This window comes from Vallitalea pronyensis, from assembly GCF_018141445.1.
Classification (GTDB): Bacteria; Bacillota; Clostridia; order Lachnospirales; family Vallitaleaceae; genus Vallitalea; species Vallitalea pronyensis.
Genome location: NZ_CP058649.1, coordinates 4,068,987 through 4,126,657, shown reverse-complemented (window position 1 = coordinate 4,126,657; position 57,671 = coordinate 4,068,987). Strand labels below are relative to the sequence as shown.

Genomic DNA, 57,671 nt, shown 5'->3' with positions numbered 1-57,671 from the left:
GTCATTACAAAAAGCTGTAGAAGGTGTCGGTATAGATGCATATGGACAGATAACTGTAACAAACAAAGCACCAGGAACAGAATTCATAGTCATAGCAACAAGCGGAAGTAAAACAGGAAGTAAGGCAGTTAATCTTAAAAAAGCATCAGCTATCGTAACAAGCGTAACAGTAAATGGTCTGGATGAGATAACTATACCAACAGAAGTAGGCAGTCCTTCAAAAGTTACATACACAGCAATAATAAAGGACCAGTATGGAAACATCATAACAAACCAAGATGTGGAATGGTCCCTTCAAGAAGCTATAGAGGGTGTAAGTGCAGATGACACTGGAAAAGTAACTGTAACAAATAAAGCCCTAGGAACAGAATTTACAGTCATAGCAACAAGTGGAAGCATTACAGATAGTAAGGTAGTTAATCTTAATAAAGCATCATCTATCGTAACAAGTGTTGTAGTAAACGGATTAGATGAAATAACCGTGCCAACAGAATTAAATAGTCCTAAAAGTATAACTTTTACAGCAGAAATAAAGGACCAATACGGAGATATCATATTAGAAGAAGTAACATGGTCATTAAAAAAAGCTGTGGAAGGTGTCAGTATAGATGCATATGGACAGATAACTGTAACAAATAAAGCCCCAGGAAAAGAATTCACAGTCATAGCTACAAGCGAAAGTGAAACAGGAAGCAAGGTAGTCAATTTAAAAAGAGTATCAGCTATTGTAACAAGCATAGCAGTGAATGGATTAGCTGAAATAACCGTACCAATAGAAATAGATAGTCCAACAACTTCAACATATACAGCAGAAATAAAAGACCAGTATGGAAGTATCATGACAGAAGAAGTAACATGGTCATTAAAAGAAGCTATAGAAGGCGTCACTATAGATGCTAATGGACAAGTATCTATAACGAATAAAGCGCCAGGAACAGAATTCACAGTCATAGCAACAAGTGGAAGTAAAACAGGAAGTAAACTTGTCCAACTTAAAAAAGCCCCAGCTATGGTTGCAAATGTGACAGTAAATGGTTTGGATGAGATAACTGTACCAACAGAAGTAGGCAGTCCTTCAAAAGTTACTTACACAGCAATAATAAGAGACCAGTATGGAAATATAATGACAGAAGAAGTAATATGGTCATTAAAAGAAGCTGTAGAAGGCGTCAGTATAGATGTTAATGGACAAGTATCTATAACGAATAAAGCACCAGGAACAGATTTTACAGTCATAGCAACAAGCGGAAGTAAAACAGGAAGTAAGTCAGTTAATCTTAATAAAGCACCAGCTATAGCAACAAGCATAACAGTAAATGGATTAGATGAAATAACTGTGCCAACAGAAAACGATAGTCCTAAAAGTATAGCTTACGCAGTAGAAGTAAAAGATCAATACGGAAGTATCATGACAGGACAAGAAGTAAATTGGTCACTGAAAGAAGCTGTGGAAGGTGTTAGTATAGATAACAATGGAGAAGTAACTGTAACAAATAAAGCGCCAAAAACACAATTCACAATTATAGCAACAAACGGAAATAAAACAGGAAGTAAATCAGTCAACCTTAAAAAAGCACCAGCTATCTTAACAAGCGTGACAATAAATGGTTTAGATGAGATAACTGTACCAAAAGAAGTAGATAGTCCAACAACTTCAACATATACCGCAGAAGTAAAAGACCAATACGGAAACATCATGATAAACCAAGAAGTAACATGGTCATTAAAAGAAGCTGTAGAAGGTGTCAGTATAGAAGACACTGGAAAAAAAGTAACTGTAACAAATAAGGCCCCAGGAACAGAATTCACAGTCATAGCAACAAGTGGAAGTGTTACAGATAGTAAGGTAGTTAATCTTAATAAAGCAACAGCTATGGTTGCAAGCGTGACAGTAAATGGTTTAGATGAGATAACTGTACCAACAGAAATAAATAGTCCTTCAAATGTTACTTACACAGCAATAATAAAAGACCAGTACGGAAATATCATGTTAGAAGAACTAACATGGTCATTAAAAGAAGCTGTAGAAGGTGTCAGTATTGATGCCAATGGGCAAGTAACTGTAACAAACAAAGCACCAGATACAGATTTCACAATCATAGCAACAAGCGGAAGTGAAACAGGAAGCAAGGTAGTCAATCTAAAAAGAGCACCAGCTGTAGTAACAAGCATAGCAGTAAATGGATTAGCTGAAATAACCGTACCAACAGAAGTAGATAGTCCAACAATTTCAACATATACAGCAGAAATAAAAAATCAATATGGAAATATAATGACAGAAGAAGTAATATGGTCATTAAAAGAAGCTGTGGAAGGTGTCAGTATAGATGCCAAAGGACAAGTAACTGTAACGAATAAAGCACCAGGAACAGATTTTACAGTCATAGCAACAAGCGGAAGTAAAACAGGAAGTAAGTCAGTTAATCTTAATAAAGCACCAGCTATAATAACGAGTGTTGTAATAAATGGATTAGCTGAAATAACCGTACCAATAGAAGTAGATAGTCCAACAACTTCAACTTACACAGCAGAAATAAAAGACCAGTACGGAAATATAATGACAGAAGAAGCAACATGGTCATTAAAAGAAGCTGTAGAGGGTGTCAGTATAGATGCCAATGGAAAAGTAACTGTAACTAATAAGGCCCCAGGAACAGAATTTACAGTCATAGCAACAAGTGGAAGCGTTACAGATAGTAAGCTAGTTAATCTTAATAAAGCATCATCTATCGTAACAAGTGTTGTAGTAAACGGATTAGATGAAATAACCGTACCAATAGAAGTAGATAGTCCAACAACTTCAATATATACAGCTGAAATAAAAAACCAGTACGGAAATATAATGACAGAAGAAGTAACATGGTCATTAAAAGAAGCAGTAGAAGGCATCAGCATAGATGAAACTGGAAAAGTAACTGTAACAAATAAAGCACCAGGAACAGAATTCACAATTATAGCAACAAGTAGAAGCGTTACAGATAGTAAGTTAGTTAGTCTTAAAAAAGCACCAGCTATTGTAACAAGCGTAACAGTAAATGGTTTGGATGAGATAACTGTACCAACAGAAGTAGCCAGTCCTTCAAATGTTACTTACACAGCAATAGCAAAAGACCAGTATGGAAACATTATGACAAACCAAGATGTGGAATGGTCCCTTCAAGAAGCTATAGAGGGTATAAGTGTAGATGCCACTGGAAAAGTAACTGTAACAAATAAAGCGCCAGGAACAGAATTCACAATTATAGCTACAAGTGGAAGTGAAACAGGAAGCATAGTAGTCAATCTAAAAAGAGCATCATCTATAATAACAAGCGTGACAGTAGATGGATTAGATGAAATAACTGTGCCTACAGAAATAGATAGTCCAACAAATGTGACTTACGTAGCAGAAATAAAGGATCAATACGGGAATATCATGACAGGTGAAGAAGTAACATGGTCATTACAAGAAACAGTGGAAGGTGTCAGTATAGATGCTAATGGGGAAGTATCTGTAACGAATAAAGCATCTGGAACAGAATTCACAGTCATAGCAACAAGTGGAAGTGTTACAGATAGTAAGTTAGTTAATCTTAATAAAGCAACAGCTATGGTTGCAAGCGTGACAGTAAATGGTTTAGATGAGATAACTGTACCAACAGAAGTAGGCAGTCCTTCAAATGTTACTTACACAGCAATAATAAAAGACCAATACGGAGATATCATAACAGAAGAAGTAACATGGTCATTAAAAGAAGCTATAGAAGGCGTCAGTATAGATGCCAATGGACAAGTAACTGTAACGAATAAAGCACCAGGGACAGAATTAATAATTATAGCTACAAGTGGAAGTGAAACAGGAAGTAAAGTAGTTAATCTTAAAAAAGCACCAGCTATGGTTGCAAGTGTAACAATAAATGGTTTAGATGAAATAACTGTACCAACAGAAATAGATAGTCCTACAAATGTGACTTACGTAGCAGTGATTAAAGACCAGTACGGAAACATCATGACAGGTGAAGAAATAACTTGGTCATTAAAAGAAGCTGTAGAAGGTGTCAGTATAGATGCCAATGGACAAGTATCTGTAACGAATAAAGCACTAGGAACAGAATTCACAGTCATAGCAAAAAGTGGAAGCGTTACACATAGTAAGCTAGTTAATCTTAATAAAGCATCAGCTATCGTAACAAGCGTAACAATAAACGGTTTAGATGAAATAACTGTACCAAGAGAATTAAATAGTCCTACAAATGTGACTTACGTAGCAGTGATTAAAGACCAGTACGGAAATATCATGACAGGTGAAGAAATAAACTGGTCATTAAAAGAAGCAGTAGAAGGCATCAGTATAGATGCCAATGGAAAAGTAACGCTAACAAATGAAGCACCAGGAACGGAATTCTCAGTTATAGCAACAAGTGGAAGCGTTACAGATAGTAAGCTAGTTAATCTTAATAAAGCATCATCTATCGTAACAAGTGTTGTAGTAAATGGATTAGCTGAAATAACCGTACCAACAGAAGTAGATAGTCCAACAACTTCAACATATATCACAGAAGTAAAAGATCAATACGGAAACATCATGACAGGTGAAGAAGTAACATGGTCATTAAAAGAAGCAGTAGAAGGCATCAGCATAGATGCAACTGGAAAAGTATCTGTAACAAATAAAGCGCCAGGGACAGAATTCACAGTTATAGCAACAAGTGGAAGCGTTACAGATAGTAAGTTAGTTAATCTTAAAAAAGCATCAGCAATTGTAACAAGTGTGATTGTAAACGGATTAGATGAAATAACTGTACCAACAGAATTAAGTAGCCCTACAAATATAACTTACACAGCAGAAATAAAAGACCAATACGGAAATATCATGACAGAAGAAGTAACATGGTCATTAAAAGAAGCTGTAGAAGGCGCCAGTATAGATGCAAATGGACAAGCAACTATAACGAATAAAGCCCCAGGAACAGAATTCACAATCATAGCAACAAGCGGAAGTGTTACAGATAGTAAGCTAGTCAATCTTAAAAAAGCACCAGCTATCGTAACAAGTGTTGTAGTAAATGGATTAGCTGAAGTAACCGTACCAATAGAAGTAGATAGTCCAACAACTTCAACATATACCGCAGAAGTAAAAGATCAATACGGAAACATCATGACAGGTGAAGAAGTAAACTGGTCATTACAAAAAGCAGTAGAAGGTGTCAGTATTGATGCCAATGGGCAAGTAACTGTAACAAACAAAGCACCAGATACAGATTTTACAATTATAGCAACAAGTGGAAGCGTTACAGATAGTAAGCTAGTTAGTCTTAATAAAGCACCAGCTATGGTTTCAAGTGTAACAATAAACGGTTTAGATGAAATAACTGTACCAACAGAAGTAGGCAGTCCTACAAATGTGACTTACGTAGCAGTGATTAAAGACCAGTACGGAAACATCATTACAGGTGAAGAAATAAACTGGTCATTACAAAAAGTTGTAGAAGGCGTCAGCATAGATAACACTGGAAAAGTAACGCTAACAAATAAAGCACCAGGAACGGAATTAACAGTCATAGCAACAAGTGGAAGTGTTACAGATAGTAAGGTAGTTAATCTTAAAAAAGCAACAGCTATGGTTGCAAGCGTGACAGTAAATGGTTTAGATGAGATAACTGTACCAACAGAAATAGATAGTCCTTCAAATGTTACTTACACAGCAATAATAAAAGACCAGTACGGAAATATAATGATAGAAGAAGTAACATGGTCATTAAAAGAAGCTGTAGAAGGTGTCAGTATTGATGCCAATGGACAAGTAACGGTAACAAATAAAGCGCCAGGAACAGAATTCACAATTATAGCAACAAGCGGAAGTAAAACAGGAAGTAAGTCAGTTAATCTTAATAAAGCACCAGCTATAATAACAAGTGTTGTAGTAAATGGATTAGCTGAAATAACCGTACCAATAGAAGTAGATAGTCCAACAACTTCAACATATACAGCAGAAATGAAAGACCAGTACGGAAATATAATGACAGAAGAAGTAACATGGTCATTAAAAGAAGCTGTAGAAGGCGTCAGCATAGATACCAATGGACAAGTAACGCTAACAAATAAAGCGCCAGGGACAGAATTCACAGTTATAGCAACAAGTGGAAGTGTTACTTATAGTAAGTTAGTTAGTCTTAAAAAAGCATCAGCAATTGTAACAAGCGTGACAGTAGATGGATTAGATGAAATAACTGTACCAACAGAATTAAGTAGTCCTACAACTGTTACTTACACAGCAGAAGTAAAAGATCAATACGGAAATATCATGATAGGACAAAAAGCAACATGGTCACTGAAAGAATCTGTAGAGGGTGTTAGTATAGATGCCACTGGACAAGTAACTGTAACAAACAAAGCACCAGGAACACAATTCACAATCATAGCAACAAGCGGAAGTATTACAGATAGTAAGCTAGTCAATCTTAAAAAAGCACCAGCTGTCGCAACAAGCATAACAGTAAACGGATTAGACGAAACAACCGTACCAACAGAAATAAATAATCCTACAACTGTAACTTACACAACAGAAGTAAAAGACCAATACGGAAACATCATGACAGCAGATACAGTTAAGTGGTCATTTCAAGAAGAAGTAAGCGGTGTAAGTATTGATGGCAATGGAATGGTAACCATAACCAATGATGCACCTCATGGAAGCATTACAGTAACCGCTAATATTGGTGAATTAGTAAGCATGAAAAATGTAAACTTAAATAAAGCACCTTCTGTAACTGGGGATGATAATGGTAATCTCTTAAATGGTGCGGATGAAACAATGGAATACTCAACCAATGGTGGTACTACTTGGACAGCATACGATGATAATAATGTACCAACATTCCTAGGTAGTGTAACCGTTTATGTGAGATATCAAGAAACACCAACAATTAATGCAGGACCGATTACGGAAGTAGTGTTCACAAAGAACACACCTTCTGCTCCATATGTAACAGGTAATGATAGTTCAAATATTTTGATAGGCGCAGATGATACAATGGAGTATTCAACAGATGGTGGCAGCAACTGGATCGTATACAATACAAATCCTGTTCCTAAGTTCTCTGGCAATGTAACAGTCAAAGTAAGGTATAAAAGCACGATCATAACAAATGCGAGTCCATCAACTGTTGTAGTCTTTACCGCTAATGCTTCCCAAGGTGGAGATGGAGGCGGTGGCAATCCATCAAATGGAGGCGGTGGTAATCCTTCAAACGATGGAGGAGGAACCCCTTCTAACGGTAATGGCAGTCCATCAGATGGCGAAGAAAATGATGACATTGGATTAGAAGAAGAAATGATAATTGAGGAGGATATTACACCACTTGGTGCAGTTGAATTCTTTGATCCTTATGTTAAAGGATTTCCAGATGGTTCTTTTAAACCTAAAAAAGCTGTTACCAGAGCTGAAGTAGCCGCTATGTTTGCAAGGATATTAAAATTAGATACGGATCATGCGGGCAATAACCAGTATACAGATGTAACCATTAACCATTGGAGCTATCAATATATTCAAGCAGTAACTAACATTGGCTTATTTAGGGGATATAGTGATGGAACCTTTAGACCTAATGCACCAATTAAGCGTTCAGAAATTGCAGTTGTATTCTCCGCATATTGGGAATATGTTGGTGCTGTTGTGGATGATCGTGATTCAACATTTATTGATGTTAAAGGGCATTGGGCAGAAAAGTATATTAACAAGCTGTATAATGCTGGGGTTGTTAAAGGCTTTGGTGATAACACCTTTAGACCGAACATGGATACGGCTAGAGAACAAATTGTCATTATGATGAATAAAATTATTGCCAGACCTATGTTAGATTTGGAAGAACCTTCCTTTGAGGATGTTTCAAAAGAACATTGGGCAAATGGAGATATTGAAGCAGCAGCGGCAAAATCAAAAAAGAAAGAAAATATTGAAGAAAACAATTAAGTTTACTCTTAAAATAAGGTGTCTAGTATAATAAACTAGACCCTTATTTTACATGTAGCAGGGAGGCATATAGGTTTAGTAAAATCTCAGATTACTATTGGATGAGATTGTGAGATTATAAGCCTGAGATATATTTACCATGTTGGTAATTTGTGGTATAATGTACATGAGAGGGTAGTCAAAGCGTCGGCAGTATTGACCGGTATTATTCTGTAAATCGTAAAGCATACGAAAGTATGTGACACAAAGCTATAGGGTCTAACGCTTTTTATAAGCTATGACAGCCAGCTACCAGAGGAAGACTTTGATTACCTAGTAATCGAATCTTTTCTCGAAGCGGCAAATTCAGCGAAAGCTGAAGACGCAAAACTACAGGGCCTAAGTCAGAGATGATATGGCAGCCAGTTACCGAAAGAAGAGTTTTATTACTTTTCTTTCCCACGAATATGGCAAACCTATCGTGAGGTAGGGACGCAAAACTATAGGGTCTTCAAATGAAGATAGCCAGGTGCCGAAGGGAGAGTTTCAACTGAAGAAAATAGTATTAACTTTTATAGTTGCATTGATGTGTGTAGTATTTACTGGAATATCTGTATATGCTGCAACTGAAATTATAAAGGTCAATACTGATAACGGCACAGTAAGTATCCAATATGATGCTACTAATTATTCAGATTTGAAAGTTGTCGTGAAAAAAGGTTCTCAGAAATATATCTATAACCTTTATTCATCTAATGAGGAGCTGCCATTACAAATGGGCAATGGTGAGTATACGATAGGATTATATCAAAGAACAGATGGTAATAAGTACAAACTATTAACATCTGACAAGGTACATATGAATTCAAGTAATCATGCAGTATTCTTAGCAAATGTTCAGAATGTAGAATGGACAAGCAACTCAAGTGCAGCTATTCTGGCTCAAGAACTGACTAAAAATGCCAAGACTGACAGAGAGAAACTCGAAGTAATCTATGAATACGTTATTCATAACGTTCACTATGACCATGAAAAAGCTATTAACATAAGTAGCAGATATTTACCATCACCCAATGAAACGTTGATTGAAGGTAAAGGAATATGTTACGATTATGCTTCTTTAATGGCTGCTATGCTAAGAAGTATTGATATTCCTACAAAGCTTGTTCATGGCGATAGTAACTTTACTTCTGTCTATCATGCTTGGAATGAAGTTCTTATAGATGGTGAATGGATAGTTGTAGACACGACCACTGATTCGGCATATATAACCGAAGGTATTCAAATTTCTTATGAAAAGAATCCTTCAGATTATAGTGTTCTTAAGGTTTTTTAATCATGAATAATATTTGCACCCTCTCATAAGTTTTAATTTAAAAGTCTATACCCATCTTTTTTCTATGTCTTAATATGTAATGGTCTATAACCAATCATAGTATATCAGCCTATCATTTTCTTTTAATATCTCTTTCTTTAATACCTTTTTTTATGTATAATTATTTTTAATTTAATGTAATGATAGTGGGCAGATTACTTTTTCAATATTCTTGGATATCAGTCTTGACCCATTGAGTCATTTATATTACTATTAATAGAATAGCGCCACTGAAACTTGAGAAAGCTCTGTATATACCCTATTGTTTAAGGAAAATAGAGTTTTGATTCACACAGAAAGGATTACTTATGAAGAAAAGCATGAACATTGATGCCACGAAAGGCAATATTAAAAAAAATCTATGGGTCTTAGCATGGCCTTTAATGATAGCCAACTTAATACAAGTTGTTTATAACATGGCAGATACATATTGGGTAGGAAAATTGGAAAACAGCACGGATGCCATAGCAGCAGTAACAGTTACTTTTTCCGTTGTGTTTGTATTAGTATCCTTAGCTGCTGGATTGGGCATTGGGTCAGCTACATTAGCAGCCCAATACTATGGAGCAAAAGAGTACAAAAAAGTGGATGAAGTCACGTATACTTCCTTAATTGTTATTGGTGTTGTTGCACTCTTATTTGTTGGGGCGGGTATAATATTTTATGAAGAATTATTCAATCTGTTGAAAACACCACCAGAAATTATTCCTATTGCTAAAGATTACTTTATCATCATCATGGTTGGTATGCTATTTATGTTTATCTTTTTTATTATGAGTGGCATATTGCGAGGTGTTGGTGACACAAGAACACCCATGATTGCAGGCATTGTATCAGGTATTATGAACATGGTACTTGATCCCTTTTTAATCTTTGGCTGGTGGATATTCCCTGAGCTTGGTATATCTGGTGCTGCCTATGCTACTGTTTTCTCCAGGTTTTTTGCTTCCATTTATATTTTTTATGTCGTACTTCGTGGTAAAACATTCTTAAGAATGAATTTGCGGAATTTTAAAGTAGATTTTGGTATTACTAAACAACTGTTTAAAATAGGTGTACCTTCTAGTATTTCACAGGCTGTCATAAGCTTAGGTGGTACCGTTATTATGGGGCGTGTGAATATGTTTGGTGCTGTTGCTGGTGCTGTACATGGTATTGGTGCAAGGCTTGAATCCTTACTATTCATGCCTGCAATGGGACTTTCACAAGCAGCTAGTTCTATCGTAGGGCAGAACCTGGGAGCGGGTCAAAAGGATCGCGCTTATGAAAGTGGCAAGTATGCCATGAAAGCTGTTTTTATCATTCTGTTAGTATTGGGAATCATCTTTTCCATATTCCCATCGGTATTTTTCTCCATATTCTCAGATGATGAAGCTGTTATTGAACTGGGACGTTATTATGTGTATGGGGTTACGTTATTCTTTGCATTTGTTGGCTGTAGAATTGTTATGTCCAATGTATTCCAAGGAGCAGGAGCAGCCTCTGTATCCATGTGGTTAAGTTTAATATGCCTCTGGGTGTTCAGAATCCCTATGGCTTATGGTCTGTCCTATACAGGTTTAGGCATAAAAGGTGTTTGGTTAGGCATGGGATTATCCTTTGTAGTGAGTTTCTTCTTTATGTATTATTTCTATAAAAAGGGTAAGTGGATGGAAATGGCCGTTGTCCATAAAAAAGAAGAACAGCCTGAGTCCATTGAAAAATAGAGCTTGGCTGTTTAGAAACTAAATATCATATCCGAGAATGGACATATCATTGTCCTTCATAATTTGTTGACTCAGTGATAGAATGTCTTCAATTTTATCACTGGGGACATTAAAAATCTGGTTGATTGTTCTAATCAGTAAATGAACAGTATCTGGCAGAGCAATATTCTTCTTGCATAAATAATTCCATATAAGGCTTTGGTACATACCCCTAATAAGGATAGCTCGGTGATAGTACTCTATAGTAGAAAAAGTTGGGTTATATGCGCTAAACCAGTCTTTTGTCATTGTACTTGCAACTTGGACAATGTGTTCTGAAATAATACAAGAATTATATGCAGCAAGGAATAATTCCCCCAAGGTTTCATGTTGGTCAATGAGATTGAAGATAATGGATGCACTTAATGAAAATCCTAAAAGGGGCTCATTATATCTATTCGATAGTACACTTGACTGAAGCATAATGACATTAAAATGTTCATCAACAATATTTAGCAGAATTTCTTCTTTATTTTTATAAAAGTGATATAAGCTCCCAGTGGTCACATCTGCCAATGTAATAATTTGGCGTATGGTTGTTTTTTCATACCCCTGAGTAATGAAGAGTTCTCTTGCTGTTTCCAATATCAAGTTTTTCGTATTTTTAGTATTCGTTTGTTTTTTCATAATTTCATTTTAAGTGGAAAAAGATGATATGTCAAGAAAGGTTAGAACACGTTCTAATCTTTCTTGACATATTGTGTATATGGTGATAACATTTCATTAGAACGTGTTCTAGCGATGAACAAGGACGGAGGCGACATAATGAACAAACCGTTAAGTATAGGAATTGATGTAGGCTCTACGACAGTAAAACTCATTGTCTTAGACGATCAAAAGCAAATAATACACAAAGAATATAATCGACATTTTTCAGATATTAAGAATACCCTTTCAACCATGTTTGGTAATGCTAAAGACCTCTTAATTAAAAAGGCAGGCACTGTGTTTGTAACGGGTTCAGCAGGCATGAATATATCGAAGAAACTGGAAGCCACTTTTATTCAAGAAGTGGTAGCCTGCACCAGTTCTATTGAAGAAATGGTACCAGAAGTTGATGTAGCCATAGAGCTTGGTGGAGAAGATGCAAAGATTACATATTTTGGAGATGTGATTGAACAGCGAATGAATGGTACCTGTGCTGGTGGTACAGGAGCGTTTATTGATCAAATGGCTTCATTATTGCAGACGGATGCAGATGGGTTGAATGAACTCGCCAAAAACTATAAAACTATCTATCCCATAGCGTCTAGATGTGGTGTGTTTGCAAAATCAGATATCCAGCCGCTGCTGAATGAAGGTGCATCAAAAGAGGATATTGCTGTATCTGTCTTGCAAGCAGTGGTCAATCAGACAATAGGAGGCCTTGCACAAGGTAGACCCATTAAGGGTAAAGTTGCCTTTTTAGGAGGTCCTCTATACTTCATGTCGGAGCTTAGGAAAAGATTTATTGAAACCCTAAAGCTTCCAGACCATCAAGTGGTATTTCCAGATAACTCCCAGTTTTTTGTAGCCATGGGATCGGCCTTATTATCTAGAAAAGAAACCATAAAATCTTATAGTGATTTGTATGGCAACATTGCCAACATCTATGATATTGGCAATAACAAGGCAGATGAATTAGACCCATTATTTCAATCGGAACAGGATTATGTCGTATTTAAAGCCCGACACGAAAAAAATAAAGTCGGTAGAGCAAACATAGCATCCTACAGAGGTAAGGCATTTTTAGGTATTGATGCAGGATCAACCACCACCAAAGTGGTTTTAATTGACGACCAGAAACGTGTGCTCTTTACCCACTATGGAAGTAATCAAGGAAAACCTCTTCAATCGACAATAGAAGCTTTAAAAATTATGCATCAGCAAATGAATTCTGAGACTTATATTGCAGGGTCTACCGTTACGGGTTATGGAGAACATCTGGTAAAAGAAGCGTTACAAATTGATTATGGGGAAATTGAAACCGTAGCGCATTATCATGCGGCAGAACATTTTTTACCTGGTGTAGACTTTGTTCTTGACATTGGCGGCCAAGATATGAAGAGTTTGAAGATAAAAGACGGTATCATTGAATCCATCATGCTTAATGAGGCTTGTTCTTCTGGTTGTGGGTCATTTATTGAAACCTTTGCTCAGTCATTAAACATGGACATTGAGGCATTTGCAAAGATAGGTATCATGGCTAAACATCCTGTTGACCTTGGCACCCGTTGTACGGTTTTTATGAACTCAAAAGTCAAGCAGGCACAAAAAGAAGGAGCCACAGTTGGTGACATATCAGCAGGTATATCCTTATCCGTCATTAAAAATGCTTTATATAAAGTAATCAGAATGAAATCACCTGAAGAATTAGGGAAGAAAATGGTGGTTCAAGGAGGCACATTCTATAATGAAGCTGTGCTGAGAGGTCTTGAACGGATTATAGGAAGAGAGGTTGTACGTCCAGATATTGCAGGTCTTATGGGGGCATTTGGAGCTGCTATCCTTGCATATCATAAAGACAAAGGTGAGCAATCCAGTATGATTAATTTGGATACACTGTCTGGGTTTACGGTTAAAAATAAACTGCAAAGATGTAAGCTATGTGGTAATAACTGCTTAATGACCATATCTACTTTTTCTAATGGAAGAAGCTTTTATTCTGGAAACAGATGTGAAAGAGGGGCAGGAGCAGAGAAAAAAGTCAATAAAGCACCTAACATGTATCGTTACAAATACAAAAGATTATTTGGTTATCAACCCTTAAAACAATCAGAGGCCAAAAGAGGTGTCATCGGTATACCACGTGTTCTCAATATGTATGAAGATTATCCTTTCTGGTTTACATTTTTTACAGAGCTTGGCTATAGGGTACAAATCTCCGCTAATTCTTCTAAGTCCATTTTTGAGAAAGGTCTGGAGTCCATTCCTTCAGAATCGGTATGTTACCCCGCCAAATTGGTCCATGGTCATTTGGAAGACTTGCTGGAAAAAGGTATCAAAAAAATATTCTATCCATCCATACCTTATAATATTGAAGAAGATAAAGGGGCTAACAATCATTATAACTGTCCAATCGTCATCTCTTATCCTGAAACAACATGGGCAAACATTGAAGGTTTAAAGGCAGATGACGTATCGTTTTACCACCCATTCTTACCCATAGATAATAAAAAGCGCATGTTCAAAAGATTAGTTGAAGAGCTCACTGTGGAGAATATTTCAAAATCGGACATAAAAACAGCGATGCAGAGGGCATATGCTGAATTGGAACATTATAAAAGGGATATAAAACACAAAACCCTAGAAGTACTGGATTACATGGAAAAAAACAATAAAAAAGGTATTGTCCTTGCAGGAAGACCCTATCACCTGGATAAAGAAATTAACCATGGCATGGATGAGATGATTAACAGTTATGGTTTTGCTGTTCTTTGTGAAGATGGTTTTAGTGATTTGGAGGAGTTGGAAAGACCCATACGTGTTGTGGACCAATGGGTTTACCATTCAAGACTCTATAAAGCAGCATCTTATGTGGCTAAACGACAAAATTTAGAACTCATTCAACTGAATTCATTTGGTTGTGGTCTTGATGCCGTCACAACTGACCAAGTACAAGAAATACTTAGTCAATATAATAAATTACATACCGTGATAAAAATAGATGAGATTAACAGCCTAGGAGCAGCACGTATAAGAGTGAGGTCATTGATAGCCGCTATAGAAGAAAGAGATTTAGCCCATATCCTTCCTGAAAAGAAACACAATGGATTTGAAAGGGTTTCATTCACCAAAGACATGAAGAAGCATCATACCATCTTAGTACCCCAACTGTCACCTATCCACTTTCAGTTTTTAGAAGTGGCCCTGAGAGGTGCTGGATACCATGTAGAATTATTACCCTCTGTTGATGTGCATGCCATCGATGAAGGCCTAAAAGTGGTGCATAATGATGCTTGTTATCCAACCCTTATTACCATTGGGCAAGTTATTGAAGCATTAAAGTCTGGCAAATATGACCTTAATCATGTGTCCGTGATCATGTCCCAGACAGGTGGGGGCTGTCGAGCAACTAATTACATCGCCATGTTAAGAAAAGCATTAAAAGACATTAACATGCCCCAAGTGCCTGTTATCTCTTTTAATTTGCTTGGAATGGAAAAGAATCCAGGTTTTAAATTGGGCGTTAAAGTGCTTAGACAGATGGCTGACGGTATATTAATGGGGGATCTGCTCATGCGTGTATTGTATCGCATAAGACCTTATGAACGATTCAAAAATTCAGCCAATGCACTCTATGAAAAATGGGTGAAACGACTAAAGGCATCCATTGCCAATAACGAGCATAAGTTAAATCAGTACATCTATGAGATAGTCAGGGATTTTGATCATCTAGAAATACATGAAAACATGGTGAAACCTAGAGTGGGTATCGTGGGAGAAATACTTGTGAAATTCCACCCTACAGCTAATAATGAGATTGTGACCTTCTTAGAATCGGAAGGTGCTGAAGCCGTAATGCCTGATTTCTATGATTTTCTGTTATACACACAACGTAATAGTATCTTCCGATATGAAAAACTGTCAGGTTCATTTAAAAACATGGTAGCTGGTAAAACAGCCATCAGTGCGTTGGAATATTACAGAAGACATTTAGTAAAAGCACTTAAAGAAAGCAATCGTTTTCAACCACCTGTTGCCATCCATGAGCTTGCGGAAAAAGCCAGTAAACATTTGTCTATTGGTAATCAAACAGGGGAAGGCTGGTTTTTGACAGCAGAAATGGTGGAGTTAATGGAGTCCGGTGTGGATAACGTGTTATGTTTGCAGCCCTTTGGATGTCTTCCCAATCATATTACAGGAAAAGGCATGATAAAAGAGCTGAGAAGAGGCTATCCAACATCCAATATTGTGCCCATAGACTATGACCCAGGAGCATCAGAAGTTAATCAGCTAAACAGAATAAAGCTCATGTTATCAACGGCTTTTAAGAAGATAGAGAAATCAATGACATAACAATTAATTATTAACTACGCTCATGTTTGAGAATATTATCATTAGCATACTTATATACTATGAATATATTTTATTTCCAATATGGAGGTCTATCATGGAAGATAGGGTTAAAAGTATCTGGAATGCATTCAGTCGTGAACTCTACAAATATGTGCGGAGTAAGGTAAATAGTGACTATGATGCAGAGGACATTCTTCAAGATATCTTTATTAAAATACACAAGAATATCGATAAAGTAAATGAACAATCTAAGCTAAAAGCTTGGTTATATAAAATAGCAAGAAACACAATCATTGATTACTATAGAAAGAATAAGGGAAGAACTGTTGATATTGGGTCTATTGATAAAGTGCTAGAGGAAGATGATGACGCTCACAATATGAACAAAGAAATAAGCAGGTGTCTAAAAAAAATGATAGAAGAACTTCCCGAAAAATATCAACAGGTTATTGAACTTTATGATATACAAGGCATGAAGCATAAAGAGATTTCAGAAAAACTGGGTCTATCCCTATCAGGCTCAAAAATGCGAGTGCATCGGGGAAAAGAATTATTAAAACAGATTTTGCTTGCATGTTGTGATTTTGAATTAGACAAATATGGTAATATCCTTGATTACACACAGAAGAGTTTGGTGTGTAAAAGATGTGATAATCAGTGTGAATAAGATTAAGATAGCACGATACAACAAGGGCTATCCTATATGCATATGGTGGTTAACGCTTTGGAAAACTTATTTCTTTTCCATGAAACACCTCTGTGTATGGGATAGCCCTAAATTTTTGTAAGGACATATAGATTAAAAAAATACGAAATTTGTGACCTTTTTCCGATAACATCGTCTTAATGAGTGAGGACTGAATAGAGAGGAGGTTACAGCATGTCACAACCAAACAGTCAAGACATGACACGAAAGATAAAAGCAATGCTAAATATATTCCATAAGGTTGGTGTAGCAAGGAAGGGAAGTTTTAAAGATGCTCCAGATGCATACCATCCAAAAAACATGTTAGAAGGGTTTGAATCAATCCTTGTTTATGCTGAAGGTAAAAAAGATGGTGATCTAGATGAGATGGGAGGTTTTAGCGATTATATTGGCACAATCGCAGCTCAAAGCGACGTCATCCATTATCTCAATCAATGGGGATATAAGGCTGTTATTGTTGAAGGTACTAGCAAAGATATATCCCTTGTGAGAATGGGTATTGAAGCAGGTATTGGCGAATTAAGTCCCGTTAATTCATTAGTGGTTAAGGGTTTTGGTTTAACCACAAGCTTAGGCGCAATCATAACAGATGCACCATTAATACCGGATAAAAAAGTCACTGGTGTATGTATTAAATGCATGAAATGTCTAAAAGTATGCCCTATTAGAGATGTGTCATATGCTAAAGGAGATCTTAGTAAGTGTGCATGTGGTAAATGTAGAAACATCTGTCCAGTGTAAAAAAATTAAGAAAGGTTGGGATAATATGGGTCAAAAATTAATTGAAATATTTAATTTAGAACAAGCAGGTGATCAATCATCTAAGGGCAGTTGTTGCCAATCTAATTGTGGATGTGGTTCAACTCAGTCATTAACCATAGATGAATTAGTAACAAGATTTACTGAAAAATATAATAGAGATACTGAGATAAAGGTATACGATATAACAAACAATAATAAAAAGGAATTTATTGACAAACTGAATACAGTGTTTACTAATAATAAAGAAAAACTTCAAATAAGCGAACCTAATCTAGATTTTATCCTATCAAAAGTATGTCCACTCATTACAGTGGATGGAAGAATTATCGGTGTGAAAACGTATCCTGATGAGGAAGAACTCTATGATGCAGTTATGACAGGTAAGAAAATACCGACGAAGCCAAATTGTTGTTAAAACAGTCATGTGTATATTAAACTTAATGTTTTAAAATACGTGCAGATATATTGCATCTTAAACAAATATCTGATAACATGACTATACTTGCATCATAAACATGATGTACAATTAATCATCAAGGGGGTATACCATGTATAGTAAATTAGCAGAATCATATAAAAACACCACATATAAGCTCGATGGACATGGAGCACGTGATATGAAGGTATTGAAAAATGCTTTTGATAGCGTGGATTCAAATACCAGAGCGGATGCTTATGGAAAAGGTGCAGTCATCAATGACTTTGAAGCTAAGATGGCCCATATGTTAGGTAAAGAAAAAGCAGTATTTTTTCCTAGTGGTACCATGGCCCAGCAGATAGCGCTTCGCATGTGGTGCGATGAGGAAGAGATCCATCAAGTAGCTTATCATCCACTGTGTCACCTTGAGTTATATGAAGAAGATGGATTAAAGGTATTACATCCTATCGAATCGGTGTTGTTAGGTGAGAAAGACCGTGTGTTGACGTTAAAGGACTTAATGGCGCTAGATACTGATATTTCTACATTGGTCATTGAATTGCCACAGAGAGGTATTGGAGGACAATGCCCAACATGGGATGAATTAAATGCCATATTGGATTATTGTAAAAAGAAAGTCATAAAAACTCATCTGGATGGTGCCAGACTATGGGAAGTATCACCCTATTATGATAAAAGTCTTAGTGACATATGTGCAGGATTTGACAGTGTGTATGTCTCGTTTTACAAAGGGTTAGGGGGTATAGCAGGGGCTATCTTAGCAGGACCTGATGCATTTATGGAGAAGTCTAAGGTATGGAAAAGAAGATATGGCGGCGATCTCATTAGTCTTTACCCTTATATTGTGAGTGCTGCGTATTATCTCGACCAAAGATTAGATAAAATGCCGCTATATTATGAACAAGCAAAAGTGCTAGCAGGTTATTACAATCGCATGAAAAGCGTCTATACGGTGCCAGAAATTCCCGTCTCCAATATGTTTCATGTCTATTTCCATAAAGATGCAGAACAAGTGGTGCATGCAATCGTTCAAGTAATGGATAAATATAACGTAGGTATTACCCCCTATATCATAGAGAATAAAGACCAAGACTGTATGTTTGAGATGGCTGTTGGTGATGCCTATCAGGATATACCAAAAGAAACCCTAGAAGCTTGTTTACTTGAATTAGATACAATCTTATCCACGTAAAGAATAGGGCTGTCTTGTAAAGATACCTAGCTGTAGGAAGGTGAAGATGCGTTGATATACTTTACAAGATGCCCTCATAAAGGAGAAAAATTTTATGTAATAGCTATTAAGAAATAGCTAGTCACACCTTAAGTTGATTTAAGTATTCCGTGTTCATGGCGATAACCTGTTCCATCATGGTTTTAGAAGGACCCCCTAGAACATTCCTTTTATTTACACACGTCTCTAGGGATATGGCATTGTAGATATCTTCTTCAAAAATAGGGGAGATGGCTTTATATGCTTCAAGATCCATGTTTTCTAAAGTGGTGTTGTTTTGGACACAGTAGAGTACCAGCTGGCCCACAATGGCATGAGCATCTCTAAAAGGCACGTTTTTCTTGACCAAATAGTCTGCTGCATCTGTGGCATTGGTAAAACCGCCGCCAGCACTTTCATACATATTCTGTTTGTTAACGGTAATGGTGCTTAACATCTTTGTGAAGACTGGTAGACACATTTTAACCGTGTCAATGGCATCAAAGGTAGCCTCTTTGTCTTCTTGCATGTCTTTGTTGTAAGCTAGAGGAAGTGCCTTCATGGTCGTTAAGAGGCCAAATTGTGAACCAAATACACGACCAGCTTTTCCACGAACCAATTCTGCAATATCGGGATTTTTCTTTTGAGGCATGATGCTGCTTCCTGTACTGAATGCATCATCTAACTCAATGAATTGGAATTCATGGGAACACCAAAGGATAATCTCTTCAGAAAAACGGCTAAGGTGCATCATCAGCATGGATAACCCATTCATTAATTCTAAACAATAATCCCTATCGGATACTGCATCAATACTGTTTAGACATATACGATCAAAATCAAGAAGTTCGGCAACATATTCACGATCAAGAGGGTAGGTGGTTGTAGCTAAAGCACCTGCACCTAGTGGTAATGAATTGGTACGTTTATAGGTATCTTCTAGACGTTCCATATCACGTTTGAACATCTCAAAATAAGCCATCAAATGATGAGCAAATGTAATAGGCTGAGCCTTCTGAAGGTGTGTATAGCCTGGCATAATCGTATCCACATTATCTTCAGCTAGGTGAATGAGTGTATGTAAAAGCTCTTTTAATTGTGCTTGTAAAACACCTATTTCATCTTTTACATACATACGCATATCCAAGGTGACTTGGTCGTTACGGCTACGTCCTGTATGGAGTTTCTTAGCCACATTACCGATACGTTCAATGAGTAATTTTTCAACATTCATATGAATGTCTTCGGCTTCTATATCAAAGGCTACTTTATCCAACTCAATATCGATTAAGAGTTCTTCAAGACCTCCTTGAATGGTATCAGCCTCTTCTTTGGCAATAATGCCTTGTTTGCCAAGCATGGTCACATGAGCAATACTGCCTTTTATATCCTGTTTGTAAAGACGTTTATCAAATCGGATCGATGAATTGAAATCATCTACCATGATATCCGTTGATTTTGCAAATCGTCCACCCCAGAGTTTCATGATCATCACTCCTTCCAAATTAATAGGTTGAAACGGTTATTGGTACTGTATGATTCAGTATGAATCAGCATGAATCAGTCTATGTGATCTAGCTGTACCATGAATGCATATGCAAAATAGATTGAGCTTATCATGACACTTAAGCTCAATCTATTGTTAACACTCTAAATACTTAAGCCATGGCTTTTTAACATCATCGCTCTTACTTTTAATGGAAGACCGAATAAATTAATGAAGCCTTCTGCGTCCTTATGATTGTATAATTCACCTGTTGTGAAACTAGCAATACTTTCATTGTATAATGAATAAGGTGACGTGGCACCAGCGGATTGAATGTTACCTTTGTATAGCTTCAATTTAACGGTTCCTGTGACTGTTTCTTGTGTACTATCAACAAAAGCAGTTAAACCTTCACGAAGAGGGGTAAACCATTCACCACTGTATACAAGCTCTGCAAACTTCACACTCATCATTTCTTTATAAGCCAATGTTTGTTTATCTAAGCAGAGGTATTCCAATTCTCGATGTGCATAGTAGAGGATTGTACCACCAGGTGTCTCGTAGACACCTCTTGATTTCATACCTACCACACGGTTTTCCACAATATCGATAATGCCAATACCGTTTTTACCACCGATGTCATTAAGGGCTGTTAGAATCTCCGTACAGCTCATGGTTTCGCCATTTAATGCTGTTGGCACCCCTTTATCAAATGCTAAATCGATATATGTAGCTTCATCTGGTGCTTTTTCTGGCGTTACGGACATTTGTAATAAAGAGTCAAATTGAGGTTCTTGCTCCGGTAACTCCAGGTCAAGACCTTCATGGCTCACATGCCAAATGTTACGGTCACGACTGTAGCTATTATTTTTCTTCATGGGTACAGGAATATGATGTTTCTCACAATAGTCAAGAGCATCTTCACGGGATGTAATATCCCAGATACGCCATGGAGCAATAATTTTTAGGTGTGGTGCTAATGCTTTGATGGTCAACTCAAAACGAACTTGGTCATTTCCTTTTCCAGTAGCACCATGACAGATGGCTTCGGCACCTTCTTCTAGAGCAATGTCCACTAGGCGTTTAGATATAATAGGTCTTGCCATGGACGTACCTAGCAAGTATTTACCTTCATATACTGCACCTGATTTAATGGTTGGTACCACATAGTCATCGACGAAATCTTCTACCACATGTTCAATGTATAATTTACTGGCACCAGAGTTAAGAGCTCTCTCTTCCAAACCATCCAATTCTTTTCCTTGACCTACATCCACGCATACAGCAATTACTTCATAATCGTAGTTTGCCTTGAGCCAATGTATAATAACGGTTGTATCAAGACCACCGGAGTACGCCAGTACAACCTTCTTTTTATTTTGTTCGTGTGTATTCATTATAATGACCTCCCTGCATATGTATTAACAATGTTGTAATAATTATACATTAAAATTAATAAATATTCAATAGGAAAAATAAAAAATCGTTATGAATTTTTTTCATAACGATTAATGGATTATAATACAGGTGAAAATAAACGGGAGACGGTTTCTTTTGTTTTAATCCATTGAGACCGATTTTTATAGATCTCTTTGGTAATTTCTCGACAAAGGGGTAAGTCGTTATAGAATGTTTGTTCCAATTGATGGGTTGCTTTTTTATCGTATATAAAAGCATTCACTTCAAAGTTAAGCTTGAAGCTGCGTATATCAAAATTACAAGTACCAACGGAAGATATTTCACCATCAATGGCAATCACTTTACTGTGTAGAAAGCCGTTTTCATAGGTATAAGCTTTTGCACCATATCTTATCAGTTCGCCAATATAGGAATAAGTTGCCCAATAGACAAACATATGATCCGGTTTATTTGGAATCATGATACGGACATCCACACCAGATACAGCAGCAATTTTAAGGGATTCCATAATGCTGTCATCGGGTATGAAGTAAGGTGTTTGTATGAGAATGGTTTTCTTTGCTGATGCAATCATTTTAATGTAACCTTGTTTCACTTGTTCGTTGATGGAATCTGGTCCACTGGATACGATTTGCATACCAATTTTGCCATCACTACGGTCGTAAATATCTTTAAAGTACTCTGAGGATATTTCGAATGTTTTTTTAGAAGCCAGTCGCCAATCCAATAAAAAGCGAAGCTGCAAGCCAATGACAGCACTACCTATTATTTTTAAATGTGTATCCCGCCAATAGCCAAACTTCTTATAAAGCCCTAAGTACTCATCACCTACGTTAAAACCCCCGATAAAACCAACCTTACCATCAATGACTACAATTTTTCGATGGTTTCTGTAATTGGCTTTAGCATTGATGAGCATGAATCGAGATGGGAAAAACTGTGCAAATTGTACGCCTGCTTTTATTAAGGACTTAATGGTGCTGTTTGAAATATGACGACAACCAATGTGATCACCAAGCAGTCTGACGATGACGCCTTCCTTGGCTTTTTCCTCTAAGAGTGCATAGAGGTCTTGGCTGATGTCATCATTTTTCATAATATAATATTCCACATGTATGTGATGCTTAGCTTTACTAATTTCGTCAAATAAAACATCAAATTTCTTACGACCATCTGTCATGATTTCCACATGATTATCTTGGGAGTAAAATGAATCACTTAACTTATTGTGAAAAAGAATCATATCTGTATATTTTGCCATGGATAAATCATGAAACCGAAAAGTATTATCCTCGAATTGCTCTCTCTGGTAATTAAGTAAAGACTGATAGGTCTCTGTTTCTTCTAAAGTATATTTGAAGATTTTACGTTTGGATATGTTTTGAGAGAAGAGCAGATAAAAGAGGAAACCTATACCCGGCAATAAAATCATGAAAAAGAGCCAAGCCAAAGTGGTAGTCGGCGATTTCCTTTCTAATGTAATAATAATGGCTGTAAGGACCAAATTCAGTAAAATAAATAGGATAAAGCTATAACTTAAAGTAAAGACAAACTCATTCGTCATATATTACCCCCCTTAATATTGTTCGTGATTAGATTATAAATATAAGATATTGTACACTAAGAAACACTGACAAGCAAGGGTTTTATGAATTAAAGTTAATCTATTAATAGGATACCCAAAAAAGTGTATGTATATTTATAAAACCTATTGCATAATTATTAATTATAATGTATAATTATTAAAAAGTATAGAGGTGGTATTATGATAAAAGCTGGAATAATCGGAGCTTCAGGGTATGCAGGTCAAGAATTAATGCGACTATTGGTTCAGCACCCTGAGTGTGAAATAGAAGCCATTACATCAAAGACCTATAAAGATAAATCATTTCATCAAATTTATGGTAATTTTATGGGGATTACATCCAAGTCTTGCCAAGCATTAGACATGGCTCATATGGCAAAAGAAGTGGATGTATTGTTTATCGCTTTGCCTCATGGGATAGCATCTAATCAATTAACAGCATCCATATTAAAGGATACAAAAGTTATTGACTTAGGGGCGGATTATCGATTAAAAAGTCAGGCGACTTATGAAAAATGGTATGGTGTAAGCCATGGAAGTCCAGATTTATTAAAGCAGGCTGTTTATGGTCTATGTGAATTAAATCGTGATGCAATTAAGCAATCAACGTTAATAGGGAACCCAGGTTGTTATACAACATGCAGTATTTTGACCCTAGCACCGTTAGTAAAAGAAAAGATGATTGATGTCACATCCATCATTATTGATGCCAAGTCTGGTGTATCAGGAGCAGGTCGAGCACTTCACCTTGGCACACATTTTACAGAATGTAATGAAACCATCAAAGCCTATAAAATTGCAGCCCATCGCCATACACCAGAAATTGAGCAGGCACTGTCAGATGATGAACAGGAAGTAACTCTATCCTTTACACCACATCTTGTACCCATGAATAGGGGTATACTTGTCACAGCTTATGCCAAGCTATTAAAAGGATATACGTATGACGACATCAAAGCAGTCTATGAGCAGTATTATCATGAAGAAAAATTTGTCCGTTTACTGCCACAAGGGATATTCCCGGAAACGAAATGGGTGAAAGGTTCTAACTACTGTGATATCAATTTTGAAATCGATGAAAGAACAGGAAGAATTATTTTACTAGGTGCAATTGATAACCTAATAAAAGGTGCAGCAGGGCAAGCTGTACAAAACATGAATATACTCTTTGGTTTAGAAGAAGATACAGGTATCAACATGATACCAGCCTTTCCAATCTAGAATGAGAGCGTTAAGGCAATATGAAGAGGAAGGTGAATAAGATGAAGATAATAAAAGGCGGTGTAACGGCAGCAAAAGGTTACCTGGCAACTGGTGGTCATTGCGGTGCAAAGCGTAAAAATAAAGATCTTGCACTATTGCAAAGTATCAAACCAGCCCATATGGCTGCAGTATTTACCACAAATCAAGTGAAAGCAGCCCCTGTGCTATGGAATAAAGCTGTCTACGATATGGAGAAAGATATAAAAGCCATTGTGGTAAACAGTGGAAATGCCAATGCGTGTACAGGTGAGCAGGGCATGATGGATGCGAAGAAAATGGCTGTAACCACAGCAGATGTATTGAACATACAGGAGGAAGAAGTATTAGTGGCCTCAACAGGTGTCATTGGTGTTCCCCTTCCTATTGATAAAATCAGTCAGGGCATTCATGACTTAGTTGGGACCATGAGTAGTACATTAGAAGCTGGAAATCATGCGGCCCATGCTATTCTTACAACGGATACCTATACAAAAGAGTTAGCTGTGGTGATGCATATAGGCGGAAAAGAGGTAACCATAGGCGGTATGGCAAAAGGGTCAGGTATGATACACCCTAATATGGCGACCATGTTATCCTTTATTACCACAGATGTTAACATCACACAAAAACTGTTTAGACAGGCTTTAGCAGAGACTGTAGAGGATACGTATAACATGATTTCTGTGGATGGTGATACCAGTACTAATGATATGGTCTTAGCGCTTGCAAATGGGCAGGCAGATAACCCAATCATTGATTGTGTTGGAGAAGATTATACGGTATTTAAAGAAGCACTCCATGAACTAAATGAGACGTTAGCCAAGTTAATTGTAGCTGATGGTGAAGGTGTAACCAAGTGTATTGAAGTATCCGTAAAAGGTGCCAAGTGCAAGGAAGATGCAAGGTTGTTAAGCAAATCGGTGATTACATCGAATCTGGTTAAGACGGCATTTTTTGGAGAGGATGCCAATTGGGGAAGGATTTTATGTGCGATGGGTTATGCGGGCGTTACGTTTGACCCGAATAAAGTGAGTTTGTGTTATAGCAGTGATAAAGGGACGATTCTGTTGGTTGATCAGGGTGTTCCTATTCGGTTTAGTGAGGAGAAGGCTTCGGAGATTATGAGTGAGAGGAACATTGGTGTGGAGATTGTGTTGCAGGAAGGTATGGAGGGGGCTAAGGCTTGGGGTTGTGATTTGAGTTATGAGTATGTGAGGATTAATGGGGAGTATAGGACTTGATGTATCTTTAATAATTGTTTAGTGGTTGGGTAGTGCAAGACGGCGTCCATGTATAGGTATGGCAATTTCGTTCAGGTTGACAATTTGAAGTACGTCTAAGTGCGCTCTGAGCAATAGGACTAAACCTTATAACTCCTGTTAGTCAGACAGATAAGGTTTTTAACGTCCTATTGCTCGCCGCTTACTAAGTCGTACTAACAAATTGTCAAACTTCACGCTATTGACATACCTATACATGGACTGGGCTGGTGAGTTGGGCTAGTGGTAACAATTGGAAAAGGGTATATATCAAGTGAGTGTATGGTTAAGACTTAGAGTGTGTTAAGTGATGACCATAGACTTGAGAGATAGGAGGCGTGTTGGATGCAGGAATATATTGAGAAGGCTAAGGTGCTTGTGGAGGCGTTGCCATATATTAAGGAATTTAGTGGTAAGATTGTTGTGATTAAGTATGGTGGGAGTGCCATGGTGGATGAGAGGATTAAGGCTTCTGTGATACAGGATATTGTGTTGATGAAGTTGGTTGGGCTTAAGCCTGTGATTGTTCATGGTGGTGGTAAGGAGATTAGTGCTATGCTCAGCAAGATTGGTAAGGAGAGCTTGTTTGTGAATGGGCTTCGTGTAACGGATTTAGAGACGGCTGAGGTTGCAGAGATGGTATTGTCCGGTAAGGTGAATAAGGATATTGTTCAGTTGATACAGAATCATGATTTGGATGCTGTTGGCATCAGTGGTAAGGATGCAAAGACGTTGAAGGTATCCAAGAAAGAGATTGATGGTTATGATGTGGGTTATGTAGGGGATATTGATAAGGTGAATACGGGTCTTATTGAGACCTTGCTCAACCATGATTTTATTCCTGTGATTGCGCCAGTAGGTACGGACGATCAAGGTGATACCTATAACATTAATGCAGATTATGCAGCCAGTGCCATTGCTGGAGCCTTATCAGCAGAGAAACTTATTTTCTTAACAGATGTTGAAGGTATTTTAAGAGATGTGAAAGACAGCGCATCCCTTATATCACGTATTCCCGTACAAGATGTACCCAAGTTGATCGATGAAGATATCATCAGTGGTGGGATGATTCCTAAGGCAGAGTGCTGCGCTTGGGGGATTAAGCAGGGTGTTAAGCGTGTACATATTTTAGATGGACGTTTAGAGCACAGTGTACTTCTAGAGGTTTTTACTAAAAAAGGTATTGGAACCATGTTTCTAAGTTGAGATAGAGAGGAGAAGTGATGATATGCTATCAGTTATGGATAGAGGTAAGGAAGTATTCATGAATACTTATGCTCAGTTTCCTATTGTTTTGGAAAAAGGTGATGGTGTTTATGTCTATGACCAAGAAGGTAACAAGTATTTGGATTTTGTAGCGGGAATCGCTGTAAATGGTCTAGGCTATAATCATGCAGGTTTGCAAAAGGCTCTGAAAGACCAAGTGGATAAATTAACCCATTGCTCCAATCTGTATTGGAATGAGCCTGCTGTAGAAGCTGCTGAGTTATTGGTAAAGTTAAGCGGCCTTGATAAGATTTTCTTTTGCAACAGTGGTGCAGAAGCCGTTGAAGGTGCTATGAAACTGGCTAGAAAATATGCTGGAAAATACCTTGGTCCTGATAAAGTGGAGATCATTGCCATGAATAATTCCTTTCACGGACGTACCTATGGTGCCGTAACCGCAACAGGACAGCTTAAGTATCAAAAGGGTTTATCCCCATTGTTGCCAGGAATTAAGCATTGCGAATACAACGATATAGAGTCCCTACAAGAAGCAATGAATGATAAGACATGTGCTGTTTTAATAGAGCCTATACAGGGGGAAGGCGGCATTCGACCTGCTGAAAAAGATTATTTACAAGAAGTTTCAAAGTTATGTAAGAAAAATAATGTCCTATTGATGTTGGATGAAGTGCAATGCGGCGTTGGACGTACGGGATATATGTTTGCCTATCAACGATATGGTATTGAACCAGATATCGTAGCCCTTGCAAAAGGACTTGGTGGAGGTGTACCTATTGGAGCTATTATGGCTTCTAAGAAAGTTGCAGAAGGATTTTCTCCAGGTGATCATGCTTCCACTTATGGTGGTAATGCCCTTGTATGTGCTGGAGCAAAGGTTGTCTTAGAAGTAGTAGGACAGGAGACTCTATTAGAACAAGTAAGAAAAAAGGGCACTTACCTGAAGGCGCAACTGACAAATTTACAAGAGAAGTTTAACGATATTATAGAAGTACGTGGGCACGGTTTAATGTTAGGCATGGAAATGAATAAACCTGTTAAAGAAATTATTCTAGGGTGCATGGCTAAGGGATTACTCTTAGTAGGCTCTGGTGAGAAGATTATAAGGTTTGTACCACCACTAATTGTAGAAGAGAAAGAGATCGATTTCATGGTCACAATTTTAGAAGAGGTCATGAGCGAGATAGGATAAATAATGGTTATCCATAAGATAACCAAAAGGATATAGTGAATAAATATGCGAAAGTATATGGATGAAATTGTGAAAGGAGGGATGAGGTGGATGCTTTATTAGTACTTGAAGATGGCACGGTATTAACAGGGAAAAGTTTTGGAGCGACAACCACCGTCATAGGTGAATTGGTATTTAATACTGGGATGACGGGTTATACGGAGATTCTAACAGATCCCTCATATAAAGGGCAGGTGGTCATGTTGACCTACCCTCTAATCGGTAATTATGGTATTAATGATGAAGATATGGAATCCAGTGAGATTCAAGTGTCTGCCCTTGTGGTAAAGAGTTATGATCCCATACCTCATCATTGGCAGTGCAAAGAAAATATACACAACTATTTGGTTAAACACAATATTCCAGGTATTTACGGTATTGATACCAGAATGCTAACGAAAAAAATTCGTACCCGAGGCACCATGAAATGCATGGTAACAACGGACATCAATCATGAAGAACTGCTTCAACAGGTGGCAGAATACCCCTTACCTACCAATGTGGTGGAACAAGTATCTATCAAAAACGTTGAACATATAGGGGGACAAGGGAAGAAGATAGGTGTTATAGACCTAGGTGTTAAGCGAGGCATCATAAAACAGTTAAGAAACCTTGGTTGCGATATACATGTTTTTCCTCAGGATACCCCTGTGGATACCATCATGCAGTTTAATTTAGATGCTTTATTATTTTCTAACGGACCAGGTGATCCCAAGGATGCAGTAAAGCCCATTGAGACGGCAAAAGCCCTTATTGGAAAATTGCCAATCTGGGGGATATGTCTGGGTCATCAGATTTTAGCTTTGGCACTTGGTGGTGATACATACAAGTTGAAATTTGGTCATCGGGGCAGCAATCATCCAGTTATTGAATTACAAACCAATAAAGTATTCATATCTTCTCAGAATCATGGCTATGCTGTGGATGAATCCAGCTTCACCAATCATATGGTCAAGACTTTTGAGAACGTGAACGATCATACGGTAGAGGGATTTAATTGTCTGCCTCAGCAAATCTATACCGTACAATTTCACCCAGAAGAAGGCCCAGGGCCAGAAGACTGCCATGCTATTTTTCATGATTGGCTAAACCGGATTTCATAACGTTAACAGCAAGATAGCAAAAAGTAAGCTTTATGACTTTTCCTATTGGGAAGGTAAATATACCTAGAAAAAGTAAGCAGAATAATCGAACTAACTTTATTGAAACGCATATAAGCATTCACATCATAACATGACGAGATGTTGTCATACTAATAGCGTATATAAAAGAAAGGGTGAGACATGTGCCAAAAGACATGACAATAAAAAAGGTATTGGTCATCGGTTCTGGACCCATTATCATTGGGCAGGCAGCAGAATTTGACTACGCAGGAACGCAAGCTTGTAAAGCATTAAAAGAAGAAGGCGTGCAAGTGGTTCTTGTGAACAGTAATCCTGCTACCATTATGACGGATGATAATATTGCTGATAGAGTATACATACAACCACTTACAGTAGAAGCCCTGGATTATATCATAGATAAAGAACGACCAGACGGTATATTACCCACTTTGGGTGGTCAAACAGGACTGAATATGGCAGTCGAGCTTAAGGAAGCTGGTATCCTAGAGAAGTACAATGTGGCGTTACTTGGAACATCTTTGGAAACCATCAAAAAAGCAGAGGATCGTGAAAGTTTCCGTAATCTTATGATTGAGATACATGAGCCAATTCCTCAGAGTAAAATTGTGTGCAACATGGAAGATGGCATCGCTTTTTCAAAAATTATCGGTTTTCCGGTTATTGTTCGCCCTGCTTATACACTAGGTGGCCTTGGTGGCGGTATTGCTTATGATGAAGATACATTAAAAGATATCTTGCATACAGGGCTTATGCATAGCCGTATTCATCAAGTGCTCATAGAGCAATCCGTTGCTGGCTGGAAAGAGATTGAATATGAAGTCATGCGTGATAGTAACGATACCTGTATCATTATCTGTAACATGGAGAATATGGACCCAGTGGGCATTCACACAGGAGATAGTATTGTGGTTGCACCTTCTCAGACCTTGACGGATAATGAATACCATATGTTAAGAAGTTCAGCCATTAAGATTATAAAAGCGCTAGAAATAGAAGGGGGATGTAATGTGCAATATGCCCTCAATCCTGAGAGCAAAGAGTACATTGTTATTGAAGTTAACCCTCGTGTGAGTCGTTCTTCAGCCCTAGCATCCAAAGCAGCAGGATACCCTATAGCCAAAATAGCTGCGAAGATTGCCATTGGTTTACACCTTCATGAGATTGATAACGCTGTTACTAAAAAAACGAAAGCATCTTTTGAACCAGCCTTGGATTATGTGGTGACGAAGATTCCAAAGTGGCCTTTTGACAAGTTTGATTATGCCAATAGGAAGTTAGGTACAGCCATGAAAGCAACTGGGGAAGTCATGGCCATTGACCGAACATTTGAGAGTTCATTATTAAAAGCTGTCATTTCTCTAGAAGGTAAAGAAACAGGCTTACGTAAAGAGGCATTAGAAAAGTTAACAAGAGAAGAGTTATTCAAAGCTTTACAAGTGGTGGATGATCAGAGAATATTTGTGTTAGCTGAGGCTCTGAGAAAAGGCATGACGCCTGATACCATTCAGGGTATTACAGGTGTTGACAAATGGTTCTTAAACAAAATCAACAACATCGTTCAATTAGAAGGCGAATTGCAATCGAATCTCTTAACCAGAAACTTATTGGAGAAAGCAGAAGCATTGGGCTTTACAGATGTGGAAATACAAGAATTATCCAGTCAGTCACACGGTATGGTGGATACCATTCGCCGTGCCCATGGCATCTATCCTGTGTATAAGATGGTGGATACTTGTGCTGCAGAATTTGAATCCCATACGCCGTATTATTATTCCACTTATGAACAAGAAGATGAAAATGTCATTAGCAAACAGGAAAAAATCTTGGTCATTGGTTCTGGACCAATTCGTATTGGTCAAGGTATTGAATTTGATTATTGTTCTGTTCATGCTGTGTGGGCAACCCGTGAACTGGGTTATGAATCCATTATTATTAACAATAACCCTGAAACGGTGAGTACGGATTTTGATATTGCCGATAAGCTTTACTTTGAACCACTTTTTATAGAGGATGTGTTAAATGTCATCAGAAAAGAAACACCTAAGGGCGTTATTGTCCAATTTGGGGGTCAAACAGCCATAAACCTTGCACCTAAATTGGAGAAAAACGGTGTGCAAATACTTGGTACATCCGTGGATTCCATTGATGTAGCAGAAGACCGTGAGCGATTTGACCGACTACTACACCAATTAGAGATTCCACGACCAAAAGGCGGTAGTGTATCTTCAATGGATGAGGCATTAAAAACAGCTAACGCCATTTCTTATCCTGTACTGATTCGACCGTCTTATGTCATCGGAGGAAGAGCCATGATGGTGGTTCGCCATGATGAAGACTTGATTCAATACTTAGAAGAAGCAGCGGCTATTTCTTCTGATAATCAAGTACTTATTGATGAGTACATTGAAGGTGTTGAAGTTGAGGTGGATGCCATATCCGATGGTGAAGATGTGCTTATTCCGGGTATTATGGAACATATTGAGCGGACAGGGGTCCATTCAGGTGATAGCTTCTGTGTATATCCTCCTCAGAACCTATCGGATCAAGTGATAGATACAATGATAACCTATACAAAAAGGATTGCCAAAGCCTTAGATGTCATCGGGCTCATGAACATTCAATTCGTTGTGAGAGAAGAACAAGTATACATTATTGAAGTGAATCCCCGTGCATCAAGAACAGTACCCATATTAAGCAAAGTCACCAAAACTCCCATGGTTAAGATTGCTATGGAAGTCATATTGGGTTATAAGTTAAATGATTTACCCTATGGCAGGGGGTTAGCAAGTACCACTGGCTTGATTGCTGTGAAAGCACCTGTATTTTCATTTGTTAAACTGAACGATGTGGATGTTGCATTAACACCGGAGATGAAATCCACAGGAGAAGTCTTAGGTATTGACAGTGATTATGAGAAGGCTCTTTACAAAGCTTTTGTCGGAGCTGGCTATCAGTTTTTTGATAAAGGTAATGTGCTGGTATCCATTCATGATGAAAGTAAAGAAGAAGCATTGCCTTATATTGAACACCTTATGGCATTTGGCTTTCATATTCTAGCAAGTAAAGGTACCCATGAGTTTCTAGCAGCTAAAGGCATGGCAAGTACCCTTATAAGCTCAGATATTGAACATGTTCAAGAAAAAATGAAGAAAAATGACATTAACATGATCTTTAATATTCCAACAAAAGGTAAAGATACGAGTCGAGATGGGTTTAAGCTGCGTACTTATGCTCAACATATTGGTATACCTTGTTTCACCTGCATGGATACATTAAGAGAATATATGAAAGTGATGTCCTTTATAGAAAAGCAACAGTCCCTTGATTTTGAAACCATCGATTATTATAGAAACGTTTAAAATAGGCTGTCCTGTTATACATTTTTTTATGCTGATTTTGCCAATAGGGTTATAGATAATTTGTGTTTTCTGAGTGCTGATTTTGTTAATTTTACGCCAGCTCATAAAATGAAAAAGCTATAGACAGCATAGGATAAAAGGTGTATGATTGAGACAGTCTTTTATTTTGATAGACAAAGTAAATAGCTGTCATAAGCATAAATTATCAGATGAGCAAAGAAGTAAAGATAAATGTTATGTATGATATGCATAAATTATGTTATAATTTAAACAGACATTGTTATGAACGTTTATAAATGATTCAATGAAGGTACAAGGTAATCATAAGATAGTCTCTACTATTTACCTGATACTCAATGACAACACAATACTATTTGAAGAAGCGAGGGAAAGAAATTGTACGAGATTGTAAAGAAAAAGTCGATTAACAGCCAAGTAGAACTCATGGAAGTTCACGCACCTTTTACAGCTAGAAAGTGTGAACCAGGACAGTTTATTATACTTCGAGTAAACGACGAGGGCGAACGCATACCTTTAACAATCGTAGATTATGACCGTGAAGCTGGTACAGTGACCATTATTTATCAAATTGTGGGTTATTCAACAGAATGTTTAAGTCAATTAAATGAAGGGGACTATATCCATGATTTTGTAGGACCTCTTGGACAACCTACAGTGCTTAAAAAACATAAGCGAGTCTTGGGTATTGGTGGCGGTGTAGGAGCAGCCCCTCTTTATCCTCAGTTAAAAAAATTACATGAAATGGGTGTCAGTGTTGATGTGATTATTGGTGGACGTAGCGATGAATACATTATTTTAGAAGATGAATTCAAAGCTATATGTGATAACATCTATTTTGCTACCAATGATGGGACAAGAGGGACTAAAGGTTTTGTAACAGATGTGCTGAACACGTTAATAGAAGAAGGCAATTGCTACGATGAAGTGATTGCAATAGGACCTTTGATTATGATGAAGGCAGTGGTAGCGGTAACAAAACCCCTTAATATCCCCACAGGTGTATCCCTAAACCCAATTATGATAGATGGAACGGGTATGTGTGGCGGTTGTCGTGTAACCGTTGGTGGTGAGACAAAATTTGCATGTGTTGATGGACCAGATTTTGATGGTTTTTTAGTGGATTTTGATGAGTGTATGCGAAGACAAGGCTATTTCAAGGAGCAAGAATTACATGCCTGTCGTTTGGATGAGAAAGTAGATGCTTTGGAGAAATAAGCAAACATCGCTTGCACTTAATATAATCATAGGATAGATTAGGGGGACGAATAATGCCTAACATGAGTAAAGAAAAAGTAAAAATGCAGGAACAGGATCCGAATGTGCGTATAACGAATTTTGAAGAAGTAACATGTGGTTACACCTTAGAAGAAGCCATGGAAGAAGCAGAGAGATGTTTGCAATGTAAACATAAACCTTGTGTGAACGGATGTCCAGTAGGTGTACCCATCCCAGAGTTTATAAAGGCTGTAAAAGAAGGTCATATAGAAGAAGCTTATGAGATTATTGCAGAAGAAAACAGATTGCCAGCAGTATGTGGTCGAGTATGTCCGCAAGAGTCTCAATGTGAAGAGGTCTGTGTAAGAGGTGTGAAAGGTGAACCTGTGGGTATTGGCCGACTGGAACGTTATGTAGCCGATTATTATATGAAACATGTGGATCAAGAACTTACACCGCCAGAATCCAATGGCAAACGGGTTGCCGTGGTTGGTGGTGGACCAGCTAGTCTTACCTGTGCAGGAGATTTAGCTAAACGTGGTTATGAGGTAACCATGTATGAAGCTCTTCACGAGCTTGGCGGCGTGTTGATGTATGGTATACCAGAATTTCGATTACCTAAAGACCTTGTGCGTCAAGAATTAAAGAGCATAACGGATTTGGGTGTTAAAGTTGAAAAAAATGTGGTAGTGGGTCGCTCCATAACCATTGAAGAATTATTTGAAGAGGGCTTTCAAGCTGTTTTTGTTGGTAGTGGAGCAGGCTTACCTAGGTTCATGAAAATAGATGGAGAAAATCTAAATGGTGTCTATTCTGCCAATGAATTCTTAACAAGGGTTAACTTGATGAAAGCATATGATACCCATAGCCCTACACCTGTACGTATTGGTGAGAAGGTGGCTGTTATTGGTGGCGGTAATGTAGCCATGGATGCAGCCAGAACAGCAAAACGTCTTGGAGCGAAGGAAGTCAAGATTGTTTATAGAAGAAGCAAGGATGAACTTCCAGCACGACAAGAAGAAGTCCACCATGCTGAGGAAGAACAGATCATTTTTGATTTACTCAAGAATCCATTAAAGATTCTTGGGGAAGACGGTCATGTGATAGCCATGGAATGTATTAAAATGGAACTTGGTGAGCCCGATGAGAGTGGCAGAAGAAGACCTGAGCCAATCCAAGGGAGTGAAGAAGTTATGGATGTGGATACGGTTATCATTGCCATTGGACAAACCCCTAATCCCTTACTACGTAATACCACAGAAGACTTAGATGTTAACAAATGGGGATGCATTGTTGTCAACGAAGAAACCATGGAAACCACCATGGAAAATGTATATGCTGGTGGTGATGCGGTAACAGGTGCTGCTACGGTTATCCTTGCCATGGGAGCAGGAAAACAGGCAGCTAAGTCCATTCATGAGCGGTTGAGTTCGTTATAGTTTTATTTATGGATATATGATGATGTTTAAGAATAATGCATAATAAAAGTAAGCCACGTCAATTCGTTTATTACATGGCTTACTTTTTCTATAGCATAATCTCTTTCATGTTAAATCTGTTGAGATATCTTTATAATCATGATAACGAGTTTTGTAAACAATTAATCGTTATATTTAGGTTAGTCATGACGACTAACTTTAGTAAGCATATTCTAGACAACGCTTGCGAAAATATAAATAGTTTTCTAGGCTTACTTCTTCTGGAACACCATGGTCACATGTGGGAATATAGCCACCTCTTTTTTTCATGGTAGGCAGGATATAATCAAGATGGCGATCAATGGCTTCTTTTCCAGCTGCCAATACCCGTTTATCAATACCACCAGACATGATGAGTTCTGGATATTGTTTACCGATTTTAACCACGTCACAGCCTGATGCCACCTCAAAAGGATTCATCACATCCATACCTAATGTTTGATAAAGTGGAATGACAGGTAGCGCATTGCCATCAGTATCGACATTAAAAAATAGATGACGTTTCTTATCTATTTGTCTTTTCTTGGTGTTTGTAAGCAGTTGTTGATAATAGGGGAATAGAAATGCTTGAATCATATCCGGTGATATAAGCGGTCCGTGGTTATAGCAAATATCTTCTCCAATATAGAGTTCATCAAGGGTAATATGCTCCTGGTATTTACTAATGACCGTATCGGCTAGTGTCAGCCAAGCCTCCATGCATTCATGAATTAGATCTGGTGCATCGTAGAATTTATATAAGAGGTCTGTAGGACCAATTAAACTTCTTAAGTACATGAAACCGCCTACTACCCGTTGGGAGATGATTTTGCCTGTTTTAGCAGCCTCTTTTGCTTCTATGATCTGCTTATCAAAGTCTATATACCTTTCTTTTGATTTTGGGTTCAAGCGCCATTTACAATTTTTTTCCCATGAGTACATATCTTTTACAGGATGATCAATGTATTCAGGCATAAAACCTTCACGGCGTCCTTTGAAATACAAAACATGTCGTCCAGCAAAGTCCTGTGCAACTTCATGTTCCCCTCGATCTTCCAGTACTTTTTCTTCAAACATAGGCATAAATTCTGGCGTACACCATCCTAGACCATTCAGCGTATGACAACCGGATTCATCGTATCCAAATATCTCATCAAGGGTTTTGTCAGTTGGAAGCCCTTCCTTTTTCCAACGGTCTAGACAATAAAAGCCAAATTCTTGTTGAAAAAAAGGAGCATCTGGCGTTCCTTCATATACATTTCGGAGTTTTCTTGCACCTGCACACATTTTATCCTTTGGAACCATACCCTTAATACCATCACACATCATATTTCCTCCCTATTCTTGATATACCATATAAAAATTATCAGTCCAATAAAAGCTGGTTGATATAAATTACCTTTTGGACGAAATAACTTATATTCTCCTTGGCTTTAAGAATAGTGTACAATATATGGTTCATAATAAACATGGTATTTGCGGAAGGGAATATATACTTTTCGGCAATTAATTGGTATAATGAATCATGGACTTCCAATACTCTAAAACAAATAAAATCATACCAACAGCAAGTATTGCCTTACAATCAGTGTACCATGTACAAGCAGATGCCACCTATGATATTCACAAACAATGGAGAAATAATACAAAGGAGCTGGTAGCACTTCGAACACTCCAGGGAACCGGTGTGGTGGTCATGGAAAACAATAAGGTGATGACGCTGGGCGCACATACCTTATTATTGGTTGAACATAACAAGGTACGCCGTTATTACTGTTACAAGGAACAATGGGATTTCTGGTGGTTTACCTTTCAGATAGGTGGCATGTTGCATCTGCCTCTTAATACGATTTTATCCATTAATCCATTTCATGCGGAATCTGTACAATTTAAACAGTGTTTAGAATGTCTTAGAAAGGATAACATAAGTGCCAAAGTCTTAGCATCGGCTACACTGGGTGCATTGTTTTATCAGTGGATGGCTAAAGTTGACGAGCAACGGGATACACCCCATGCGTATCAAGAAACCATTGAACAGATTATTCAATATATCCATAACCACTTGGGGGATACCATTACAGTGAAGAAATTGGCCCATATGGCTGGTCTTTCTGAAAGGCAATTCAGACAAGTATTTAAAGAGGTTACAGGAAAATCACCTAAAAAATTTTATGATGAGCTGAGACTTAACATGTCAGCGGAATTGTTAACAAATACGTCACTATCCATTGGGGAAATAGCCATTAAGCTTGCCTATAGCAGCCCGTTTCATTTTAGCAAAGCATTCAAACAATACTTTGGTTTGTTTCCCACAAATTATAGAAAGCGTATGTCTTAAGGAATCCCATATTTTTCCTCTAGTGTTTTATATTTACTTTATTTATAATAAATGTATGCAATATAAATGACGTAGATGTCACATACAAGACACTTAATTTTTATTGCATCGTATCCCAGGTAACTGTCTATAAGGTGCACATTATAGGAAAGTTATAACGAAACATTATCTTTCGTCAACAGGATAAGTTAGCGTTTACAAGGATACAACATGAGGGAAGTAAGCATTACAAAAATAGTAAGTTTACACAATAGGAGGAAAAATAGTGAAAAAGAAGAAAAGAAGCATATTAGCATTTGTGTTAGCTGCAAATGTTTTGTTATCATGTGCACCAAGTTACGCCATTAGTCATGAGCAAATGCGAGAAGCACCTATTTATAATTTAGCTGATCGTGGTATCCTAAAAGGTGAGGGTAGTCAAATAGATGGTTCGAAAACAATTACCCGTTATCGTTCCGTTGTGATGTTACTGCGATTACTCAATCTTGAAGAAGACATGGCGAACTATGATTTTGTAGGAAAAGATACTTTTGATGATGCAAATGGCCACAATATGTACATACAACGATTGATGGGGTATATAAAAGCCCATCCTGAGCTTCATATTGCTTGGTCCACAGATGATACATTTCAACCTTATAAAGAAATAACAAGTACAGAATATGTAGCAATGTTATTGCAGGTACTTAATTACCATGATAAAGTAGACTATACCCAAGATACCGTTAAGTTGAAAGCAGAGCAAGTCGGTTTGTTTTATTATGAAAATGATGTTTTTAATGTCTATGAATTAGCGCGATTAACGTATAAAGTGTTGCAGATAATTCCTAAAGGAACAGTCAGCTCACTAGGCGAGCAATTAGGTGTACCTGTTGTGAATAAGAAGATCGATATCGAATCCGTCGAATCTATCGATGCTACCTTACAAAAAATAACCCTTAAGAGTTATCGACCTAAAGCTTTTTTAGAAACATCTTATTTTAAACTAACAGACAGCCAAAAGAATACTTTCGCTCTTACAAGCGTTTACCAAAATCCAGCGTATTGTGAATTAAGCACAGAACCACTAAAAACAAATGAGGTATATACACTCACTTACGGTGAAGATACCTATACATTTGTAGCTAAACCAGCAGATACAGAACAACCACGATTGATTTTGGCAAAACCTTTGTCCAATAATAAAATGCAAATACAGTTTAGTGAAGACATCAAACCGTATAAAATTTTAGATAGTTATATTGAAGTAATCAAATTAGACGGTATGACCAACGTTCCTGATGATTATAAAGTGGACATTACGGCCATGAATCTTGTCATGAATGAGGATGGTAGTACAGATTGGTCTACATATATTATTCATACAACACGTCAAGAGCCAGGGGAGTATCGTATCCATGTTCCTCATATCAAAGATTTAACGAATAAACCAATCGATACTGAACATTCAAAAGCGCCATATTCTATAATCCAATAACAATCTCATATTTATAAAAGCCTCCTAAAACATAGCTTAGGAGGCTTTTACAAGTTATGAAAAACTTAGTACGTCATGCGGTAGTTATCTAGTAATGTTTCTATATTACTGGTATTAATTTAATAAGGTATAATAGGATAATATTTTATTGATAATGGGATTCAAAATCATTTACATTTGATTTTTTTTATGTTACTATAATCAGTAGAGATATTGTAGAAAAGATATTTTCATTAAAGCACAACCAAAAGTCAACTACAGTATTAATTACATCTTATCTAGAGGAGGATATAAAGTAATGCCAAAACAAAAAGAAACATTTATTTTAAAAAGGTTTACACCTTATATGGACAAGAGGAGAATACTTCTACCTTTGGCATTAGTATTGTCAGCAATTTCTGCTATACTTAACATTTTGCCTTTTGTACTTGTATGGTACATCGTCCGAAATATATTATCAAACCCTCAGTCCATCAATATTTCCAATGTTAATTTCTATGCATGGCTTGCCTTTGCAAGTGCCTTTGGAGGAATAGTGGTCTATTTTTGTGCCCTTTTGAGTTCCCATCTTGCAGCTTTTCGCGTGGAAGTAGGTATGCAAAAAGTAGGTATGGAAAAGATATTATCCATGCCTCTTGGGTTTTTTGATCAGCATTCAAGTGGGAAAATACGAAAGATTGTCAATGATGGAGCAGGAACAACCCATACATTTTTAGCCCACCAACTGCCAGATATGGCAGGTAGCCTAGTTACCCCCATCATTCTTATTGCTCTAATTTTTATTGTGAACTGGAGAATGGGGCTTGCATCCCTTGTTCCTATTATTTTAGGATTTATCACCATGAGGTTTATGGTCAGTTCACAAGGAAAAGCTTTTCAAAAAAGATACTATGATTCTTTGGAAGAAATGAGTTCAGAATCAGTAGAATATATTCGGGGTATTCCCATTGTAAAAACATTTGGCCAAACGATATTTTCTTTTAAACGATTCTATAACAGTATCATCAAGTATAAAGAAATGGTGCATGCGTATACGGTCCTTTGGCAAAAACCCATGTCCTTTTATAGTGCCATTATGCAAACAGCTGCTTTCTTTATCATTCCTATGGCCATTTTTTTAGTGGGAAGAGGAGAAAATTTACCTGTTGTACTTGCGGACTTTATTTTTTACATACTTATATCACCAATTTTCACCATGATCTTAATGAAGACCATGCATTTTAGACAGAACACTTTAATTGCAGAGCAAGCAATTGATAGACTCGATAACCTTTTGACTTATCCCAGTATGCATTATACAAAGGATAGCAAAAAAATAAAACATCATAGTGTGGAGTTTAAGGATGTTGTATTTTCATACGATGGAAGTGAAAAACGCGCCATTGATAACATCAGCTTTAAGTTAAACGAAGGAGAGTCCATTGCACTTGTCGGTGCTTCTGGAGGAGGAAAAACCACCATTGCACGCCTAGCAGCTCGTTTTTGGGATGTGGATGAAGGCCAGGTGCTCGTGGGAGGTGTCAACGTTAAGGAACTATCCAAAAAAGAACTGATGAACAACATTTCCTTTGTTTTTCAGAGTACCAAGCTATTTAAAGATTCTTTGAAAGAGAATATCGTTTTTGGAAAAGAAAATGTTGGTGATAAAGAAATAAATAGGGCCATTGATTATTCTCAGTCAAGGGATATTATTGAAAACTTGCATAATGGATTGGATACGATAATTGGCACGAAAGGAACATATCTTTCAGGAGGGGAACAGCAAAGGATTGCACTTGCTAGGGCCATTGTGAAGGATGCTCCTATTGTACTACTCGATGAAGCTACTGCATTCGCCGATCCTGAAAATGAGCATTTAATACAAAAAGCGCTTAAAGAACTTAGTCGTAATAAAACGACGCTTATGATTGCCCATCGTCTTACAAGTGTGCAAAATGTTGATCGAATCTTGGTCATTAATAATGGGAAAATCGCAGAATCGGGAAGCCATGAGGAACTGTTGAACAAAAAAGGCCTATACAAAACCATGTGGGATGAATACCAGAAATCTGTTGCATGGAAATTAGTTGCTCAAGATACGGTTATAGAAGGAGGCCAATATGCTTAAATATTTTCAAAACAAATATGCTATGTCTGAAAAAGGTTCAAAAGACCTGTTACATTCAATTATTTGGTCTGTGTTGATGAATATTAGCTTTATGGTGCCTGTGGTCCTCAGCTTTCGTTTTTTGGATGAATACATGTATGAGCTTTTGAACAACACCAACAATCCAAAAGACAGCATACTCTACTATGTGATCATGTCCATCGCTTTTTTCATTGTCATGTTTGTTATTGCTTATTTTCAATACAACTCGACTTATACTAAAATCTACGAAGAAAGTGCCAAGAAAAGGATTAGCCTAGCCGAAACACTCAGAAAACTGCCTTTAGCCTTTTTTGGTAAAAAGGATATTGCGGATTTAAGCTCAACCATTATGGAAGATGCCACACAAATTGAGATGCTTTTTTCCCATTCAGTACCACAGATTTATGCATCTGTCCTATCGGTTCTGATTATGGGTGTTATGTTGTTTTTTTACAATTGGAAGCTGTCACTTGCTGTGTTTTGGGTAGTTCCTGTTGCGGCTTTAGTCTTTTATTTATCAAGGAAGCTACAAAACAATACCCACTCAAAACTGTATCATATAAAAAGGGATATTGCAGATAACATTCAAGAGGGACTTGATTCGGCCCATGAAATAAAATCTTATAACAGGGAAGAAGCATTTTCGAATACTTTAAATACAAAGTTAGACAACTATGAAACGATTATGATTAAAGCAGAGTTATTGATTGGTGCATTTATCAACCTGTCTTATGTCTTTTTGAAGCTTGGGCTGCCAAGTGTTATATTATATGGTGCCTATCTTTTAACAACGGGTTCAATCAATATTTTCACGTATCTTGTTTTTCTTGTGGTGTCGGCACGTATTTATAACCCAATCATGGATGTTATGAATCATTTTGCATTGCTTATTTATCTTAATGTCCGCATTAAACGGATGAAAGAGATGGATGCCATGCCAAGACAGGACGGAAAAATGATGTTTACTCCTTCGAATTATGATATTGAATTTAAAGATGTGGACTTCTCCTATCAAGATGGTGTGCAAACGCTAAATAATGTAAGTTTTGTTGCAAAACAAGGGGATGTAACGGCACTTGTAGGACCTTCTGGTGGAGGAAAGAGTACAGTAGCCAAGCTTTCGGCACGGTTTTGGGATATTGATAAAGGTGCTATTACCTTAGGCGGTGAAGATATTTCCCTTGTTGATCCGGAAACGCTTCTTAATCATTATTCCATTGTTTTTCAAGATGTGACACTTTTCAATTCAAGTGTCATGGATAATATACGCCTTGGGAAAAAAGATGCTACAGATGAAGAAGTCATCAAAGCTGCAAAACTTGCCAGGTGTCATGCGTTTGTTAAAAAACTTCCACAAGGATACCATACGTTGATTGGTGAAAATGGAGAACGCTTATCAGGAGGCGAAAGACAACGTATTTCCATAGCTAGAGCGATTTTGAAAGATGCTCCTATTATCCTGCTTGACGAAGCGACAGCATCGCTGGACACAGAAAATGAGAGTAAAATACAAAGTGCTCTTAGTGAGCTCATAAAAAAGAAGACGGTCTTGATTATTGCTCATCGTATGCGAACCGTTTTAGGTGCTGATAAAATTGTTGTTATTAAAGATGGGACAATCGAAGAGACAGGCTCACCTGCGTCATTAAAAGAAAAAGAAGGTACTTTTTCATCCATGCTAAAGAGGCAGCATCAAAATCATGCATAAGCTTGAAGCATACAATTCGTTTATTGTTATCAATCAACGCTTCCAGAAAGAACAAATGGTCATGTTATATTATGAAAGGTACTATAACCCTGAAAATTATTTATCATCAATATTGGTGTGAATTATTTTTTTGCATGACCTCAGTATATTTTGCTTTTATTTTTTTAAAGTCTTCCCAAGCCTCTCTTTTTTTAGTAGGATCGCGTAAGAGTGCAGAAGGATGATAAGTTGCTATTAGATAATAACCTTTTCTATCAACCCAAACACCATGCTCTTTTGTTATTCTAAAATTTTTATTTATAATGCTTTGAGCAGAAACACGTCCAAGACATACTATTATTTTAGGGTGAATTAATTTCACCTGATTTCTAAGATAAGGTAAACAAGCGTTTTTTTCTGTTTCTAGAGGATTTCTATTTCTAGGGGGTCTACATTTAACAATGTTTGCTATGTAGATTTCTTCCCTAGGAATATTTACTGAAGCTAAAATTTTATTAAAAAGTTGGCCCGACTTGCCAACAAAAGGGGTGCCGGATAAATCCTCTTGTTCTCCAGGAGCTTCACCTATAAACATTAAATGCGTATGTATATCTCCTTCTCCGAAGACCAGATGGGTTCTCGTTTTATGTAAATCACATCTTGTACAATTGTCACATATTTTTTCAAGTTCAACCCAATCAATCATAATATTTTTTCCTCATAACTATTTATAATAATTATATTATATCAAATAATCATATCGTTGAAAATGATTTATTGTCCTTTAAAAGCTATTTAAGCTGAATTAAAAAATAGAAAAAACTTGTTAGATCATAAAATAAAAAGATACTGCAAATTGATAAGAATTCAATTTAGACAATTGAGTAAGCGTGTCAAAAATTTTGACATTCCTACACAATTGTCTATTCTAAAATTAGGATAACTTTATTATTGTATAAGTAAGACCAAATGCAATATTGAAAGGATGATATGATGAACCAAATAGATAATAGAAACGTATATTTCGTGGGTGGAGGACTTGCTTCAATGGCTGGAGCGGCCTACCTTATAAGAGACTGTAAGTTAAATGGAGAGAATATACATATATTAGAACACATGGATATATTAGGTGGCAGCAATGATGGAAGTGGTAACCCTAAAGACGGCTTTTTGTGTCGTGGTGGTCGTATGCTAAATGAAGAAACCTATGAGAATTTTTGGGAATTGTTTTCTTCTATTCCATCTCTTGAACAAGAAGGGAAATCGGTTACAGACGAAATATTAGCATTTGATGATGCCCATCCAACACATTCTAATGCAAGGCTTATTGATAAAAATGGTTATGTATTAGATGTTATGTCAATGGGGTTCAATATGAATGATCGTAAGGCCATGTTAAAACTGATGATGACACCAGAAGAAGATTTAGATCATTTAAGCATACGTGACTGGTTTGGACATACGCCTCATTTTTTTGAAACGAATTTCTGGTATATGTGGCAAACAACATTCGCTTTTCAGAAATGGTCCAGTCTATTTGAGTTTAGGCGTTACATGAACCGTATGATTTTTGAGTTTTCTCGTATCCAAACATTAGAAGGTGTTACGAGAACCCCCTATAATCAATATGAATCGGTTATCCTTCCTCTAAAAAAATACTTAGAGGGTCAAGGTGTTAATTTTGACCTAAAATGTACCGTAACAGATTTAGATTTTAAAGAAGGAGAGGAAATGACAGTAACAGGTATTCATTATACAAAAGATGATATAACTTCTGAATTTATTCAACTGAAAGAAGGAGATTTGTGTATGGTTACAAATGGCTGTATGACAGATAATGCTGCATTAGGTGATTTCAAAACACCTGCACCCATGAAACCCGACAAACCTGTATCAGGTGAGTTATGGCGCAAAATTGCTGCTAAGAAAGATGGATTAGGTAATTCAGCACCTTTCTTTAATAAACCAGAAGAGTCTAATTGGGAGTCTTTTACAGTCACGATGAAAGGCAATCATTTATTAAATAAAATTGAAAGATTCAGTCGTAATGTTCCAGGTAGTGGGGCGTTAATGACATTTAAAGATTCCAAATGGTTAATGTCTATTGTTGTAGCCGCGCAACCCCACTTTAAGGCACAAACAGAAGATGAAACTATTTTTTGGGGAAATGCATTAATAACAAATGTAGAAGGTGACTACGTTAAAAAAGCTATACGTGATTGCTCAGGTGAAGAAATACTAATAGAATTATTGCATCATTTACATTTTGAGGATGACTTAGAAGATATTATGAAAGATGTTATTAATGTTATTCCTTGCATGATGCCATATGTTGATGCACAATTCCAGCCACGTGCAATGACAGATCGTCCACAGGTTGTCCCAGCTGGTTCAACAAATTTTGCTATGATTAGCCAATTCGTAGAAATACCTGAAGATATGGTATTTACAGAAGAATATTCTGTAAGAGCAGCAAGAATTGCAGTCTATACATTAATGGGATTAAATAAAAGGATTTGCCCTGTCACACCACATCAGTACGATATAAGAACATTATTAAGAGCTTTAAATACATCTTTTCGATAAGTTCATCTAAAAACAGATAGACCGCAAGCATCATTATAAATATATGAATAAAGTATATTCAGGCTCATCGATGCACAATTTTGGTGCTATTATAAAAAGCGTTGTAAACTTGCAGCGCTTTTTATGTATTTGTCTATTTTGTTTAATGGAGATATTTTCTTTAGCTTAATTATAAAGATACAATCTTTTCTAATTTTGTCAAATCGTGAATGTGTATTTTCCGTTTCTCAAAAGATAGAATACCTTCCGTTTCTAGATGTCGTAATTCTCTTGAAAGAGAGGTTCTGGAAACATTCATGTATTCAGCCCATGCTTTTTTGGAAAAAGGCAGTGTAATGCTATATGAATTATAAGTCTTGTTGCTGTAGATGAGATAACCGGCAATCTTTTCTTGAATGGAGCTTAATGAAAGAATACCAATCTTATGTTTAAGCATAAGGGTTTCGTTAGATACAGACTCGATGAAATTCAACATAAAATCTTTATCCATATGAAACAGATTTAGCAGGTCTGATTTTAGTATAAATAAAATGGTGCATGGTTTACTAACAGATACAGCATCTGGATAAACGTCTATTTTAGAAAAAATAGAGGAGGCCGCAATCAGGTCAAATCTTTTTTTTCGTTCGATAATAACCACTTTCCCTGATGGAAAAAGTTTTTGAATATCAACACTTCCAGATAAAATAATCCCTATTCGATCAGCCTTTTGAACAGGTGAGAAGATAATTTCATTTTCTTTGTAAGAAGCCGTTTTGTATTGAACATGAGAAAACAGCTTTTCTATTTCATCTAGGGATTTATTTTTAAACAGACAACATGGTTGAAGCGATAACAAAAGATTATTCATATCATTTCCTTTCAAAAAACCAAAAAGTGTATCAAGGGATACTGTTTTTTCAATTATACTATACTACAATTGAAAAGTAAATGAAAATGAATTTCGTTTTCTATAAAATATCTACATGCCATGGTAAGTAAAGATATGAAAATTTGGAGGTATGCCTATGTTGCACCATGTCTATCAACTCGGTGAAACACTCCAGACATATGGTTATAAACTGACTGTACAGCGGCAGACAGTTTTAGATGCTATGCTTAAGAACACAGATAAACATCTAAGCGCAGAAGAGATCTTTGAAAAAGTAAAAGAAATAAATCCACATATTGGTATGGCAACGGTATATCGTACCATACAATTGTTTGAAAAAATTGGCATCATTCACCAAATATTTTTAAATGACGGTATGATGCGCTATCATATGGTCAATCCAGATGAGAAACATGAGCATCATCATCTTATTTGTGAAATATGTGGAGATGTCATAGATGTTAAAGAAGATATGCTGGAAACTTTTGAAGAAAAGCTTTTATTAAAAAAAGGATTTATCGTTACCAATCATCGGGTAAAGGTATTTGGTATATGTAAGACATGTGCCAAGAAGTTAGAAGATGAGAAAAAACATAATGAAGAAGATTAAGGAGGCAAGTCAGTGTACAGCTTAGGAATTGATATAGGGTATTCATCCATAAAAGTAGTTGTAATGAACCAGAACAATGAGATGGAACTAAGTCAGTATATTCGTCATAAGGGACATGTTAAAGAAGTTTTGGAAAGTATCGTTAAAGCATTATTAAGGGATTATGATCCAGAGGATATACAGTTTGGAGCAGTTACTGGTAATGGGAGTAAGTTTTTAACAAAAACCGATGAAATTGTATTCGTTAATGAAGCAGCAGCCATCGTAGAAGGAAGTAGAAAGACAAATAAGGCCATTCAGTCCATTATTGAAATTGGTGGGCAAAGTGCTAAATATATCACTCGAATGGGTGGTGATGATAAATCCAAAATTGAAATCTCCATGAACTCCAATTGTTCTGCTGGCACAGGCTCTTTTTTAGAGGAGCAGATGTCAAGACTTAATCTAAACTTAGAGGATTATTCCATCTATGCAAGTAAAGCCAAATCCATACCTCGCATAGCAGGCAGATGCAGTGTTTTTGCCAAAACAGATATGACACACCACCAACAAGAAGGGGTACCCATTGAAGATATTCTATTGGGTTTAGCTTATGCCGTTGTTAAAAATTATAAAGGGGCTATTATGAAAAAGCTTCCTGTTAAAAAGCCCATACTTTTTGCAGGTGGGGTAGCTCATAACCAAGGTATGATCACAGCTCTAAAAGATGTGCTAGATTTACAGGATGAAGATTTAGTCATTCCAGACAATTTTAGTACCATTGGAGCACTTGGAGCAGCTGTCATTGCTAAAAAAGATGGTATTGATATACGGTTAAACAACCTCTTGCACCTTATTAAGATGGAGGATCATGTTCAGGAAGATGACAGCCAAGTGGGACTGCCTAGGTTGGCAACTTATGGTCAGCAAGACAGCTGTGACAAGCATATTTGCCAATCCATTCATAACAATGAAACAATGAATTGTTATTTAGGGATCGATGTTGGGTCCACCAGTACCAATCTTGTTCTCATGAATGAAGACCATCAGGTTGTTTCCTATCAATACCTTAGAACTTTGGGAAACCCTATTGATGCTGTACGACTTGGATTAAAGAACTTGAAGGATAACTATGGTGATAGGATTAATGTGATAGGTGCAGGAACGACAGGTTCTGGTCGTTACATGATTGGTCAGCTTATTGGAGCAGATGTCATCAAGGATGAAATTACAGCTCAAGCAAAAGCTGCAGTTACCATTGATAAAGATGTGGATACTATTTTTGAGATTGGTGGTCAGGATTCAAAATATATTTCCCTAGAAAACGGTGTGGTAACGGACTTTCAAATGAATAAAATATGTGCCGCAGGCACGGGTTCTTTTATTGAAGAGCAGGCAAAAAAATTCAACATACCTATTGATGACTTTGGCAATATTGCTCTACAAGGGGATAAACCTATCAATCTAGGGGAAAGATGTACCGTTTTTATCGAAACAAGTATTGCAGCTCAATTAGCAAGAGGTGCACAATTAGAAAATATTGCTTCTGGGTTATGTTATGCCATTGCTAAGAATTATATAGGACGTGTGGTTGGACAAAAGAAAATTGGAAAGAAAATCTTCTTTCAAGGTGGTGTGGCCTATAATCAGGGTGTTATTAATGCTTTTCGTGCCCTTACAGGAAAGGATATTGTTGTTCCGCCGTTTTTTAGTGTAACGGGTGCTTATGGTGCTGCGATTTTAACCAAAGAAAACATGAATGGTCATTCAACGACCTTCAAAGGCTTTACCATTGAAGCAAAAGAAGATTTTCTCCTAAAAAGGGAATTATTAAAGGCAAAAGTGGATCATCAATCCGTCTTTAATGAGCAAGTAAGACAGATTGTATTTGAAGATTACAAAGAAGATATCAATAGCAATAAGAAAACAGTAGGAATACCAAGAGCGTTATTTACATATGGTATGTTTTCCATGTTCCATGCCATATTTAAAGAATTAGGCTACAATGTGCTCCTATCAGATGCTACCAGTGAAGAAACCATTCGTTTGGGTCAGCAATATGCACTGGATGAGACTTGTTATCCAGTGAAACTCATTACAGGGCATGTTGCAGAGTTGGTCAAACGAAAGGTAGATTATATCTTCTTTCCAGATTTGTTTTCTGTTGATCATCCTGGCTCCATGAGTCGTGTTAACTATGGCTGTGCCTATATGCAGTTAGCATTTAAAGTCATGAAACAAGGCATGTCATTAGATAAGGAAGGTATTGAATTATTGGCACCTACCATGGCTTTCAACTTAGGAAAAGATTTTATGACAGAGAGTTTTGCGAATATGGGTAAGCAACTTGGAAAAGATGCTAACCAAACCCAAAAGGCCCTTAAGAAAGGCATGGAAGCCTACGAGCGGTTTGAAGAAAGAATGGGCGAAAATGGTAAGAAAATCCTAGAGTCTATCAAACCAGATGAAAAAGCATTTGTTATTGTATCCAAGATTTATGGCGTTGCTGATCCTGTGTTGAACATGGGAATACCTGCAACATTAATGGATATGGGTTATAAAGTACTACCATTCTATGATCTGCCAGAAGGCGATGTGTCAAAAGAACACCCCAATATGTTTTGGCCCTTTGGTCAGCATATACTGGAACCGGCTCAATTGATTAAACAGCATCCTAACTTATACGGTGTATTACTTACCCACCATGGGTGTGGACCTGATTCCGTTCTTTCACACTATTTTAGAGAAGAAATGAGTGGAAAGCCTTATCTTCATATTGAGGTAGACGAACATTCTTCTGGTGTAGGCGTTATTACGAGAGTGGAAGCTTTTATTAATAGTCTTCAAGGTTTAGAAGTAAAAGAGGCAGAGCCTGTAGAGGTCTATGCAGATAAAATTATACACAAAGAGACTAATGTTAAACGAGAGATTAAGGCACTAAAGGATAAAACAGTACTTTATCTACCATATTTATACCCTTATTCTGAGATTTTCAAAGCCTTATTCATCAACAAGGGTGTGGATGCTCGCGTGTTACCTAAAACCAGTCAGACTTCTTTGGATATAGGACGAAAGTTTACTATTACGGAAGAGTATTTTTCCTTAACGGCCTTATTAGGTGATGTTTTTAAAAAGCTTCAGTTAGAGAATGTTTTCAAAGAGATGTATGAAACAGATGCACGTCAGGATAAACTTGCCTTTTTTATTCCACAGAATGAGGGAACAGAGACAGATGGACAATATAGTCGATTGCTGAGGACGAAACTTGATGAAGAAGGATTTGAACAAGTAGATGTGATATCACCTTTTATAGAAGATACCTTGTACAATGACGAACAGGACGTACAAGCCATTTGTTTAGGATTGCTGGCTGGTGATATTATTCGAACAGCTACCAAAGATAATCGATCCACCTACTTGGATTATGTTGTGGATTTAATTAAGAATCATCGTTTAGATCTGGCTCATTTACAAGTTATAGCACGCGATATATACAAAGAATTAAGTGATGTGAGGTTTAATAAACGTATTTTAGCAACAGGGGAAGTGTGGGTACTCTATAATGATTTTCTGAACAACTTTGTTTTAACGCATCTTGAAGACAAAGGTCATCGTGTGATTTACAGCCCCCTCAGTGAAACCATATGGTTATTATGGAAGGACTTCCTTGATCAAAATACCTGCAAAAATACACCAGAGCTTCAACAAAGGTTAATGGCTTTCAAAGAGAGTATCCAAACCATATCTGAATGTTTAGCCAATGAAAGTCCTTTTGAAAAAGAGCTGGATAATCTTGCCACATCAGCAGATAGAACAGTTGGCTATTATGCTGGTGGAAATGGAAGGTATAGAGAGGCTAAGCTATTAGGACAACTAGCGGGAATAGATGGTAACATTTCTGTGGCTTCCATGTATGAGAATACAGGTATTGTACTGGGTATTTTGCATAAAGGGTTTGAAAGCAGTGAGGATAAACCTATTTTGAATCTTACTGTTGATGGCAATAAAAATGAAAACATTGAAACCAAAGTTGAATCATTTATGTACTATTTGTAGGAAGAGTATAGACGAAAGGAATGATGAATATGAAAGATAGAAAGGTATGTAAAGCGAGCACCTGCATCAGCACAATAACGCACATAGACGCCACAGGAGAGGACCTAGCAGTTATTTTATGCATGACCCAGAGGTTGTTTTTAGAGAACTTAAAATTAGGGAAGGTTATACGTTTCTTGACTTAGGATGTGGAGCAGGTGATTATAGTATTCAGGCTTCAAAGATGGTAGGAGATTCAGGCATTGTCTATGCACTGGATAAATGGAAAGAAACGACGGAAAGCCTTGAAAAAGAAGTACACCATCAAGGGATAAAAAATATTCAGACGAAAGCTTCAAGCATTGAAGATCCTTTACCCATTGACGATCATTGCGTTGATGTTTGTCTCATATCAACCGTTCTTCATACACTTGATTTGCATCAGTGCAAAGATGTATTATTCAACGAAATACATCGTATTTTAAAGAAGGATGGACGTGTAGCCATCATTGAATGCAAAAAAATTGACACACCTTTTGGACCACCTAAGAGCAATCGTTGGTCACCAAATGAGCTGGAGGAAATAATGGCGCCTTATGGTTTTAAGAAGATTAAAGATGTTGAGCTGGGTTATAATTATATGATTTTATTGAGCATTGAATAAGCAAAATATAAGGAGATTTAACGATGAAAGCACTATTTGATCTAATAAAAGATAAAAAAACACCGATTATCATATGTGTTATACTGGCTGCATTAGGCTCTTTACTGCTTATCGTACCCTTTGTGCTGATTTTTAAAATAGTAGATTACTATTTACAGCAGGGAGCTCATGCATCACCAGAGCCTCTCTTAAGTTGGCTTGGTATTGCCTTTTTAGCACTTGTTGTACGTTATTTACTTATTGTATCTTCTTTTGTATTTAGCCACATTGCAGCATTTGATTTACTTTACCGTATTCGTGTTCGGCTAACAATGCATATTGGGAGACTGCCTATGGGTTTCTGGGGAAAGAAAAATTCAGGTGAGATGTTAAAGATTGTACAGGATGACGTGGAATCGGTAGAAGGCTTTGTTGCCCATCATTTTCCTGATGCAGCATCCGGCTTTACACTACCTATGGCTACACTCATCTATCTCTTTTCATTAGATTGGCGAATGGCATTAATGGCTACCATACCACTACCTGTAACATTGGTACTTCTTTGTATGATGTGGCATGGTATTTTAACAGGACAGAACCGTCAGGAATTGACAAAAAAATATCATAAAGCCATTGAGAGAATGCATTCTACCATGCTGGAATTTGTCCATGGTATGCCAGTGGTTAAGATGTTTAACCTCAATGTTCATTCTTTTAAAAAGTTAAAAGAGTCCATACGTACTTACCGAGAGATTGTGATTGTATGGTCAAAAGGAGCTGCACCCTATAGGGCTTTGGTAGCAACATTTATCTTAGGTGGAGGACTATTTATTCTACCCATGGGCATTTACCTTTTACAAACGGGAAAAACAGATGCTTCTACCATTATTTTATTTATACTTCTAGGGACAGGATGCTTTCAAGGGCTACTAAAAGCAATTATGTTAGTGACACGTATGGAATTTATTACAGCAGGCATTAAAAGAATCAATGAGGTGTTAGCCGTATCACCTCTTGAAGAGCCACGTGTTCCAGTGGAGCCTAAGGCATTTGATGTCCAGATGCATCATGTAGGTTTCAAATATGATAAGCAAGGTCCTGAGATATTAAAAGATGTCCAATTATCGCTGCCAGAAGGGTCATTTACTGCTCTTGTAGGTCCTTCTGGGGCAGGAAAAACAACTATTGTAAATCTAATGGCTAGGATGTGGGAAGTAACCAATGGTTTAATAACCATAGGGGGAATACCCTTACAGGAAATGGGTACACAAGGTATTACGGAATGTGTAGGAACTGTATTTCAAGATGTACAGATGTTAACGGATACAGTAAGAGAGAATATCGCAATGGGGAATCGACGAGCTTCTTTGGATGAGATTAAATCAGCTGCAAAAGCTGCAGCATGCCATGATTTTATCATGCAGCTTCCTAAGGGCTACAATACAGTTATTGGTGAGGGTGGCGAGACGCACCTCAGTGGTGGTGAAAAGCAGAGAATTGCTTTGGCAAGGGTTATTCTAAAAGACACACCAATTATTTTACTGGATGAGGCTACAGCGTACGCAGATGCAGAAAACGAAACCTTGATGCAAGAAGCTTTTTCTAAGTTAATGAAGGGTAAAACAGTTATTGTTATCGCCCACCGTCTATCAACCATTGTAGGAGCTGACCAGATTGTTGTGGTTGATCAAGGAAAGATCTATGAAAAGGGTACACATGATGAACTATTACAGCTTAATGGGCTATATAACAGCATGTGGCATGCCCATACCAGAGCAAAAGCATGGCATTTAGCCCAAAAGGAGGTTCATGCATGAAAAAGAATAAATGGCATTTCTTTCAAGATAACCGAAAAAGCATAACGATGGTATCCATTGCCAACTTTTTTACCAATATTTTACCTGGCGTCTTTAATCTTATTTTATATCAAATCGTTATTAATCTGACTGTTCCAGTTCTATCAGGGCAGGCAATAGATTACAATATATTAAAACAATTTTGTTGGTGGTACGTGGGTATCTTTGTACTGTATATTGCCCTTTCCATGTGGAGCCAGACATTAAATTATATCAAAGCGTATACCATGTCTTCTGATTTAAGGCTGAAATTGGGGGATAAACTTAGAAGATTTTCACTAAGCTTTTTCAAACAACATGATCCAGGGGATGTAGCTTCACGTCTTCTTAGCGATGTCCAACAGGCTGAAACCATCATCGCACGTTTGCTGCCAGATATGGCAGCCGCGGTTATAGCACCTATTATACTCCTTGTTTTTTTAGCTTTAACAAATGGTAAGTTAAGTGGCATTATATTAGCATCAGCTGTATTTGCAGGTATCTTTTTATTTATAGCACGTAAAATAATTGCTAATCTGGGACGAAAGCATGTAAAGACCATTGTTGATACATCTTCCCGTATTCGGGAGTATTTTACCACCATTAAACTTTTAAAATCGTATAATTTGATAGGCAAACGATTTGAAAGAATGGATGAAGTTATGTTACAATTAAAAAAGGTAAGCTTTCAAACGGAAGTTTGGACAGCAATTCCTATACAAATATTTCTATTCTGCTTAGATGCAGGATATTTGTTGATGTTGTTTTTAGCTGTTAAAATGAGTGCTGCAGGGGATATGCCTATCAAAGATGTCTTTACTTTTGCTGTTATGGGCTATTTCTTTTTTGAAGTGGTGAAATCCCTTGGTCCCGTTCTTGTAGAGCTTAGGTATATATCCATTTCAACCAAGCGGATTGGAGAGATACTTGAAACAGAAGAACCGGACTATGATGTTTATAGACATTTACCTAACGATAATCATATTACCTTTGATAACGTTAGTTTTGGATACGGTAAAAATGATGTATTGAATCAAGTAAGCTGTCATATTCCAGAACAGTCCATGACTGCCTTGGTAGGTAAGTCTGGTTCTGGAAAAACAACCATAACCAGTCTCATCGCTCGATTTTGGGATGTGGAATCTGGTCAGATACGTATAGGTGATATACCCATAACAGAATTAGAACCGGATAAACTGCTGAGTAAGTTGTCCATGGTCTTTCAAGATGTCTATCTATTTAATGATACCATAGCGAACAATATTCGTGTGGGTAAACAAGATGCAACCATGGAGGAAATTAAGCATGCTGCAAAACTAGCCAGCTGTGATCAGTTTATTAGAAAACTTCCAGAGGGTTATGATACCCTTGTTAGTGAAGGAGGCAACTCCTTATCAGGAGGGGAAAAACAGAGGATATCCATTGCCAGAGCTATTTTAAAAGATGCACCTATTGTGATGCTGGATGAGGCTACTGCCTCCCTTGATCCAGAAAATGAAGCAGATATTCAATCAGCTATGGAACATTTGGTTCGTGAAAAAACCATTATTGTCATAGCCCATCAGTTTAAATCTATTGCGTATGCAGACCAAATTATCGTACTGGATAATGGTAAAATTATTGAGCAAGGTGTTCACCAAGGGTTAATTGCATCCCATGGGCTCTATTCAAGATTATGGCAAGAACAACAAAAAGCAAAAGGTTGGAAGATGAGAGCAGCAGTAAAAGGTGTTAGGTCATAAAGCGTGATCTTACGATGTGTGGAGGATGAACATGTTAGAAAGTTTTAGTGTGATATTTATTAGTATTATTTTTGAAGCAATGCCTTTTGTTTTTCTTGGAACACTTGTTTCCTCATTAATTGAGGTTTATGTTTCCTCCGAATGGCTTGTAGGAAAAATTGGGAAAAAGCAATTACGATTTTATATACTTGCAGGACTTATAGGTTTTATTATGCCAGTTTGTGAATGCGCTATTGTGCCTATTATGCGTCGTCTTGTTAAAAAAGGTGTTCCATTAAGTATTGCTATTACATTTATGCTGGCAACACCCATTGTAAATCCAGTTGTTCTATTATCTACATATTATGCTTTTGCAGGGGATTGGATTTTTGTAGTAGGAAGAGGTCTTCTGGGCTATATTGGTGCCGTAACTATCGGCATAATTGTTGAACGGCTGTCAGGCAAGGAAGCCGTATTAAAAGATAAGGAAGTAACCTCCTGCGGGTGTGGGCACGACCATCATCATGATCACCATCACACATCCCATAAAAGCAAGTTACAGCATGTGCTAAATCATTTAGGTACAGAATTCATTGACGTTAGCAAATATCTTATCGTTGGAGCGTTTATAGCATCTTGTATGCAAGTGGTAGTTCCAAGACATATGATTACACAGATTTCTAATAACACCTTTGCTTCTATTGGTATCATGATGCTATTGGCTTTTGTATTGTCCCTTTGTTCCGAAGCAGATGCATTTATTGCAGCAACCTTTAGAAAGGTATTTCCAAATAGTGCAATCATAGCCTTTTTAATTTACGGACCAATGATAGATATTAAAAACACCATGATGCTCCTAAGTTCATTTAAAACAAAATTTGTCATAAAATTAATTGCCACCATTACAGTGATATGCTTTATACTTGGTATGCTATCACTCTTATTCATGTAAGGAGGTGCAGTGATGGGGAAAAAACTTACAAACAGTTTAATCTATACCTTACTCACAGGTATTATAGGATGGATGCTCTATACAGGTAAAATGGCGTATTATCTTCATCCAAGAATGATGATCTATATTTTTATAGCCATGATAGGATTTTTTGTATTAGCGTTGTATGGCTGGTATCACGTGTATCATGCATATCAGCATAACCAGCGTATATCCTTTCAAGTATCAATCGGTCATATTCCTTTTTTGCTGTTATTTACTTTAATTGCTCTTAATCCATCTAAAATAACTGCTGATGTGTTGGAGAATAAAGGCGTGGATCTCACGGTGCCAACTGAAAAGTATGCAACAACTCTTGCAGAAGATGTCAATGAAGATACATTAAGTGATACAGGTGATGACATAGATGGAGATATAAATGATGATGTCAATACGGATGTAGATGAAGACATGAATGAGGGCACTAATGAGGCTGGTGAGGAGATAATGAATAATCCAGATGATTCAGCCAGTGAGACTAAAGATCAACTGGACATGGACCCCGTTGAAGAATCTGCAGAAACAACAGATGTAAATTCGGAAGAAGTCATGGAGCCATCCGAAGAAAATGATCCGTTTATGGAAACGCTTATTGCACTCAATGAGCGAACAGATGATTACATTGGTAAGTCCATCGCCATAGATGGATTCGTCTATCGAGAAGATTTTTATCAGGAGAATAACTTAGTTGTTGGTCGACTTTTGATATCGTGCTGTGCAGCTGATGCCTCCGTTGTTGGTTTATTTGTGGATTCAGACGAAGCACCTAACTTTGAAAAAGATACATGGATTCGGGTTGAAGGTACTGTAACCATTGAACAAATGGAAACACCTTATGACGACGAAAAATATGAAATATTTATGATTAAGGATGCTACCATTAAGGCCATTGAACCTTATTCAACTTCCTATGTTTATTATTAGATCTGTCATGAAGTAGAACGTATGATTTATTGCATATGCACGGGGAGTATTGAATCATA

Annotated in this window: 35 protein-coding genes and 3 riboswitches (1 of these 38 only partly in view); of the genes, 28 read left to right on the top strand and 7 right to left on the bottom strand. The window is 37.2% G+C overall.

The genetic code is table 11. The features are described from left to right. The 3 genes from HZI73_RS17310 to HZI73_RS17300 all read left to right on the top strand — a co-directional run. Positions 1-7,951, top strand: partial view of a DUF4073 domain-containing protein gene (locus HZI73_RS17310; RefSeq protein WP_212694629.1) — the 3' portion only. It extends 7,262 nt beyond the left edge of the window; 7,951 of the gene's 15,213 nt are visible here — the last part of the coding sequence; its start codon lies beyond the left edge, outside the window; its stop codon occupies positions 7,949-7,951. 208 nt (positions 7,952-8,159) lie between these two features. Beyond that, a riboswitch (cyclic di-GMP riboswitch) is annotated at positions 8,160-8,247 on the top strand. 32 nt (positions 8,248-8,279) lie between these two features. Further along, a riboswitch (cyclic di-GMP riboswitch) is annotated at positions 8,280-8,364 on the top strand. A 25-nt stretch (positions 8,365-8,389) separates the two neighbouring features. Further along, a riboswitch (cyclic di-GMP riboswitch) is annotated at positions 8,390-8,467 on the top strand. Between the two features lie 49 nt (positions 8,468-8,516). Next, positions 8,517-9,266: a transglutaminase-like domain-containing protein gene (locus HZI73_RS17305; RefSeq protein WP_246552549.1), complete on the top strand. Its 750-nt coding sequence runs from the start codon at positions 8,517-8,519 to the stop codon at positions 9,264-9,266. Positions 9,267-9,613: 347 nt separating this feature from the next. After that, positions 9,614-11,011, top strand: coding sequence for an MATE family efflux transporter (locus HZI73_RS17300; protein WP_212694627.1), 1,398 nt, complete (start codon positions 9,614-9,616; stop codon positions 11,009-11,011). An 18-nt stretch (positions 11,012-11,029) separates the two neighbouring features. Here HZI73_RS17300 and HZI73_RS17295 read toward each other — a convergent pair whose 3' ends face one another. Beyond that, positions 11,030-11,677 carry a TetR/AcrR family transcriptional regulator gene (locus HZI73_RS17295; RefSeq protein ID WP_212694626.1) on the bottom strand — a complete coding sequence of 216 codons (648 nt, stop codon included), beginning with the start codon at positions 11,675-11,677 and terminating at the stop codon, positions 11,030-11,032. Positions 11,678-11,815: 138 nt separating this feature from the next. Between HZI73_RS17295 and HZI73_RS17290 the strand changes: the two genes are divergently transcribed. The 5 genes from HZI73_RS17290 to HZI73_RS17270 all read left to right on the top strand — a co-directional run bounded on the left by HZI73_RS17290 (position 11,816) and on the right by HZI73_RS17270 (position 19,147). Continuing rightward, positions 11,816-16,048, top strand: a complete 4,233-nt coding sequence (locus HZI73_RS17290) for a 2-hydroxyacyl-CoA dehydratase (protein ID WP_212694625.1) — start codon at positions 11,816-11,818, stop codon at positions 16,046-16,048. A gap of 94 nt (positions 16,049-16,142) precedes the next feature. Beyond that, complete coding sequence (sigZ, locus tag HZI73_RS17285) at positions 16,143-16,715, top strand: RNA polymerase sigma factor SigZ (RefSeq protein WP_212694624.1); 573 nt, start codon at positions 16,143-16,145, stop codon at positions 16,713-16,715. A gap of 213 nt (positions 16,716-16,928) precedes the next feature. Further along, the gene (locus tag HZI73_RS17280; RefSeq protein ID WP_212694623.1) at positions 16,929-17,495 is read left to right on the top strand and encodes a hypothetical protein; all 567 of its coding nucleotides are present in this window, start codon (positions 16,929-16,931) and stop codon (positions 17,493-17,495) included. 25 nt (positions 17,496-17,520) lie between these two features. Next, a complete protein-coding gene (locus HZI73_RS17275) occupies positions 17,521-17,931 on the top strand; it encodes a hypothetical protein (protein ID WP_212694622.1) in 411 nt (136 codons plus the stop codon). A 133-nt stretch (positions 17,932-18,064) separates the two neighbouring features. Next, entirely contained in the window at positions 18,065-19,147 is a 1,083-nt protein-coding gene (locus HZI73_RS17270) for a threonine aldolase family protein (protein WP_212694621.1), read from the top strand. Between the two features lie 121 nt (positions 19,148-19,268). Here the strand turns inward: HZI73_RS17270 and argH are convergent, their stop codons facing one another. From argH to cls, 3 genes are all read right to left on the bottom strand, one after another. Further along, positions 19,269-20,654: an argininosuccinate lyase gene (gene argH, locus HZI73_RS17265; protein WP_334300236.1), complete on the bottom strand. Its 1,386-nt coding sequence runs from the start codon at positions 20,652-20,654 to the stop codon at positions 19,269-19,271. Between the two features lie 161 nt (positions 20,655-20,815). Then, complete coding sequence (locus HZI73_RS17260; RefSeq protein WP_212694619.1) at positions 20,816-22,048, bottom strand: argininosuccinate synthase; 1,233 nt, start codon at positions 22,046-22,048, stop codon at positions 20,816-20,818. A 119-nt stretch (positions 22,049-22,167) separates the two neighbouring features. Continuing rightward, the gene (gene cls, locus HZI73_RS17255; protein WP_212694618.1) at positions 22,168-23,634 is read right to left on the bottom strand and encodes a cardiolipin synthase; all 1,467 of its coding nucleotides are present in this window, start codon (positions 23,632-23,634) and stop codon (positions 22,168-22,170) included. Between the two features lie 201 nt (positions 23,635-23,835). On the opposite strand from cls, the gene argC reads away from it, so the two are divergent. From argC to gltA, 8 genes are all read left to right on the top strand, one after another. Then, positions 23,836-24,876, top strand: coding sequence for an N-acetyl-gamma-glutamyl-phosphate reductase (argC, locus tag HZI73_RS17250; protein ID WP_212694617.1), 1,041 nt, complete (start codon positions 23,836-23,838; stop codon positions 24,874-24,876). Positions 24,877-24,917: 41 nt separating this feature from the next. Further along, a complete protein-coding gene (argJ, locus tag HZI73_RS17245) occupies positions 24,918-26,138 on the top strand; it encodes a bifunctional ornithine acetyltransferase/N-acetylglutamate synthase (RefSeq protein ID WP_212694616.1) in 1,221 nt (406 codons plus the stop codon). A 363-nt stretch (positions 26,139-26,501) separates the two neighbouring features. Beyond that, a complete protein-coding gene (gene argB, locus HZI73_RS17240; RefSeq protein WP_212694615.1) occupies positions 26,502-27,362 on the top strand; it encodes an acetylglutamate kinase in 861 nt (286 codons plus the stop codon). Between the two features lie 22 nt (positions 27,363-27,384). Further along, positions 27,385-28,572: an aspartate aminotransferase family protein gene (locus HZI73_RS17235; protein WP_212694614.1), complete on the top strand. Its 1,188-nt coding sequence runs from the start codon at positions 27,385-27,387 to the stop codon at positions 28,570-28,572. Between the two features lie 86 nt (positions 28,573-28,658). Continuing rightward, the gene (gene carA, locus HZI73_RS17230) at positions 28,659-29,714 is read left to right on the top strand and encodes a glutamine-hydrolyzing carbamoyl-phosphate synthase small subunit (protein ID WP_212694613.1); all 1,056 of its coding nucleotides are present in this window, start codon (positions 28,659-28,661) and stop codon (positions 29,712-29,714) included. 182 nt (positions 29,715-29,896) lie between these two features. Then, positions 29,897-33,094 (top strand): carbamoyl-phosphate synthase (glutamine-hydrolyzing) large subunit, encoded by a 3,198-nt coding sequence (gene carB, locus HZI73_RS17225; protein ID WP_212694612.1) that lies wholly within the window; start codon positions 29,897-29,899, stop codon positions 33,092-33,094. A gap of 396 nt (positions 33,095-33,490) precedes the next feature. Further along, positions 33,491-34,330 (top strand): sulfide/dihydroorotate dehydrogenase-like FAD/NAD-binding protein, encoded by an 840-nt coding sequence (locus HZI73_RS17220; protein WP_212694611.1) that lies wholly within the window; start codon positions 33,491-33,493, stop codon positions 34,328-34,330. 53 nt (positions 34,331-34,383) lie between these two features. Then, complete coding sequence (gltA, locus tag HZI73_RS17215) at positions 34,384-35,769, top strand: NADPH-dependent glutamate synthase (protein ID WP_212694610.1); 1,386 nt, start codon at positions 34,384-34,386, stop codon at positions 35,767-35,769. Positions 35,770-35,967: 198 nt separating this feature from the next. Here gltA and HZI73_RS17210 read toward each other — a convergent pair whose 3' ends face one another. After that, positions 35,968-37,116: a uroporphyrinogen decarboxylase family protein gene (locus tag HZI73_RS17210; RefSeq protein WP_212694609.1), complete on the bottom strand. Its 1,149-nt coding sequence runs from the start codon at positions 37,114-37,116 to the stop codon at positions 35,968-35,970. Positions 37,117-37,312: 196 nt separating this feature from the next. Between HZI73_RS17210 and HZI73_RS17205 the strand changes: the two genes are divergently transcribed. The 4 genes from HZI73_RS17205 (at position 37,313) to HZI73_RS17190 (ending at position 43,438) form a co-directional block, all read left to right on the top strand. Then, positions 37,313-38,125 (top strand): helix-turn-helix domain-containing protein, encoded by an 813-nt coding sequence (locus HZI73_RS17205; protein WP_212694608.1) that lies wholly within the window; start codon positions 37,313-37,315, stop codon positions 38,123-38,125. Between the two features lie 265 nt (positions 38,126-38,390). Further along, on the top strand, positions 38,391-39,602 hold the full coding sequence (locus HZI73_RS17200) for a hypothetical protein (RefSeq protein ID WP_212694607.1): 1,212 nt from the start codon (positions 38,391-38,393) through the stop codon (positions 39,600-39,602). Positions 39,603-39,900: 298 nt separating this feature from the next. Then, positions 39,901-41,709, top strand: a complete 1,809-nt coding sequence (locus HZI73_RS17195; protein ID WP_212694606.1) for an ABC transporter ATP-binding protein — start codon at positions 39,901-39,903, stop codon at positions 41,707-41,709. Then, positions 41,702-43,438, top strand: a complete 1,737-nt coding sequence (locus HZI73_RS17190) for an ABC transporter ATP-binding protein (protein WP_212694605.1) — start codon at positions 41,702-41,704, stop codon at positions 43,436-43,438. Before HZI73_RS17195 ends, HZI73_RS17190 begins: the two co-directional genes overlap by 8 nt. A 106-nt stretch (positions 43,439-43,544) precedes the next feature. On the opposite strand, the gene HZI73_RS17185 is transcribed toward HZI73_RS17190, so the two are convergent. Continuing rightward, complete coding sequence (locus tag HZI73_RS17185) at positions 43,545-44,123, bottom strand: uracil-DNA glycosylase (protein WP_212694604.1); 579 nt, start codon at positions 44,121-44,123, stop codon at positions 43,545-43,547. Between the two features lie 284 nt (positions 44,124-44,407). Here HZI73_RS17185 and HZI73_RS17180 point away from each other — a divergent pair, with 284 nt between their 5' ends. Next, positions 44,408-46,003: an oleate hydratase gene (locus tag HZI73_RS17180; protein ID WP_212694603.1), complete on the top strand. Its 1,596-nt coding sequence runs from the start codon at positions 44,408-44,410 to the stop codon at positions 46,001-46,003. Positions 46,004-46,172: 169 nt separating this feature from the next. Here the strand turns inward: HZI73_RS17180 and HZI73_RS17175 are convergent, their stop codons facing one another. Then, entirely contained in the window at positions 46,173-46,853 is a 681-nt protein-coding gene (locus tag HZI73_RS17175; protein WP_212694602.1) for a Crp/Fnr family transcriptional regulator, read from the bottom strand. 157 nt (positions 46,854-47,010) lie between these two features. On the opposite strand from HZI73_RS17175, the gene HZI73_RS17170 reads away from it, so the two are divergent. From HZI73_RS17170 to HZI73_RS17140, 7 genes are all read left to right on the top strand, one after another. Further along, the gene (locus tag HZI73_RS17170) at positions 47,011-47,484 is read left to right on the top strand and encodes a Fur family transcriptional regulator (protein WP_212694601.1); all 474 of its coding nucleotides are present in this window, start codon (positions 47,011-47,013) and stop codon (positions 47,482-47,484) included. Positions 47,485-47,496: 12 nt separating this feature from the next. Beyond that, positions 47,497-51,519 carry an acyl-CoA dehydratase activase gene (locus HZI73_RS17165; RefSeq protein WP_212694600.1) on the top strand — a complete coding sequence of 1,341 codons (4,023 nt, stop codon included), beginning with the start codon at positions 47,497-47,499 and terminating at the stop codon, positions 51,517-51,519. A 118-nt stretch (positions 51,520-51,637) separates the two neighbouring features. Further along, positions 51,638-52,162: a class I SAM-dependent methyltransferase gene (locus HZI73_RS17160; RefSeq protein ID WP_212694599.1), complete on the top strand. Its 525-nt coding sequence runs from the start codon at positions 51,638-51,640 to the stop codon at positions 52,160-52,162. Between the two features lie 23 nt (positions 52,163-52,185). Next, a complete protein-coding gene (locus tag HZI73_RS17155; protein ID WP_212694598.1) occupies positions 52,186-53,958 on the top strand; it encodes an ABC transporter ATP-binding protein in 1,773 nt (590 codons plus the stop codon). Beyond that, complete coding sequence (locus HZI73_RS17150; RefSeq protein WP_212694597.1) at positions 53,955-55,718, top strand: ABC transporter ATP-binding protein; 1,764 nt, start codon at positions 53,955-53,957, stop codon at positions 55,716-55,718. The genes HZI73_RS17155 and HZI73_RS17150 overlap by 4 nt, the downstream gene beginning before the upstream one ends. 31 nt (positions 55,719-55,749) lie before the next feature. Continuing rightward, entirely contained in the window at positions 55,750-56,649 is a 900-nt protein-coding gene (locus tag HZI73_RS17145; protein ID WP_212694596.1) for a permease, read from the top strand. A 12-nt stretch (positions 56,650-56,661) separates the two neighbouring features. Then, complete coding sequence (locus HZI73_RS17140) at positions 56,662-57,612, top strand: TIGR03943 family putative permease subunit (RefSeq protein WP_212694595.1); 951 nt, start codon at positions 56,662-56,664, stop codon at positions 57,610-57,612. The last annotated feature ends 59 nt before the right edge of the window (positions 57,613-57,671 follow it).

Bases quoted from the DNA above. Each gene is read 5' to 3' on its own strand.
- HZI73_RS17305 (WP_246552549.1), top strand. From the start codon at position 8,517: ATGTGTGTAGTATTTACTGGAATATCTGTATATGCTGCAACTGAAATT.
- HZI73_RS17300 (WP_212694627.1), top strand. From the start codon at position 9,614: ATGAAGAAAAGCATGAACATTGATGCCACGAAAGGCAATATTAAAAAA.
- HZI73_RS17295 (WP_212694626.1), bottom strand. From the start codon at position 11,677: ATGAAAAAACAAACGAATACTAAAAATACGAAAAACTTGATATTGGAA.
- HZI73_RS17290 (WP_212694625.1), top strand. From the start codon at position 11,816: ATGAACAAACCGTTAAGTATAGGAATTGATGTAGGCTCTACGACAGTA.
- sigZ (WP_212694624.1), top strand. From the start codon at position 16,143: ATGGAAGATAGGGTTAAAAGTATCTGGAATGCATTCAGTCGTGAACTC.
- HZI73_RS17280 (WP_212694623.1), top strand. From the start codon at position 16,929: ATGTCACAACCAAACAGTCAAGACATGACACGAAAGATAAAAGCAATG.
- HZI73_RS17275 (WP_212694622.1), top strand. From the start codon at position 17,521: ATGGGTCAAAAATTAATTGAAATATTTAATTTAGAACAAGCAGGTGAT.
- HZI73_RS17270 (WP_212694621.1), top strand. From the start codon at position 18,065: ATGTATAGTAAATTAGCAGAATCATATAAAAACACCACATATAAGCTC.
- HZI73_RS17260 (WP_212694619.1), bottom strand. From the start codon at position 22,048: ATGAATACACACGAACAAAATAAAAAGAAGGTTGTACTGGCGTACTCC.
- cls (WP_212694618.1), bottom strand. From the start codon at position 23,634: ATGACGAATGAGTTTGTCTTTACTTTAAGTTATAGCTTTATCCTATTT.
- argC (WP_212694617.1), top strand. From the start codon at position 23,836: ATGATAAAAGCTGGAATAATCGGAGCTTCAGGGTATGCAGGTCAAGAA.
- argJ (WP_212694616.1), top strand. From the start codon at position 24,918: ATGAAGATAATAAAAGGCGGTGTAACGGCAGCAAAAGGTTACCTGGCA.
- argB (WP_212694615.1), top strand. From the start codon at position 26,502: ATGCAGGAATATATTGAGAAGGCTAAGGTGCTTGTGGAGGCGTTGCCA.
- HZI73_RS17235 (WP_212694614.1), top strand. From the start codon at position 27,385: ATGCTATCAGTTATGGATAGAGGTAAGGAAGTATTCATGAATACTTAT.
- gltA (WP_212694610.1), top strand. From the start codon at position 34,384: ATGCCTAACATGAGTAAAGAAAAAGTAAAAATGCAGGAACAGGATCCG.
- HZI73_RS17210 (WP_212694609.1), bottom strand. From the start codon at position 37,116: ATGATGTGTGATGGTATTAAGGGTATGGTTCCAAAGGATAAAATGTGT.
- HZI73_RS17205 (WP_212694608.1), top strand. From the start codon at position 37,313: ATGGACTTCCAATACTCTAAAACAAATAAAATCATACCAACAGCAAGT.
- HZI73_RS17195 (WP_212694606.1), top strand. From the start codon at position 39,901: ATGCCAAAACAAAAAGAAACATTTATTTTAAAAAGGTTTACACCTTAT.
- HZI73_RS17190 (WP_212694605.1), top strand. From the start codon at position 41,702: ATGCTTAAATATTTTCAAAACAAATATGCTATGTCTGAAAAAGGTTCA.
- HZI73_RS17185 (WP_212694604.1), bottom strand. From the start codon at position 44,123: ATGATTGATTGGGTTGAACTTGAAAAAATATGTGACAATTGTACAAGA.
- HZI73_RS17180 (WP_212694603.1), top strand. From the start codon at position 44,408: ATGATGAACCAAATAGATAATAGAAACGTATATTTCGTGGGTGGAGGA.
- HZI73_RS17175 (WP_212694602.1), bottom strand. From the start codon at position 46,853: ATGAATAATCTTTTGTTATCGCTTCAACCATGTTGTCTGTTTAAAAAT.
- HZI73_RS17170 (WP_212694601.1), top strand. From the start codon at position 47,011: ATGTTGCACCATGTCTATCAACTCGGTGAAACACTCCAGACATATGGT.
- HZI73_RS17160 (WP_212694599.1), top strand. From the start codon at position 51,638: ATGCATGACCCAGAGGTTGTTTTTAGAGAACTTAAAATTAGGGAAGGT.
- HZI73_RS17155 (WP_212694598.1), top strand. From the start codon at position 52,186: ATGAAAGCACTATTTGATCTAATAAAAGATAAAAAAACACCGATTATC.
- HZI73_RS17150 (WP_212694597.1), top strand. From the start codon at position 53,955: ATGAAAAAGAATAAATGGCATTTCTTTCAAGATAACCGAAAAAGCATA.
- HZI73_RS17145 (WP_212694596.1), top strand. From the start codon at position 55,750: ATGTTAGAAAGTTTTAGTGTGATATTTATTAGTATTATTTTTGAAGCA.
- HZI73_RS17140 (WP_212694595.1), top strand. From the start codon at position 56,662: ATGGGGAAAAAACTTACAAACAGTTTAATCTATACCTTACTCACAGGT.